General features: G+C 46.5%; 34 protein-coding genes. 7 read left to right on the top strand and 27 right to left on the bottom strand.

Annotated features, from left to right (window positions below; genetic code table 11):
* Positions 1 to 89 precede the first annotated feature (89 nt).
* Both VN447_RS06295 and VN447_RS06300 read left to right on the top strand, forming a co-directional pair.
* Positions 90 to 1,562, top strand: a complete 1,473-nt coding sequence (locus VN447_RS06295; protein WP_325523956.1) for an IS1182 family transposase — start codon at positions 90 to 92, stop codon at positions 1,560 to 1,562.
* A 284-nt stretch (positions 1,563 to 1,846) separates the two neighbouring features.
* Positions 1,847 to 2,176 (top strand): hypothetical protein, encoded by a 330-nt coding sequence (locus tag VN447_RS06300; RefSeq protein WP_325523958.1) that lies wholly within the window; start codon positions 1,847 to 1,849, stop codon positions 2,174 to 2,176.
* Between the two features lie 9 nt (positions 2,177 to 2,185).
* Here VN447_RS06300 and VN447_RS06305 read toward each other — a convergent pair whose 3' ends face one another.
* Both VN447_RS06305 and VN447_RS06310 read right to left on the bottom strand, forming a co-directional pair.
* Positions 2,186 to 2,782, bottom strand: a complete 597-nt coding sequence (locus VN447_RS06305; protein WP_325523960.1) for a glucosaminidase domain-containing protein — start codon at positions 2,780 to 2,782, stop codon at positions 2,186 to 2,188.
* Positions 2,783 to 3,022: 240 nt separating this feature from the next.
* Positions 3,023 to 4,522 carry a 4Fe-4S dicluster domain-containing protein gene (locus VN447_RS06310; RefSeq protein WP_325523962.1) on the bottom strand — a complete coding sequence of 500 codons (1,500 nt, stop codon included), beginning with the start codon at positions 4,520 to 4,522 and terminating at the stop codon, positions 3,023 to 3,025.
* A gap of 599 nt (positions 4,523 to 5,121) precedes the next feature.
* On the opposite strand from VN447_RS06310, the gene VN447_RS06320 reads away from it, so the two are divergent.
* Complete coding sequence (locus VN447_RS06320; protein WP_325523964.1) at positions 5,122 to 5,859, top strand: gamma-glutamyl-gamma-aminobutyrate hydrolase family protein; 738 nt, start codon at positions 5,122 to 5,124, stop codon at positions 5,857 to 5,859.
* A gap of 78 nt (positions 5,860 to 5,937) precedes the next feature.
* Here VN447_RS06320 and VN447_RS06325 read toward each other — a convergent pair whose 3' ends face one another.
* Together VN447_RS06325 and VN447_RS06330 are read right to left on the bottom strand one after the other, a co-directional pair.
* The gene (locus VN447_RS06325; protein ID WP_325523966.1) at positions 5,938 to 6,720 is read right to left on the bottom strand and encodes a CXXX repeat peptide modification system protein; all 783 of its coding nucleotides are present in this window, start codon (positions 6,718 to 6,720) and stop codon (positions 5,938 to 5,940) included.
* Between the two features lie 20 nt (positions 6,721 to 6,740).
* Positions 6,741 to 8,957: an ATP-binding protein gene (locus tag VN447_RS06330; RefSeq protein WP_325523968.1), complete on the bottom strand. Its 2,217-nt coding sequence runs from the start codon at positions 8,955 to 8,957 to the stop codon at positions 6,741 to 6,743.
* Between the two features lie 150 nt (positions 8,958 to 9,107).
* Here VN447_RS06330 and VN447_RS06335 point away from each other — a divergent pair, with 150 nt between their 5' ends.
* Complete coding sequence (locus VN447_RS06335) at positions 9,108 to 9,497, top strand: hypothetical protein (protein WP_325523970.1); 390 nt, start codon at positions 9,108 to 9,110, stop codon at positions 9,495 to 9,497.
* Positions 9,498 to 9,516: 19 nt separating this feature from the next.
* On the opposite strand, the gene VN447_RS06340 is transcribed toward VN447_RS06335, so the two are convergent.
* Entirely contained in the window at positions 9,517 to 10,236 is a 720-nt protein-coding gene (locus VN447_RS06340) for a polysaccharide deacetylase family protein (protein WP_325523972.1), read from the bottom strand.
* A gap of 126 nt (positions 10,237 to 10,362) precedes the next feature.
* Between VN447_RS06340 and VN447_RS06345 the strand changes: the two genes are divergently transcribed.
* Positions 10,363 to 11,520 carry a D-alanyl-D-alanine carboxypeptidase family protein gene (locus tag VN447_RS06345; protein ID WP_325523974.1) on the top strand — a complete coding sequence of 386 codons (1,158 nt, stop codon included), beginning with the start codon at positions 10,363 to 10,365 and terminating at the stop codon, positions 11,518 to 11,520.
* Positions 11,521 to 11,543: 23 nt separating this feature from the next.
* On the opposite strand, the gene VN447_RS06350 is transcribed toward VN447_RS06345, so the two are convergent.
* The 15 genes from VN447_RS06350 to VN447_RS06420 all read right to left on the bottom strand — a co-directional run bounded on the left by VN447_RS06350 (position 11,544) and on the right by VN447_RS06420 (position 32,048).
* Positions 11,544 to 12,323: a protein-glutamate O-methyltransferase CheR gene (locus VN447_RS06350; protein WP_325523976.1), complete on the bottom strand. Its 780-nt coding sequence runs from the start codon at positions 12,321 to 12,323 to the stop codon at positions 11,544 to 11,546.
* Between the two features lie 235 nt (positions 12,324 to 12,558).
* A complete protein-coding gene (gene ald, locus VN447_RS06355) occupies positions 12,559 to 13,674 on the bottom strand; it encodes an alanine dehydrogenase (RefSeq protein ID WP_325523978.1) in 1,116 nt (371 codons plus the stop codon).
* Positions 13,675 to 13,963: 289 nt separating this feature from the next.
* Positions 13,964 to 15,385 (bottom strand): amino acid permease, encoded by a 1,422-nt coding sequence (locus VN447_RS06360; RefSeq protein WP_414714886.1) that lies wholly within the window; start codon positions 15,383 to 15,385, stop codon positions 13,964 to 13,966.
* Between the two features lie 295 nt (positions 15,386 to 15,680).
* Positions 15,681 to 16,877, bottom strand: coding sequence for an ornithine--oxo-acid transaminase (locus VN447_RS06365; protein WP_325523982.1), 1,197 nt, complete (start codon positions 16,875 to 16,877; stop codon positions 15,681 to 15,683).
* A gap of 97 nt (positions 16,878 to 16,974) precedes the next feature.
* The gene (locus VN447_RS06370) at positions 16,975 to 18,330 is read right to left on the bottom strand and encodes a GlmL-related ornithine degradation protein (protein ID WP_325523984.1); all 1,356 of its coding nucleotides are present in this window, start codon (positions 18,328 to 18,330) and stop codon (positions 16,975 to 16,977) included.
* A 2-nt stretch (positions 18,331 to 18,332) separates the two neighbouring features.
* On the bottom strand, positions 18,333 to 20,528 hold the full coding sequence (gene oraE, locus VN447_RS06375; RefSeq protein WP_325523986.1) for a D-ornithine 4,5-aminomutase subunit OraE: 2,196 nt from the start codon (positions 20,526 to 20,528) through the stop codon (positions 18,333 to 18,335).
* Entirely contained in the window at positions 20,512 to 20,895 is a 384-nt protein-coding gene (locus VN447_RS06380; RefSeq protein ID WP_325523988.1) for an ornithine aminomutase subunit alpha, read from the bottom strand. The genes oraE and VN447_RS06380 overlap by 17 nt, the downstream gene beginning before the upstream one ends.
* A gap of 47 nt (positions 20,896 to 20,942) precedes the next feature.
* Complete coding sequence (ortB, locus tag VN447_RS06385; RefSeq protein ID WP_325523990.1) at positions 20,943 to 22,358, bottom strand: 2-amino-4-oxopentanoate thiolase subunit OrtB; 1,416 nt, start codon at positions 22,356 to 22,358, stop codon at positions 20,943 to 20,945.
* The gene (ortA, locus tag VN447_RS06390) at positions 22,351 to 22,662 is read right to left on the bottom strand and encodes a 2-amino-4-oxopentanoate thiolase subunit OrtA (RefSeq protein WP_325523992.1); all 312 of its coding nucleotides are present in this window, start codon (positions 22,660 to 22,662) and stop codon (positions 22,351 to 22,353) included. The genes ortB and ortA overlap by 8 nt, the downstream gene beginning before the upstream one ends.
* Before the next feature lie 29 nt (positions 22,663 to 22,691).
* The gene (locus VN447_RS06395; protein ID WP_325523994.1) at positions 22,692 to 24,131 is read right to left on the bottom strand and encodes an amino acid permease; all 1,440 of its coding nucleotides are present in this window, start codon (positions 24,129 to 24,131) and stop codon (positions 22,692 to 22,694) included.
* Between the two features lie 166 nt (positions 24,132 to 24,297).
* Entirely contained in the window at positions 24,298 to 25,341 is a 1,044-nt protein-coding gene (gene ord, locus VN447_RS06400; protein WP_325523996.1) for a 2,4-diaminopentanoate dehydrogenase, read from the bottom strand.
* 203 nt (positions 25,342 to 25,544) lie between these two features.
* Positions 25,545 to 26,636 carry an alanine/ornithine racemase family PLP-dependent enzyme gene (locus VN447_RS06405; protein WP_325523997.1) on the bottom strand — a complete coding sequence of 364 codons (1,092 nt, stop codon included), beginning with the start codon at positions 26,634 to 26,636 and terminating at the stop codon, positions 25,545 to 25,547.
* A 194-nt stretch (positions 26,637 to 26,830) separates the two neighbouring features.
* Positions 26,831 to 28,492, bottom strand: coding sequence for a M20/M25/M40 family metallo-hydrolase (locus VN447_RS06410; protein ID WP_325523998.1), 1,662 nt, complete (start codon positions 28,490 to 28,492; stop codon positions 26,831 to 26,833).
* A 75-nt stretch (positions 28,493 to 28,567) separates the two neighbouring features.
* A complete protein-coding gene (locus VN447_RS06415) occupies positions 28,568 to 29,962 on the bottom strand; it encodes an amino acid permease (RefSeq protein ID WP_414714888.1) in 1,395 nt (464 codons plus the stop codon).
* 625 nt (positions 29,963 to 30,587) lie between these two features.
* On the bottom strand, positions 30,588 to 32,048 hold the full coding sequence (locus VN447_RS06420) for a sigma-54 interaction domain-containing protein (RefSeq protein ID WP_325524000.1): 1,461 nt from the start codon (positions 32,046 to 32,048) through the stop codon (positions 30,588 to 30,590).
* A 302-nt stretch (positions 32,049 to 32,350) separates the two neighbouring features.
* Between VN447_RS06420 and ald (VN447_RS06425) the strand changes: the two genes are divergently transcribed.
* Complete coding sequence (gene ald, locus VN447_RS06425; protein WP_325524001.1) at positions 32,351 to 33,466, top strand: alanine dehydrogenase; 1,116 nt, start codon at positions 32,351 to 32,353, stop codon at positions 33,464 to 33,466.
* Positions 33,467 to 33,570: 104 nt separating this feature from the next.
* Here the strand turns inward: ald (VN447_RS06425) and alr are convergent, their stop codons facing one another.
* The 5 genes from alr to hypA form a co-directional block, all read right to left on the bottom strand.
* On the bottom strand, positions 33,571 to 34,683 hold the full coding sequence (gene alr / locus VN447_RS06430; protein ID WP_325524002.1) for an alanine racemase: 1,113 nt from the start codon (positions 34,681 to 34,683) through the stop codon (positions 33,571 to 33,573).
* Between the two features lie 97 nt (positions 34,684 to 34,780).
* Positions 34,781 to 36,145, bottom strand: coding sequence for an amino acid permease (locus VN447_RS06435; RefSeq protein WP_325524003.1), 1,365 nt, complete (start codon positions 36,143 to 36,145; stop codon positions 34,781 to 34,783).
* Positions 36,146 to 36,258: 113 nt separating this feature from the next.
* Positions 36,259 to 36,438: an aspartyl-phosphate phosphatase Spo0E family protein gene (locus VN447_RS06440; RefSeq protein WP_325524004.1), complete on the bottom strand. Its 180-nt coding sequence runs from the start codon at positions 36,436 to 36,438 to the stop codon at positions 36,259 to 36,261.
* A 2-nt stretch (positions 36,439 to 36,440) separates the two neighbouring features.
* On the bottom strand, positions 36,441 to 37,121 hold the full coding sequence (hypB, locus tag VN447_RS06445; protein WP_325524005.1) for a hydrogenase nickel incorporation protein HypB: 681 nt from the start codon (positions 37,119 to 37,121) through the stop codon (positions 36,441 to 36,443).
* Positions 37,122 to 37,123: 2 nt separating this feature from the next.
* Positions 37,124 to 37,465, bottom strand: a complete 342-nt coding sequence (gene hypA / locus VN447_RS06450) for a hydrogenase maturation nickel metallochaperone HypA (RefSeq protein ID WP_325524006.1) — start codon at positions 37,463 to 37,465, stop codon at positions 37,124 to 37,126.
* Between the two features lie 226 nt (positions 37,466 to 37,691).
* On the opposite strand from hypA, the gene VN447_RS06455 reads away from it, so the two are divergent.
* On the top strand, positions 37,692 to 37,991 hold the full coding sequence (locus VN447_RS06455; protein ID WP_325524007.1) for an alpha/beta-type small acid-soluble spore protein: 300 nt from the start codon (positions 37,692 to 37,694) through the stop codon (positions 37,989 to 37,991).
* A gap of 58 nt (positions 37,992 to 38,049) precedes the next feature.
* Here VN447_RS06455 and polX read toward each other — a convergent pair whose 3' ends face one another.
* Positions 38,050 to 39,777, bottom strand: coding sequence for a DNA polymerase/3'-5' exonuclease PolX (polX, locus tag VN447_RS06460; RefSeq protein WP_325524008.1), 1,728 nt, complete (start codon positions 39,775 to 39,777; stop codon positions 38,050 to 38,052).
* A gap of 11 nt (positions 39,778 to 39,788) precedes the next feature.
* Positions 39,789 to 41,771 (bottom strand): penicillin-binding protein, encoded by a 1,983-nt coding sequence (locus tag VN447_RS06465; RefSeq protein ID WP_325524009.1) that lies wholly within the window; start codon positions 41,769 to 41,771, stop codon positions 39,789 to 39,791.
* Positions 41,772 to 42,094: the final 323 nt, after the last annotated feature.

The raw sequence follows: 42,094 nt of genomic DNA on the forward strand, positions 1-42,094 counted from the left end.
CAGACTGTGTGAAAACGGCCCCGATATTCACATAAAATTACAGATATGATAAAATATAGATATAATTCAAGTAATTAGAAGGTGGATATATGGGCTATATAAAGGGCGAAGATCGGAATCAAACCTTCCTATTTCCAGAAAGTATTGATGATTATATTTGCGAGGATAACCCCGTTCGTATCATTGATGAATATGTCGATCAACTGGATATGAAGGAATTAAAATTTCAAAAAGCAATCTGCGCAAATATAGGACGCCCTTCATATAATCCCAAAGACCTACTTAAGCTGTATCTATATGGATACCTTAACCGAATTCGTTCATCCCGTAGGCTTGAACATGAGGCAACCCGCAATATTGAAGTCATCTGGCTTTTAAAGAAAATGAAGCCCGATTTTAAAACAATCGCTGACTTTCGCAAGGATAATAAAAAAGCACTGAAAACTGTGTTTAGACAGTTCGTCCGCTTGTGTGATGGATGGAATTTATTCGGTAAAGAACTGGTAGCTATCGATGGGACAAAGATTCGCGCCTGCAATAGCAAACGGAACAATTTCAGCTCTAAAAAGTTGGAACGCCATATTCAATATATCGACGAAAAAATTGATACATACCTCAAGGAGTTAGAAATCGGCGATCAAATGGAAGCCTCTGAGAGAAAACCAAATGCAGAAGAAATCCAACAACGAATAGAAGAACTTCGTAACCGCAAGGAAAAATATGAGGCTTACCAAGACCACCTAGAGAAAACCGATAGCAATGAACTCTCCACAACCGATCCAGATAGCCGACTTATGTGCAATAACAACAATAACGTGGATGTAAGCTATAATGTCCAAGCAACAGTAGACTCCAAACATAAATTGGTTGCTGATTTTAAAGTGACATGTAAACCAAACGATCTGGGTGAACTGGATAATATGGCGCTTCGTGCTCAAACAGTGTTTGGCGTTCAGAAACTAGAGGTTCTAGCTGATAAGGGGTATTATAAAGCGGAAGATCTGAAAAAATGTGTAGACAAACACATCACACCATATGTTCCTAAACAAACCTATTCTAACGGAACTGGAGACAAAGATTTTTATACCGATCAATTTTGCTATGACGCCGAAAAAAGACTGTACCGCTGCCCTGCTGGAAAAGAACTTTATTACACTAGGAACCGAATCACCAAAGCCAAGGGGATAATTGGGTACGATTACAGTAATTATGAGGCCTGCCAATCCTGCCAATTTAAAGAGCGCTGTACTAAAAGCAAAAAGGGTAGGAGCATTTATCGTCATGTCGACCAAGACTTTCTAGATACTATCGACCTACAGACTGAAACTAACAAGGAAAAGTATAAGCTGAGACAGATGATCATAGAACACGTCTTCGGCACAATAAAAAGAGGCTGGGGAGCATACTACTTTCTGACCAAACGCAAGCTGTCGGTCAGCGGGGAGATTTCTTTGTCCTTTTTGGCCTATAACCTTAGGCGAGCCATAACCATATTAGGAGCAAAAGAAATACTTAATAGACTGAGGGAAACGAGAGAACTAGCCTTGGCGAAAGCGGACTAGTTCTCTCGTTTTTTCGAGTTTTATTTCTTCAACACCTAGAGCTTTAATTTAATAGAAAAAATCGGCAAATAGGAAGGCATTTTTCACACGGTCTGACGGTTCTTTTGAGTCATGAGATTTCAAAGCACACATTTAGTCTGCTATTACTTAAAAGAATAAAAGCCTGAGAGAACCTCCGAACCTCTCCAGGCTTTATTACGATAGGGAGTGTATTTGCAGTTTTGGGTAATTTTAGGTATCATTCTAGATAAATGAGCCAATCATCACGTCAAGGAGTGACTCAATTGTTTAGTTTTATCCTAGAATTTAAATGGATCATTCTATTTGTTTTTGAATTTTTTGCCTGGGCTGCGACTTTTTTCATGTTCTATGCCAGGTATAAAATGCGGTCACAGGTATGGTTCCGGGTAGCGTCGATAGCCCTGATTCTTACCGGCGTTATTCCGCAAGTACTCTTAGGCGTAGTTAATTTTATTGCAACCAGAGAGGTTGATTTATTCACAATTGCTATTGTGCTTTTGATCGTGTACGGGCTTACCATCGGTAAAAAGCAGGTGGCTGCGGTAGATAATTGGGCGCAAAAAAGATTCTCTAAAACACCAGAAGACCTGTAATCGTGCTCACTAATCACCGCTCAATATCTTTTGATGGATTCGCAATATCATTTGACCGTATGTTTTCCCAGGAACAGCCCATTTGCCATTCAGGTCAGTCCAGGTGCGAGCTTGTCCAAATTTTGCCGTACGTTTAACTAGCTCATAACGTGGGTCAACTATTTCCAGCTCCGGCGGCTTAGTCGAAGTATATGCCAAGAGGTGCTGGACCTGCGCTCTAACGCCAATTTGTGCTGTCGGAAACCACGCACCTTTTACCCCGCCGCCGGTTGTCCCCAGACCACTGTAATTGTTTTGTAGCGGTATAACGTCGCCGCCGTAGCGGAAATGCCCAGTCTCATGGATTGCCTGGGCGAATGCCACGTCCGGCCTAATCCCCTCTAATTTGCTCTCTTGGTAGAAAAAACTCACAAGTTGCTCAACTGATACCGTTAATAATGGTATACGACCTCTTTTGCGTAAATATGCTACACATTGCTCTTGGGTAGCTAATGGCTCCCCCATAATCGACAAATCAATATTGGACGGCGTCTTCAACTCTATCGGCATCTCTTTCGCCCAAGCAGTATGAGGAAAAAGCAAGAGCAAAAATAAAAGGAAAATCACAACATATCACTCCAAGCTGTTTCATGTATTATTAAAAAAGACTCGTGTACTTCGGTTGCGCAGACATGTCAGCATGACCTATCTTCACCTCTTAACTTGGTCTTTATTCATTCCCCTTCACCGCGAGATTGTCCTGCTTGGAGCAGCAAAGGAATAGGCTGACGTCTGCCGCGTCAGTAACTATGAAAGGCCCAACCCCTTATTTAGAAAGGGTTTGGGCCTTTCATATGTTGTTTTTTATTAGCGGTGCCAGTGACCCGGTTGCTCGCTGTCCGATTGGGCCGGTCTATTATTTAAAGCGCTTTTGACTGTGGAATTTTTTGCAAAAGTAGCTACTAGTTTACTTGCTACCCGGGCATTGGCCAATCCGGCAGGACCGCCGATACATCCACCGGTGCAGGACATGCCTTCCAGAAAATTGACCTCCATTTTGCCGGACCGAATCAGCTTAAGAGCGTTGGCGCAATTTTCAAGACCTTCGGCACTATGGGCCTTGACGGTGGCTTCAGGGTCAAGACCGGCTACTGCCGCCTGCACTGCTTTGGCCACGCCGCCTGCACAAGCAAAGGCATTGCCGGTAGTGGAAGCAGCTGATTGAAACTCGCTTTCGGCGACAGTACTTAACTCAATGCCCTTGCCTGTCAACATAGCATCAATTTCTTCGAAGGTAAGGGCAAAATCTACCAAATCGGAGTGATTTCGAGCTTCTGATTTTTTGGCGATACATGGCCCAATAAAAACAATAACAGCCTCTGGATTACTATTTTTTATAATTTGCGCTATCGCCAACATGGGAGAAACCGTAGATGATACCATATCCTTCATGTCCGCAAAATGTTTTTCTACCAGAGCAACAAAAGCCGGACAGCAGGAAGATGTCATAAACGGACGTTGCTCCGGTACTGTTTCCAAAAATTCGTTTGCTTCCTTGATCGTTACGATGTCCGCACCATAGGCTACTTCTTTTACCTCATGAAAGCCAAGTTGCCTGATAGCATTGATCATTTGCCCTGGTTTAGTCTTAGCTCCAAAATGCCCGGCAAAAGCAGGCGCCAGAATGGCATACACCTGTTTCCCGGTTTTGATCTGTTGGATAACCTGGACTAAAAGGGAGCGGTCACCAATGGCCCCAAAGGGACAGGCTTCCCGGCAAGCGCCGCACTCGACGCATTTATCCTGATCGATCACAGCTTTGCGGTCACTACCCGCTATGATGGCCTGGACGGAGCACACCCGTTCACAGGGCCTGCTGATTTCTATAATGGCGCCGTATTGGCAGGATTTTTTACATAAGCCGCACTCTACGCAGCGGGTTTTATCAATATAGGCCCGGTTTTGCACCACCATGATGGCCTTTTTGGGGCAGCTGTTTATACAATTGTGAGCCAGACAGTTACGGCAGGCATCTGTGACCAAAAATTTATCAATGGGACACTGATCACATGCTTCCGGTAATACATGGATAAAAGGCATATCCTCTATCTCACCGGCCAAAGCACCGGCTGCCGCTTCCTCCTGAGTGAGATGCAGCGGTTGACTCAGTGTCAGATTAATACGCTGACGCAATACTGCTTTTTCTTTATGAACACAGCAACGATATCTGGGCCCGGCCTCAGATACAATGGTGTCCATCATACTCCCGATATCCCTCTCTAAGCAGTCCTCATAGGCCATTCTGGCGATTTCCGCTAACACCTTGCTGCGGATTCTAACAACTTCGGTAACTTGTGATACTGGCATAAATAAGACCCTCCTCGCGTCGTGCGCTTTCTCGTAATTGTTTTGAAAATTGCTTCAGATAAATAAAAATGTTGCTATAGCTGATAAAAGCCGACACAATGAGCACTTTATATGGCATCCCCACCATTTGTTATTTTACCAAACTTATTATTTTATAACACTTAGTATATAATTATACTCATTTACAACGATCGTGTAAAACGTTTTCCAATCTTTCTCCATCCCGGGGCCTTCCAATATCTGTACTCGTAAAAAAACTGACCTACTGTTTACCATACACAGTAGGTCAGTTTTGCAGACACGCGTCTGCCTATACCCATTTTTCCGGATTGAGTTCTGCCAGTTCAGGCAAGACAAACCTTCCGTCCTTGCGAACAAGTTTGTCATCAAACCAAATTTCACCGCCGCCATAAGCCGGAGTCTGAATCGCTATAATGCCGTTGATATCAAAACATTAATTACGCAAGTTTTATGCCAAGATTATGCAGGTTTTTTTCTTATTTAGAGAGGACTTTTCGGCTATACCCAGTATTTATACAAGAAATAGAGAATGAGGGTTTGCCGCCTACGAGAAGACACTCATTACGGGAGAGGATATATTGCGTAAACCGGTTATTGGAATTACATGCAACACAGTATTAGCCGAAGGAACTATGCTGCCCGGCATGGTTAGAGCCTTTGCCAGCACTGACTACATCCATGCCGTAGCCAAAGCCGGGGGAGTACCACTATTATTACCTCCGGTTGCCGATCCGGCAATTGCCCGCAGCCAAGTTATCGCTATCGATGGCTTAATAATGTCAGGCGGGCCAGATGTCGATCCCTTACTTTACGGAGAAGAACCGCTAGAAAAACTGGGAGTAGTAAACCTTTGCCGCGATGAATACGAATTGCTGGTAGTCAAAGCAGCCGCTGAACTCAAAAAACCAATGTTGGGCATTTGCCGGGGTATACAAATCATCAATGTAGCCTATGGGGGAACATTGTATCAAGACGTTTCTCAAATAACAGGCTGCAGCATCAAGCATTTCCAAACCACGGCTCAAAGAGAGGCTCTGTGGCACACCGTATCTATTGAACCGCAATCGGTCTTAGCCACCATTTTGGGTCAGCAAGCAATACGAGTCAACAGCTATCACCATCAGGCGATCAAAAATCTTGCGCCAGGATTTATTGTAACTGCCGGGTCAAAAGACGGAGTCATCGAAGCGATAGAGCTTCAAAATGAACATTTTGTATTGGGAGTTCAGTGGCACCCAGAAATGCTGGCGGAAAAATCACCGTCCATGCTAGCCCTGTTTGAAAAACTTGTTAAAGCAGCAGCAACCCAAATATAAAACAGATGAGCGGGCCGTATGGCTCGCTCATCCTATTTTTTTACTCCCCTTCGGGTATCCGCTTTTACTGATATAGCTTTATTCTGACTGTCTCTGTTCTTTAGCAATCCGGGACTCTTTTTTTACAAGTACGTCACCGCTGTTATAATCGATTTCAATCTCGTCACCGACAATATTTGCCCATTGATATTTATCATATTTCTCGTCCCACCATTGTTCGCACGCTGTTGAAACCTCCCCCATTTCCCGGATGAGTATATCATACAGGCAGCAGTATAATTCTTCCTTGTCCATATCCACAAGTCTTTTTAAAAGCAGCTTGATCTCAGCTTTGCGGTTTGCCAAATACTTGATTGACGCCGCTTCTTCATTTGTTACACGGCCTATCGTTACTTGTTCGCGCATCTTAACGCTAGGTTCCGGTAACATATCCGTCATCCCAATTGTTTGACTATTGGCACTTTCTTCAAGCTCTATAGTCTGTAATGCATCTCTAACCTTTTCCGGTAAAATTGTTTGTAATTCTTTCGGTTTTAACGGTTTGATAAGGTAATCATACGCACCCATTTCCAGCGCCTGTTTTATGCTGGCAGTATCAGCCACTGCCGAATAAACAATGACAGGAATATGCTTAAAGAGAACACTTGCCTTAATTTGCCCCAGCACCTCAAAGCCTGAAATTGTTCCCGGCATCACAAGGTCCAGGATCACCAAATCAACAGGGTGGTTGTTTATCATCTCCAGGGCATTAACGCCGTCAGCAGCCTCCAAAAAACTGAAATCCGGCAAACCGCTTAATGCTACTTTAACAACCTTCCGATTTAAAAGTACATCATCAACTAACAGTACCGTGTATGTCACAGTTCTTCACCACTCTTCAGTCATAATATGCTGGCGGCATTTTTAAGGGCTGAGCCCACCTGCCTGCAGTCACCCTCGATCTTGTCCAGTAGCGCTCTTGCTGCTTCAAGATCTTCCCTCTTGGCCTGCTGCTCGAGACTGTCGAACAATTCGGCAAGCTGTTTAGCACCAATAGTGGCACTCATCGACTTTAACCCGTGAGCAGCATCGCTTATCTGCCTGGCGTCATAATACTCAAAAGCCTGTTTTAACTTGGCCATAAGCACAGGTAATTCTTCTAAGTAAGCGTCAATAAATATGCTGATATCTGTCTGGCCACTATCAGCTAACTCTTTAAGTTGTCTGAGCATCGCCCTGTCAATACCATCATCTGTCTCAGGGATTAGCCAGCGTGTAATTATTTGCCTGAGTTCTTCACCCGATACGGGTTTTACCAGATAATCGTCCATACCGGCCGCCAGGCATTTTTCCTTGTCACCACTCAGGGCGTTAGCCGTCAAGGCGATGATCGGGGTATGCCTTCCAGCCGCGGTTTCCAGGTCTCTGATCGCCCGCGTGGCCGCAAATCCATCCAATCCCGGCAGGCCGCAATCCATGAATATTAGTTTGTAGCTAGTTCTAGCCGCCATTAGGACAGCTTCCTGACCATTCACTGCCAAATCACACAGTAAACCTAGGTGCCTGATCTGCAATATGAATACCTGCTGGTTGACCGGATTATCTTCCACAACCAGTACATCGCCGGTTTTATCCTGTACTTTGCCGCCTCTCTCATTCAGCCAGGCGGGCAGCACATTCATGTCATTAAGTGTGTCAAAAGGCCTCATGTCACTAGTAGCAGCATCTCCCGGCACGGCCTGTAAGGTAATTGTGAACCAGAAGGATGACCCGCTGCCTTTAGCGCTATCTACGCCCAATTCACCGCCCATCATTTTTATCAGGCTTGACGAGATAGACAAACCTAGGCCTGACCCCAAATACTTTCTTGCATTCGCACCCTCAGTCTGGGCGAATGGCTGAAACAGCTTATTTATTTCATCCTGGGTGAGCCCGATACCGGTATCAGTAACAGTTACTTTCACGTTGACTGTTTTCTCATCTCGCCCGAAACATTCAGCTTTGATGTCGACGCGCCCGGCATCAGTAAATTTAACGGCATTACCGGCAATGTTCAAAAGCACCTGCTGCAGCCTGACAGGATCGCCGCCCACGATCGGCGGAATCGCCGGATCAATGGCCGTCGTCAAGCTAATGCCTTTAGTAACGGCTGTGGCCTGGAGAATTGTATCTACACCGGCAAAGAGTGCCCGGAATTCAAAATCAACGGTTTCCACTGTCATTTTTTCAGCCTGAATCTTAGAGAAATCTAAGACATCATTAAGGACAGTCAACAGCGACCGGGCCGAATAGGCAATGGCTCTGACATAATCGCGCTGATGGCTGTCAAGCAGGGTTGCTTCTAAAAGCTCGACCAACCCTAAAATACCGGTAACCGGTGTACGGACTTCGTGGCTCATGTATGCCAAAAACTGGCTTTTAGCCTGACTCATAGCTTCAGCGGCCTCTTTAGCTTGCTTTTCTGCCAGATATATCTTTTCCGCTGCAAGTTCCGAGATACGCAAAGCGAAAAACAGTGCAAGGATTACAATAAGCACAGTTGCCGCAATGCCATAGACTACAAACTGGGATGCCACAACAGCGTCTTGCCATTTATGTGCATCAATATCCATGCCAAAAGCGGCAATCACCCGTCCGTCGGCCGGATCGCGCACCGCAGCAATTCCGGACACCCAAACGCCCCATTCGTCGGCCAACGGCCCTTCGATAAACGGCTGGCTATTCAGAAATATTTGCCTTAATTCTTCAGATGCATCGTTATACTTTGTGCCAGGCGAAGAATAATCCCTTGAGTTCTCAGGCTCAGAATCCATGATAAATACTAATTCTCCGTTGACCATTTTCAGTAGGTATACAAACCGGCAATCAGGATTTAGGGAACGGGCCGCGATAAGCTGCTGCCGCAGACACTCATAATCGGCAGTACCTATATCTGCCGAAGTTGCCGTTAATCTTTCCACCTGTTCGCGATTAACAATCGCAGCTGCCGTCACCGCTCTGAGCAACAGCTTGCTTCGCAGTTCATCTTCAGTTACTTTTGCAGCCAAGCGGGCCCCCAGCCAGCTGAATGCCAGCACTACTACGGTTATGGCAACAAGCCAGCGTCGGTAATGTCTCAAACCGCGCCCCTCCTAAACCAACAACAATGATCAACTACCAGAAATAATTCGCCATCATTCTCCTGTTTCCTGTATTAAAATTCCATTTTTTTGATGTGCATTATAACCAGGCTACTTTTCGGATACAATAGGGGCGGAGGGATGTCAAAAATGAATGAAATCGTTTGTATGAGCTGCCATAATTGCCTGCCGGCCGATTTATCCTCATGTCCTGGTTGTGGCAGTGAGATTGTCCTAGATGGCGATAGCAAAAATGTGATCGACCGACTGCAGCCTAATTGCCTTATTCACCGTTACGAGGGCTCCGACCTTTTAGAACCAGCTGTTATCCTTAAGGAAACAAAGGCCAACTGCAAAGTAGCCACAAGACTTAAAGAATATTCTAAGCCCGTAACAGTACCCAAAGTCAAAGTATATACTTTTGACCAAAAGATTCTGGGGGCTATTCAAGCACTCAGAAATGAGCGCACCGCTACCGTGTATCGATATGATCAGCTAATCCAGGCTCATTGGCAGAACCTAAAGCTATACCAAGAGTAGTGTTGCTACCTAATGCCTTTTACCGGATTACTTCATAGTACTGCAGCAATTCGCTGACTGTTACCATCTGGTAGCCCTGCTCACGCAGCTTGTCAATAATTACAGGCATTGCCTGGGGCGTAGGCAGCGGATACTGCCCGTCATGCATGAGAATAATGCTGCCAGGCTGCACATTATCAAGCACTGTTTTAACCACTTGTTCAACCGACCCCTGCCGCCAGTCGCCAGTGTCAACAGACCATAGTACAGTAGCATAACCCCGTTCCCGCGCTAACGCCACTACTCCGTCGTTATACGCCCCGTCAGGCGGCCTAAACAGGGTTGGCTTCGGGGCCACCGGCTGAAGTACCGTTTCCAGTCGCTCAAACTCAGCTATTACCTCTGTGGCAGTTAACTTATTCAGGCGTCTGTGGCTGTACGCATGGGATGCTATTTCATGCCCATCTGCTACTTCCTGGGCTACAATCTCCGGATGAGCCTCAGCATTTGCGCCTAAAACGAAAAAAGTCGCCTTTGCCTGTTTTTCTTTCAACACCGTCAATATTTCAGGTGTTGTTTTGTAATGAGGTCCATCATCAACAGTAATCGCGACTACCTTATGCGTAGTCGGTATTTTTCTGATTACCCGGCTTTTATCATCAAACACATCAACAGCTTGATGCAAGATACTGCACATTAACCCGACAGTAAGCACGGTAATACTAAAAAAGCTGCGGCGAAGCACACTATTTCTGTTCATATTAGCCCCCCTGTGTAAAGGTTCTTCTTGATACTACGCCAGCGGCCTGCAAGATATGACAGTAAGTGGGTATGACCTGCCCGGATGGGTAATATAATAATATAGCTGATGAAAAGGGGGTATTCCATGGGGCGCCTGCTATTACGTCTTACCGCCTTAACTATACTGTTTCTTTGGGTAGTTGCCAGTGTTACTTTCGCTGCACCACCGACCCTGTCCGCCCAAGGGGCAATTTTAATGGATTCCAAAACCGGCCAAGTACTCTATGACAGAAATATGAATAAAAAACTCGCGCCAGCCAGCACTACCAAAATTATGACAGCCATAATCGCAATTGAGAGCGGGCGCTTGGACGAAACAGTGCGTGTCAGCGCTAACGCGGCTTCCACCGGCGGATCTTCGCTTAACCTCTATCCCGGACAGAATATCACGCTCCGTGAGCTGGTTACCGGCCTGCTGCTCCGTTCAGGCAACGATGCCGCAGTGGCTATTGCTGAACATCTGGCAGGTTCTGTTGATGCTTTTGTTGAAATCATGAACAAAAAAGCCGCCAGCATCGGCGCAGTCCATACTCATTTCAGCAATCCGCACGGCCTTACCGCTCCCAACCATCTGTCTACTGCCTTCGATTTAGCCTGGATAACCCGGTATGCTTTGACTAATCCTACGTTCGCTGAAGTCGTAAGCACTAAGGAAACAAATATAGAATGGCTTGATCGTAAAGGCAAAAGTCAGGATCGAAATCTCCGCAATACAAACAAGCTGCTTTGGATGCTTGAAGATGCTGACGGCGTAAAAACAGGGACAACAAACCGGGCTGGCCCATGTTTGGTATCAAGCGCAACCCGCAGCAACCAGAAGCTTATTGCAGTGGTATTACATGACCATTCGCGCTGGTATGATTCGATGCAGCTCTTAAAATACGGGTTTGATTCCTATGACTTATATGAGTATGCAGAGCAAGGGGCAGTATTAGCTTCACTGCCTGTAGAAAATGGTATGACCGGTATCGTTGATGCCATCGTAGATGCCCCGGCCTCCCTGGTGGTCAGCACTGCTGACTACTCTTCAGTAACAGTAGAAGTCGATTTACCGGAAAAAATAAAGGCCCCGGTATACCAGGGCCAAAAAATCGGTGAAATCATATTTTATGTAAAAGATAAAGCCGTAAAAACAGTGGATATCATCGCCGGGAATGCCGTTGAGGAAAGCACCATGAGCAAAATCCTGCTCCGGCACTGGATGGATACTATGAGACGACTATCCGGCTGGGGGATATTATAACAGACCTTCTGATTGGCTTTAAACTAGAGTGGTTTCCGGTAGAAGAATGGCAGATAGTGCTGGAACCCAATATCACGGAAGTTCAATATAGCCTCAGTGCCGCCAACAAACAACACACCGCCTGGTTTAAGCGCGGCAAAGAAGCGGCGGTACAGCCCGTCCTTGGCTTCTTCAGTAAAATAGATTACAACATTCCGGCACAAGATAAGGTCAAAACCTGATTCAAACTTATCGACCAATAAGTTGTGCTGCTGAAAATCGATCCGCGTTTTCATATCATCACCAATGGTGGCTATGCCGTCTGCCTGCTTAAAATATTTATTTAGCCGGGCAGGCGGTATATTTTTCAGTTCGTTAGTTGTATAAGCCCCTAGCTTGGCTTTGGCCAGCATCTCGACATCCAGGTCAGTTGCCAAGATGCGGTGTCTGGTATGAGGTGTAATCTCGTTGAGCATTATCGCCAGTGAATATGGTTCAGCACCAATCGAACAGCCGGCGCTCCAGATGCTAAGCTTCGAACTCTGTTTTAAAAGGTCAGGAATAACCTTTTTCTCAAGTTCATCAAACTTTTCCGGCGTACGGAAGAACTCCGTCACATTAATTGTGAGAAAATCAATAAACTCTTTATACAGCTTGGGGTTAGCCTCCAGCTTGCTGAAAAAATCCAGATACCCGTTCGCCCCGTGGCGGCTCATCATATTGCCGATACGCCGCTGCATTTGCGCCGGTTTATAGTCGTTAAGGTTAATGCCTGATTTAATATGAAGCTTCTGCTTAAACAGCTCCCAGTCTTTGTCGCTCATGGAAACCCCCTGTTATTATTGCTAGGCATATAAGTTATTACCTGAGTAATTGTAAGCTTTCGACGTAACATCGGTGTTTTCCTACCTATCTGATTGCTTATTTAAGCCCTTGCTAAACATATTAATACATAAACTGGGTCAGGCTTGACTGTCTTCAAATTGACTTATTCACCAAGCACAATAAGTCAATTAAATCAACAAGTCTAACCTGACCCCATAAATTGCTCTTATTTATTTAAGCCAAAACTTCTTCCACCGGAGTGACTGGCAGGTTGTGCGCTTCGGCAACGCCTTTAAATATTACCTTACCATCATAGACATTAAGGCCTTTTGCTAAGCCAGGATCAGCCTTAAGTGCGCCTTTCCAGCCCTTAGTAGCGATTTGCAGGGCATAATCGATGGTAACATTGGTTAGTGCAAAGGTTGACGTACGGGCAACAGCCCCAGGCATGTTGGCAACAGAGTAATGCACAACACCATATTTCACATAGGTTGGATCGCTGTGTGTGGTAACACGGTCAATTGTTTCCACTGAACCACCTTGATCGATGGCCACATCAACGATAACCGAACCCGGTTCCATAGTCTTAACCATTTCCTCGGTAACCAGTTTAGGAGCTTTGGCACCAGGCAGCAGTACAGCACCAACAAGGAGATCAGCCTTTTTAACCCAGCTGGCAATATTGTAGCTGTTAGACATTACAGTGGTTACCCGGCCGCCAAAGATATCGTCAAGGTATACCAACCGTTCAGCCGATTTGTCAATAATGGCAACGCGGGCGCCCATGCCGACAGCCATTTTAGCTGCGTTTGTACCAACAACGCCACCGCCGATAATAACAACTTGAGCCGATTCAACGCCAGGCACGCCTCCTAATAAAATACCTTTACCACCAAAAGGTTTTTCCAGGCAATGCGCGCCAACTTGCACGGCCATCCGGCCCGCTACTTCGCTCATCGGAGTCAAGAGCGGCAGCGTATGGTGACGTTCAATGGTTTCATAGGCTATACCAATTACTTTTTTATCCAGTAACGCTTTGGTCAGTTCCGGTTCGGGGGCCAGGTGCAAGTATGTAAACAGAATTTGTCCCTCATGGAACAGCTCATATTCTGGTGCAAGTGGTTCTTTAACTTTCATAATCATTTCAGACTGGTCAAATAGTGCTTTCTTATCAGCAATAATTTGCGCCCCGGCTTTCACATAACTTTCATCAGAAAAACCGCTGCCTACACCGGCGCTTTGCTCAACAAGCACAGTATGACCGGCTTTTTTAAGCGTTTCAGTACCTGCCGGAGTCAGGGCCACCCTGTTTTCATTGTTTTTAATTTCTTTAGCTACACCAATAATCATATATTTTGGCCTCCTTCTAAAATACGCTGCAGACGGCAGCGTTATCTTTCTCGTTCATTGTTTATTGCAATTGTTATGCCAATTATTATTCTTGTGATTTTTTTGGAGAAACTCTCCCTGATGGACCGCTATAATGCCAGCAAAATCAGGCATCAATTAGCAATCAGTCATTACGAGCAAAGAGAGAGCACGTGTTACCGGAAACTAATGTTTCCACTTGCTTGGCAATAAACTGTGCCATATGGAAACATTAGTTTCCATATGGCTTTGCTTTTTGTATACATAAAAACTACTTAGCGTTATTGATGTCCTGACCACCCTCAGCGCTCGATTTATCCCAGCCAAACATATAATATGCGGCCACAAGCAGCCCCAGCCAAATAGGACCTACAATCATGGCCACAAGCGTATCAGGGTCAAAGCACATGACAACGGCGACAAAAGCCAGAAAGGCAAGACAAACCCAGTTAACGACCGGATAGCCGGGCATGGGATATTTTAATTTGGCTTGCTGTTCAGGCGTCAACTCCTGCCGGAATTTCATCTGCACCAACACAATAACAGCCCACACCCACAGCGCAGCAAAGGTGCCGACACTTGTTACATAGGTAAACACCTTGCCAGGAACCAGATAATTTAAGACAACACCAATCAGCAGAAATACAGATGATACTAAAATCCCGTTCATCGGTACTTTGCGACTGCTCAGCTTGCCGAAAAGCTCGGGTGCCCGCCCTTGCAGCGATAAATTGTACAGCATGCGGCCGGTACTGAAGATCCCGCTGTTACAGGATGACAGCGCCGCTGTCAGGACAACAAAGTTAATGATGCCTGCCGCTGCCCGGACTCCTAGTTTTTCAAAAGTTAACACAAAGGGGCTGCCGATGGTTCCCAATTGGTTCCATGGGTAGAGTGACATAATGACAAACAATGCACCTACATAGAAAATAAGTATCCGCCAGAAAACCTTGTCAATAGCTGCTGGTAGCGTTTTCTCCGGGTCTTTCGCTTCGCCAGCAGTCACACCGACCAATTCGATGCCTAAATAAGCAAACATAACCATAACCAATGCCATAATCATGCCAGGCAAGCCTTTGGGAGTAAACCCGTCATACGCCCAAAGATTAGAGATACCAATAGGTATACCATTATTGCCGATGCCGAAGATAATCATGCCTAACCCGGCAACAATCATAATAACGATTGTGACAACTTTGATAAGAGCAAACCAGAATTCAAACTCGCCATAAGCTTCCACTGCAATCAGATTGACAACCGTCATGCATATCAACGCCGCCAGCGCCGGAACCCACTGCGGCACTTCCGGAAACCAAAACTGCATATATACCCCGACAGCCGTAATCTCGGCCATACATGTGACAACCCACATAAACCAATACGTCCAGCCGGTAATATAGCCTGCCATCGGTCCTAAAAACCTATTCGCGTATGCGCTGAATGAGCCTGACACCGGATACGCTACAGCCACTTCGCCAAGTGCACGCATAATGTAGAATATGATAATACCACCAATTAAATACGAAATCATCAAAGCCGGACCGGCTGTTTTTATGGCCGTGGCCGACCCCAGGAACAGGCCGACGCCAATCGCGCCGCCGAGGGCAATCAGTTGAATGTGACGTTCCTGCAACCCGCGATGCAGGTCTTCATGCAAACCATCTTTTTTAGACACGCCTTTCTCCTCCCTCATTTTACAAGTACCCGAAAAACACGCTCTGTTTACACCTCCACAAACTAGAATACAAATGCTCAATTTGTATTTATAGCACAAACTATGCCAATATTCGAAATATTGATACATCATCGTTTTGCGGCCTTTAATTACAGTAATTGGAAACTTATATTTACATTTAATGGCAGATAAAGTTTCCAGTTGGAATTAAATGTTTACAGTACACGACCGAAACGCACTCAAAACATTAACCCACCTTAACTTGTTTATATTGGAACTCTATTTATGCATTGTCGTGACTGTCTATATGTTGTTAATTTCCCGAAAAACATTGCCGTATCCGTGCATAGGCCCAATCTATTTCTTCGTGGGTAATGGTTAGCGCCGGAGCAAATCGGATAATATTTTTATGCGTTTCTTTGCAAAGCAGCCCATTTTCCTTCAGTTTTTCACAATATGGCCGCGCCGGAACAGAAAGTTCAAGACCGATAAACAAGCCTTTGCCGCGCACCTCCTGAATAACCGGGTTAGTCAATTGACGCAGTTTATCAATAAAATACTGTCCCACTTTGAGAGAGTTTTCCACAAGGTTTTCCTCTTCCATTACTTCCAGTGCAGCTACCGCTACAGCACATGCCAACGGATTGCCGCCAAAGGTAGAGCCATGTGAGCCAGGGTTAAATAAGCCAAGAATATTTTTGTCTGCAGCGATGGCTGAAATGGGGAGAACACCACCGCCCAAAGCTTTTCCTAAGACATACATATCGGGCGTGACATTTTCCCACTCACACGCAAACAGTTTTCCTGTTCGGCCAAACCCTGTTTGAATTTCATCAGCTACAAACAGTACATTATTTTTTTTGCACAATTCATAAGCGTTGCGGAGAAACCCTTCCTGCGGAATAACGATGCCGGCCTCGCCCTGAATGGGCTCTACCAAAAAAGCGGCTGTATTACCCGTAATTGAATTTTCTAGCGCGGCCAAATCGCCATAGGGAATTAAGGTAAAACCAGGAGTAAATGGCCCAAAATCTGTTTGATACTCTGAGGCTGAAGAAAATGAAGTTATAGTCACTGTCCGTCCGTGAAAATTACCTGTACAGACTATGATTTCAGCCTGGTTTTCCGGCACGCCTTTACAGCGATAAGCCCACCGGCGCACAGCTTTTATCGCTGTTTCCACTGCTTCAGCACCTGTGTTCATTGGCAGAAACATTTCTTTCGCAGTGAGCTTTGCTAGTTTCTCGAAAAGTTGATATAACTGGTCATTATAAAAAGCCCTTGATGTTAATGTTACTTTATCGGCTTGATCTTTTAAGGCCTTAATAATTTTCGGGTGTCTGTGCCCCTGGTTTAGGGCAGAGTACGAGCTTAGCATATCCATATAGCGGTTTCCTTCAGGATCTTCCACCCACACTCCCTCGGCTTTAGTAATTACTATAGGAAGCGGAAGATAATTATGCGCCCCCATCAGTTCAGTCATTCTTATAATCTCATCAGATATAATCATAGTGCCACTCCCCCAATTCTTTGTAATTATCTATTTGAGCAACTCTTCAGATGTTTTTTCTAAAAAAAAACTTCCTTAGTAAAGGAAGTTTATCTGACTATATTCCCAGACTCTGCCTCATCAAATTCAGCGCCGCCTCGGGATACCGTTCCGCCAGTAAGCCGGCAGCCGCCATAACATAATGCCTGTCGATAAGTGCCTGGCCGTCACGGGGCAGCAAGCAGCTATTACCTTGTGAAACATTAATCTTGCTTAGAAAAGCAAGCCCTGCCGGCAGTCTGGTCAGCGCCCCGCCTGTGCCGATAATCCATTTGACACCTGTCAAATCCTTGCCCCTGGCAACTGCCATCCGGCCTGTCGGCCCATAAATGTATTCGATGGTGCCGGTATGGCGTTTTATAGCAGTATTTACCGCAATTTCAGTCAGAATTCCGGCAAACTCTTTCTCGGCCGCAGTCACGGGCAAGGGCGTCCGCAAGCTTGCTAATTGCGTAGACGTACAACCAAACCGCTCACATAACTGCTCAATATCGGCTAATTCCAATACATTGGCTGAATTGACGTAAACGCCCAAGTCACCCTCAACCGTACGTTTGGCTAATGGTTCAGGCGTAATTAACATAGCGGCAATCTCAGGATCGGCCTCAGCCACCGAATGCACATCGGTAGTCGCACCGCCAACGTCTAAGACAACAAGGTCGCCAATCTCCTCGCGCAGTAAGCGGACAGCCTGCATGACCGCCCCCGGTGTCGGAATAATGCGCCCGTTAACCAGTTTGCGGATTTTATGCATCCCTGGCGCTTCGGTAATATGTTTTTCAAAAACTTCATGGATAACTCGCCGGGTAGGTTCAATATTGAGCTGATCAATACGCGGGTAAACATTATCAACCGCTTTTATACTAAAGCCACTGCCGGCAAAAATTTCGCATACCTGCTGTTTAGCCGCAACATTGCCCGCATAGATAATAGGGGTAGACGGCGCTAAACCGGTTGCCAGCCGGCGGGCGTTGGCAATAGCGGTTAGTTTTTCACCATAATCAACGCCACCGGCAAGCAGAATTATATTAGGGTTAATCTGTCGAATACCGTCAAGATCGGATTCACTCAGCTCCCCGGCTGTTACCAGATGAATGTTGGCGCCCGCCCCCAGAGCAGCTTCCTTGGCGGCTTTGACAGTCATGTCATACACCAGACCATGTACTGTCATCCGCAAGCCGCCGGCAGCGCTGCTGGATGCCACCATTTCCTGCCACTCGGCAGGAGCGCCCAGCTTTTCTTGCAGGGAATCAATGGCATGATTTAATCCCAGCGTTACATCCCCATCAAGCACAGTAGTTGCAGCCTGCCCTTGCCCAATCAGCTCCGGCAGGCCTCTCCTTATACCGGTAAAGGCACTGACAACAGTCGTTGTACTGCCAATTTCAGCGACAAGCACATCAATAGCTGCCATAGTTATCTATGCCTCAGTTCTTTATGGCGTTTTACCAGGAAGCTGGCAACATGCACGCCCTTGGTACCCCGTCCGAAACCTGCATCCATTCCTTCCTCAACGGCAATTTCATTGCTTACCTGTGTACCGCCGCAGACAATAATAAGATTATCCCTGATGCCTTTTTCCTGGCAATATTGGTGTAAGCGCCGCATATTAATCCGGTGGATATCGGCATGTGAAATAACCGTGCTGGCCAAAATGGCATCTGCGCCAAGTTCAACAGCCGCATCAGCCAGTTTTTCCATAGGTACTGAAGTTCCTAAATGGTGGCATTCAATACCAAATTTTTCGATACCGCCATGTTTTATATCCAGTATTTCCCGCAGCCCTACTGAATGTTCATCCTCACCGACAGTGGCGGCAACTATTTTAAACTTGTGTTCGGCCACATACTGCCGAATAGTATCTTCAGTAAGCGTTTCAGCCACTGGGGGTATTACCAGCTCTGCCGGGTCAACGGCAAAGGGAACCCGTCCTCTCACTTCCACCAAGGTGCCTTCAGACGGATGCATAACCTGTTTGTGAATTACTTCAACATCCTCAAACCCCATTCGTTCACCAATGCTTTTAGCCGCAAACTCAGCAACACGTTCGGCTGCCGGCAAAAACATCGTCATACAGACAATGCCGTCACCATACCACTGCACCTCGGGACGCAGAAGACCCTGCCGACGCTCGGCGTCATATTCGGACATACGGCGGTATACATTGTCGTCCGGATCTAATTCATCAATCCAGACAATTTTGTCCGGGTTGCACAAGGTACAACCGGCAATCAGATCACACGCTTTAGCCACACCGTCCGGTAAAGCGTTATAGCCAAAGTGATCACATACCGGCGCCATATAGTCGGCATCCCGGGGTACGATCGTGCCAACTCCCACTCCGCCACTCATCTGGCGGGCAATGCCATCGCCATTACGTTCAGGATACATGCCTGAGTCGACAAAGAAGCCTTGGCTGACTGCCGTAAAATATCCACCGGCAACCAAGATTTCTTCCATAAACAAGCAGGCACGTTCTTTCAGTTCGCGAACTTTGACGCCCAACTCCCCGTCAAAGTTTAGACTAACCATGTCCTGCAAGCCGTCAAGTCCAAGCAACGCCTGCTTAGCCGTATTAACTCCGTGGATATTATTGTAATGCCAGGGAACATTCCGGCCTTCATCAGGCGTAATGGTACTCTGAATGTCAGCGCTGGTCAGCCGGGATAACAAGGTGTTCAGCACATGGGTAACTGTTACTTCCCTGGTGCACGACTCCATGTATTTGGTATTCATCTGAGCCCGGAACCTAAAACCTTCAAATAATTGACGTAACGCAACAGCATACGGCAGATCGAGACTAACGCACGGTGCTGGCGGTGCAGTGGGCGGTACTGTTGACAGACAAATTTTATCTTTCGGCATGCCCGCCATGACTGAGTACTGGCAGTTAATGGCATGCTGTACCATCAGTTCAGGCATGACTTTCCAGGCTTCACGAGCTGTAGCGTTGGCATTGTGAGCCCCGTCGATTTGCGCCATGCCATTAGCAGCCATAATTCGTTTGGCAACGGCAGCATCAACAAAAGAACGGTACATGTTGACATTTCTATACAACACATTGTATTGGGGATCCTGGTGGGCGCCGTTTACTCCTTCTTCAGCCAGCAACACCCCTACCTCAGGGCCGGCTACCCCGCTCACATACGAGTGAAAATTAATCGGCCTGCCAACCTCATCTTCAATTATATCAAGCGCTTTACGGGTAGCCCGCAGCTGTTTGCGCGTGATAGGTACACCGCCAACACCTTCGGGCGTGCCTTCAATTAACCCATCGAAATGGCTTTGTCCAGCCGTACGAATGACCATAATGTGATCCGCGCCATGCCAGGCCGCCATCCGCATCCGGCGGATATCATCTTCAAATCGTCCTGAAGCAATCTCGGTAGTTATCACACAATCGGGCTGGGGATCAATATTGTTAAAATACTTGGCAGCCGGCAACGGGCAAGACTGTTTGAGCGGTTCTGTTACCTGGCGGTACGCAAAAGGTCCTGTCTGCTCTGTTCCTGCAGGGGTCCGCCACGTCCAGCCTCTGCGCCGGGAACGGTAATGCTGTAAATCGGCCAGTATATTGCCTACATCCAGTTTTTCATCAGCTTTCACTGTCATGAGCAGTCTCCCCTTTTTGCCAAAATTCCTGCAGCCGGTCCCACCCCAGTCCTTGCGCTAAACGTAGTCCTGCTTCCCGGTAAGATATATTTTCAAGCTGGGCCACCCGCCATACGGCGTGTCCTGCGCCTTTACCCAGCAGTTCTTTTTCTACGCATTTGTCGACAATTTCTTTAGCCTCTATGCTGGAAAAACCCATGCGAAGTAGCACTGAACGCTCAACAGAAGGCGAAGTGTGAGTACGGGCCAATTCCACTAGCGGCTGAACCACTTGTTCGGTTAACTGCCAAAACCGTTCTTTCAACTGCGCGTCAGATAACGCGGCCAGTCCGGCACGGCGCCTGGAAAAATCGTCCTGTCTTTGCATATGAAATCCGGGAGTTTCCCCGGTTCACCTCCTGCACATTTTTTTCGTTATCGTCCGCTCATAATGAGATTAGTCATTTCTTCAACGTTAGCAGGCGAAAGCCTGATTTCCTGCGCCAAAAACTCGATATCCTCCACACTCAGCCGTTTGTTCTGACAGCCAGCCAAAACATTACGCATATATGAGTAACGCATTTTATCAAGATCAATATCCTTAGCGGCAATTTGTCCGGGATGCTCAGGAATGACGATTGCTTGCCCTGGTACGTTGTCAGCAGGCAGACCGCGGCGCACCGCAATGCCGTTAGCTTTGGCAAAAGTCAGCTGCGGGGATGGGTGTTTCCCCGCCCCGGTGTACTCAGTCTCCTGTACAACAATAACTTCTTCCTGATCCATTTGCTTTGCCAGGGCAATTGCTGCTGCCAGTGATGTGTTGCCTGCAGGCCCACGTTCCAGGCCTTCCAATGCGGCCAACATTTCGGTGACATAAAATACCTCGCCCTGCGTAACAGTAACATAACGATCCAGATACCGGAGCGAACGAGCGGCATTACGCGGCACATCGACACGGTCAGGATTGGTGGCAAAAGGTACTCCAAAACCGGTATGCCCGGTAGTGAACGACTTGCGGTTGAAATCGGTATCACTGGCCATGTGCAGCCCTGACAGATCGACACTGGCTGCGATCACTTTGGCTTCACCGCAACCAGCCCGTTTAAGCCCCCGGGCGGTACCTGTTACATTGCCGCCGCCGGCGTGAGTGACAACTACGGCATCAGGATAACGTCCGGTGATTTTTTTCGTTTGAGCAGCTACCTCCACTCCCAGGGTTTCTATGCCAGCAATACTAAACGGCGTATATAGCGAAGCATTAAAGAAGCCTGTTTCCTCCAATGCCAAGAGAAACATATAAAACAATTCGGGGCCGACCGACAATTGCAGTACTTCAGCGCCATACGCCTCACAGGCTCGGCCTTTTTCCATAATTTCCGGCTGACCGATACCCCTGCTGTCAAAAACCTCCTGCACAATAATGCTCCGAAGATTCCGCATCGCCGCCTGAGAGGCAATGGCAGCGCCAAAGTTGCCGCTGGTAGCGGCAATTACCCCGGGATAACCATGTTTGCAGGCATGATACACAGATACAGCTGCGCGGCGCGCTTTAAAACTACCGGAAGGATTGACCGCTTCATCTTTAAGAAAAATCCTTGCCCCTTTACCGGGAGCCGCTATCTGCCTAACCAGTGCCGTTATGTTTTTCAGTTCAATAAGCGGTGTGTCGCCTACACCGGTATCCCGCTGAATTGCGGCAATCTCCCCGACATCATAAGCCGCCTGGCGCATCATTTTTTCGTAATCAAAGGCAATACCGCCGCTTTCGAACTCACGGTAATCGATATTGGTGGCGCGCCGGATAATCTCCGGCCTGCGGGCCATGACGGCCTGATAGCTTGTGTCACGCATCTTTTTCCCCCCTCAGCATGGCCCGCACCTCTCCGGCAATCGTCATTAATTCCGGCTGCGGCAGGCCATAATCCACCCCATAGGCAGGATTTATTGCCACCAATTGGCCCTGAAGGTGTCTTCCGGCAAGAGTACAGATTGTTACTTGCTGCCCTATTACTGCCTTTTCATCTAACAAAAAACCTTTAGTTTTCATTTCTAATGGAACACACAGTGTTTCTACCGGTACTTGCGGTGCCCGCTCCCCGGCTGCCAAAACAACCCTATAGACTTGCACCCAGTCTCCATGCCGCGCATCAGACACGACGTTTCCCTCCCTTTGAATCCCCTGGATTACTCATTTATGTTCATTTCATTTCCACTCTGTTTATTCATGGCTGCTCTTTTGGGAGCCACTACAAGGTAATAATAGGCCATGACCACGATAATAAATGGCACACCGGCATAAATAGCTATCCTTTGGCTTTCATCAAACCACAGACCGATAACAATAACTAAGTTCAGGAAAAATCCCAAAGCAGGCACCAACGGGAACAGCGGCGTCCGATACTTTAAATCTGTCAGCTTGCCGCCGCTATTGATAAACTGAGTTCGGAAGCGAAACTGCGAAGCGCATATCCCCATCCAACCCAACACTCCGGCCAAGCCACAAATCGAAATAAGCCATAGATAAACACTATCAGCGGCATAAACACTACACAACAGGGATACGCCGGCAACAGCCATTGTTAAAATCAAAGCATTCATCGGCACTTGATATTTGTTTAATTTACCTAATGACGCGGGAGCCATTCCCCCCTTGGACATAGCCCACAAAATCCGGGTAGAGCTGTACGCCCAGGAATTGCCGCAGGAAAGAGCTGAAGTAATAACTACCAAGGTCATAATGGTATATGCACCAGGAATACCAGCATACTGAAAAACTTCGGCAAAGATACTTTCTTTTACCCCGGCTTCTTTCCATGGGACGATAGCGGCAACTACTATAATTGACAAAACATAAAATAATAGAGTACGAAAGGCGGTAGCGTTAACAGCCTTAGGAATGCTTTTTTCCGGGTTCTCGCTCTCACCGGCGGCAATACCGATAATCTCTGTACCGTTAAAAGCAAAAGCTACTGTCAACATAGCCAGCAAAATCGCCCCTACACCATTGGGGAAAAGACCATCTGCAAAATAATTACTAAGCCCGATCGCGCCATGTCCGCCAATCGTCCCGGTCATAGCCAACCCGCCGGTAATAATACAAGCTACTATAGCCGCTACCTTAATGCTGGCAAACCAGAATTCCGATTCGCCGAAAGCTCCCACACGCAGCGAGTTTAGACCGAACAGTACAAACCCGAAACCAAGTACCCATATCCATTCGGAGACTTGAGTCAAATTCTTCATCAGCATTCCGGCTGCTACCAAATCAATACCGATGGTCGTTGCCCCGTTTAACCAAAACAACCATCCCAAAAGATAGCCTACTGACGGTGAAATAAAAGTGCTAGCGTAGGTTTGAAACGACCCGGCAATAGGCATAGCCACGGCAAGTTCGCCAAGGCAGAGCATAACCATATACATGATAAACCCGCCAATAACATACGCGACAACGGCGCCGCCAGGGCCGGCCTGATTTATGGTCGACCCAGATGCCAGGAATAAGCCGGTACCGATAACGCCGCCTAAAGTGATCATAAATAAATGCCTGCTTTTCATACCTCTATCCAGACCGGACTGCTGGGACAAAGCACTGTTGACCTTTTCATCAAAACAACTACCCGCCATTAAAAATCCCCCTCATAAATTGATCAACCAAAACGTATCTGTGTTCATACCAAATCGAACCAGCGGTGCTTTCATTTTGCCTGTCTAAGCATTGAGATGGGCGAATATTTTCCGTGCATGTCACCAGCAGTGTCTGAACTACTTAATTATCACTTCTTTTAGTTATTTATCGTTTAATCTTGCGACGAACATCGCCCATTAAGGCAGTGATAACAGGAAGTTCAGGCATTGTACCCAGTCCGGCTTGCGCGTTAATAACCTGAGGAATCATGTTAACAGCAGTTGCCATAGTGCCAATGCCGCCGGGGATTTCTTGTTCATCTGAGAACTTAATGGTCGGCGTGCCTTCAACGACAATATAATCACCTGTTTTCACACCCTCTAATTCAGGATGAATTTGTTGCGGGTGTTCCAGAGTAATAATTTCTTCACCGTTTTTATAACCGCGGGCAATATGACGACAGCCTGCTACCATACCTGGCTGCACTTTTACATGCGGCGTTTCCCGGTATACATTGGTAACGATAGGTTCTCTGGTTTCAACAATATCATCAAGCTCCCAACCTAAGCCTTTGGCAATCAGGTACATCGATTGTTTGAAACCAATATGACCAACAATGGTGCCTGCTTTTACGCCTGCGTGGAACTCTTCGACAGTCGTCCCGACACCTTGCGTTTTCATAACGGTAGGACCAAACGGCGAGAGGTCGTTAACGCGAGCTGCCCTAATTTTGTTTACTACCTGGCAAGCTCCGGTCATTGTCAAAATGAGGGTATCAAGCACAAAACCCGGGTTGACACCTGTACCCAAAATTGTCACACTGTTTTCTTTGGCAAGTTTGTCAAGTAGAGCAGCTAAATCAGGGGTTTCCACCTGCGGTGCAGACATCTCTTCGGCAATGGTAATTACGTTTTTTCCTGATTTAACAATGAGGGAGATTTCAAAAAGCACATCTTTAGTAAACGATTGAGTTGCATGTAGTACAATATCTGCCTTTACATTTTTCAGCACTTGCTCCGGGTTATCGGAAACAGTGACGCCTAGCTTACGGCCAAGCTCCAAAACCTCCCCCAAGTCTTTGCCGATTTTCGCGGGGTTTTGCCCAATAGCCCCCACAATTTCAATACCTTGCTTGTTAAGCAATATGTCTTTTGCCATTCCGCTCCCCATAGCACCTAGACCCCATAAAACAACTTTGATATTCTCCATGACCAACCTCCTACTTGATATTTGCAATGAATAATTGCTATGGCTATTAATCGCAAGATTGATGCCAACCGATAAAGACTGATTATTGCGCATTTTTTGTTCAGTCGCCTGCAAAATCCTTTGCATTAGCGCCAAAATTTTGGCACTAATCTAATTATTCAAAGCAGCATTTACCCAACTGTCCCGAATAATTGCCACCCCCATTATCCGAAACAGCATTTCTCTGGGCGTTTATAAACCCGCGAAACATAAGGAGAAACCATGGCATGAACTAATGCGGCGTATTCCATGGAAAAACACAACTCTTGCCCAACACAAACTTCGCTGGCAGCATCAGTAACATCAAGGATTAAATGGTCACTGCTGCCGCCCAATATTTCTACTCCCTGCAGAGTTGGCTGTAGCCCTTCGAGTTCAACATCCTGCCGGCCAATAGCGGCAATTGCTCGTTTTCTTATTCCCCGGTCTTGGAACACAGGTGTATTACCAAAAGCATCCTGACTGGTTTTTCCTGCTGGTATTGACGGTTTTTCCTGAACCTCAACCACTTCAGCATGTAGAATAAAAGCATCTTGATAGGCACTGGGAACGGGGTTGCGATTTACCGTTTCCCGCCCTAACAGAATGCTTTCGCCAAGCCGCAGCTGTGTAATTCCTATCGGCATCACACCGCTTAATAATAGCTCAATATTGGCAGAGTTACCGCCCGAAATAACAGGTAAATCCAGCAAAAACTCTTCCCTTACCTTCCGTGTCAAATTAACAAGGTTATTAAGAATTTCAGGCGTTGGAATCAAGCCGGCATAACAAGCGAAATTAGCTCCAAATCCTCGAACTCTGATTCCCGGCAGGAGCATGCCTTGCTGGACTAAGGGCAAAATTTTTTGCGGCACAACACCTTCCCGCAAATCCCCCATATCAACCATCAGGATAACGTCATGAACAAGCCCCGCATTCTTAGCCGCTTGACTTAATTGGCGCATTGTTGAGAATTCTGAAACTAGGCTGCAATCAGCAATTTTTACAACTTCGCTGACTTCACTCGGCATAGGAATCCTGAGCAGCATCAGCGGAACTTTGATTCCAGCCTCGCGAAGCTTACAGAGATTCTGGATTCTCGCATCGCCTAACGCTTGCACCCCGCCCGCCAGCATAGCACCTGCGATAGCCGTGTCAGCACAACAGGCTTTAGTAACGCCAACCACCTCAATCCCCTGCTTATGGCATAAAGCAACAAGCAGCCTGGCGTTAGCTGTTATTTTTTCTAAATCAATTTCTACAAATGGATAGCCCATAGCCAAAAACCTCCACATTGATTTTGCAAATATGTAGCGTTTATTCTCTCAATACAACAAAGGACATCATCACATTACGCGAAACTATGTTGATACATACTTCACCAATTTAGATATGCAAAATCAATGCCAATTAGAGTTGGAGTAAAAACAAAAACCGCCATTCCTGGCGGTTTTAAGTAACAATTTACAATCTACTTCAATAAGTTTTGCATGGTTTTGTATAAAATTTGAGGCATTGCATCAAAAGAGTATGCCGTACATAATCGTTCCGATAATTTGTGCGCATCTTTGCCAAATGGTCCAATATTGACCACCGGCATACTAATATTTTGAATAGCCCTGACAGGCAGACTGTATTTATGTGGCCACGCAGGCATATTACTGGTGAGATTCGCAATACTTTCCTGGTTCTTAGAAATACTGCAGTAACTCAAATCAGAAATATAGGGAAAAAACTTTTTCAATACAATTTTATAATCATACTGCGCTTTGACTTCAGTTACTGCCTGCTCTACTGCAGTTAGCAGTGTTTTTTCCTTTTCATCATATCCTTGAACAAAGATGTGTGGATAATACGGTGGCGAAAAATATACAACAATTTTTGCATTTTGATCAGAGTAATTTTTGTGAACTTCCTGAACAATGGCCAACGAAAACTCCCGGTCATCCACGCCTTGTTCCTTTAATTTCACGATAAGAGCAGCAATAATTCGGTCAATCTCTTCCCCGATTTCCTTTTTTACTTGCTGGTAAAGTTCCTCATACGTTAACACGTGGGACTTCCAAGGCAGTTTTTTGTGAGGAATGTTGGCTAACTTGCAATATTTTTCGTATTCTTCATTTAATCTCTTAATAACGTTTTCAAATGACTGTTCTGCTTTCGCTTTACATTTAGCCAAAACTTCACCAGGCTGGCTAGAGTGAGTTGCGTAATTGAAGTACAGATTAACCGAGTTAGTTGTTTGCGCTGAATATTCAGTCCTAAGGTCACGCTGACCAAGGGTGATGGGCGGTAATGTGACCTCTCCGTCGGCTATATCACAAAGATCGGTGCTCAAATCCATTTGATACACCACTTCTGACGCCAGGAGGTTGGCGTCAAGGCCATTAAACGCTTCACCAACATGGGTTTCTTCGCCATAAAGATAGAAACAGGGCAGTAGCTTCCCAACTGTACCGATATATACATATTTGTTCTCATCGCCAGGATACTTGGAGGTCATATAGTCGGTATCAATAGCAGCGGCAAACTCCCAGCCACGGTCCCGGGCCAGTTGCTCCAAGTCCTCGACACAGGAAAGCATACCGCCTGAATTGCCCTCTTCGTCCGGAACACCAACAAAAACGATATTGCCATCTAACTCATTAACTTGCTGTGAAAACTCTTCCAGCATAACCATTAATGCCGCTACACCTGTTTTCATGTCAAATATACCTCGTCCGAAAATCCAATCAGGAGAATGAATCTCTGCTAAGATCTCTTCACAGAATTTAATCGCTTTTAACTTTTCTTTAAGCACGTCCGGCTGATCGGCATATTCCTTCAACTCGCCAAAATCCTCAATGCCGGCCGTATCAATATGTCCTAATGACAGTATCGTCCGGTTGGAGGATTTATTGCTGCCTTCAACAAATGCTAGAACGATTTTCCGTCCCAGTTCATCATTCTTTACTGGCAATAGACGCAAGTGATCAGGATGATTCCGAAAGTATTCTACATTCTTTAAATAGTTGTAGATTTTTTCAGCAATTTCAATTTCACCTTTAGTACCCACTACACTGCGGGTACGGGTAAGATTTACAGCAATTTCCTTAATTCTTTCCCCCAAATTGCAAGCAATGACCTTACTCAAAAAAATCGCCCCTTTATCAATATTGTTTGTACTGTAGACCCCTGTGAGTTTTTAATCAACACTGGTGCCATTTCTTCATTTTGCATTATTTATGGTGGCAGCACTGGAATTCTTAGCAACGAACATATTATACGTAAGGTATAGTAATCCAAACCACAAGGGGGCAAGATACAGGGCAATACGAGTATCCTCATTGAAGAACATAATAACGGTAATGAGCAACAAGTAAGCTATGCCCAGCCAATTTGTATAAGGCGATCCCGGCATGCGATATTTTAAATTTCCGACTTCTTCCGGCGTCAAGCCTTGTCTAAATTTCAACTGAGTAAGAAGGATCATCAGCCATGTCCACAAAGCACCCGTAACATTAAGGCTTGTTACATAAACAAATACTTGGGCCGGAGCCACGTAATTCAAAATTACTCCTATCAATATCACTAACACAGTACCAAAGATTCCCCGCGCTGGTACACAGGAGCTGTTAAGTTTGCTAAAGCAAGCAGGAGCTTCCCCTCTCAGCGCCATACTGTATAAAAAACGGCCTGAAGAGTAAATACCCGCATTACAGGAAGACAGCGCAGCTGTAACGACTATGAAATTGATAATGGCCGCCGCGCCGGAAATACCAAGTTTTTTGAACGTGGCAACAAACGGACTGCCGATAGTTCCTATTTCATTCCAGGGATAGATGGATAATATCACAAATAAAGCACCTACATAAAAGATCAGCACCCGCCAAAACATCTTATCAATGGCCGAAGGTAATGTTTTGGTGGGATCTTTCGCCTCGCCAGCAGTCAAACCGATACCTTCACTACCGGTATATGCAAAAGTAACCATGACCAGCGACATTAATACTCCTTGTATACCGAATGGTAAAAACCCACCGTTTGTCCATAAGTTTGATATTCCTACTACCACGCCGCCATTGCCTATTCCAAACAAAATCATGAGAGAGCCTATCAGAATCATACCCACAATGGCTACAACCTTGATCAACGCAAACCAAAACTCAAATTCTCCATAGAACTTGACGGCAACAAGATTAACAACAGTCATACAAATCAGCGCCGCAAGTGCAGGTATCCATTGCTCAATATCCGGATACCAGAATTTCATGTACAAACCAACGGCCGTGATTTCACACATACAACCAACCACCCATTGGTACCAATAATTCCATCCGGTAATATAGCCATACTTTGAGCCGAGAAAGGTACTCGCATATTGCGAAAAGGAACCGGAAACGGGATAGATAACAGCGATTTCACCCAGCGCCCTCATGATAAAGAACACGACAATGCCGACTAATAGATAGGCTAACAAAATTCCTGGGCCTGCGGTTTTGATAGCTGATGCTGAGCCTAAGAATAGTCCGACCCCAATGACACCACCTATGGCAATAAGTTGAATATGCCGTTCTTTTAAGCCGCGATGCAAATCTTCCTGAGCCACCTTGCATTTATCCATTGTTTTACACTCTTCCATTTTTGCGCAATCTCCTCTCTTTAACCCGCTGAGCGTTTTCTAACCGATTGTGTTCGCACAATGTGAGCTATATAATATCCCCCCCGTTTTATCATTCTCCAGCCAAGACCAGTTGACGCATTACAGCTGTAAACAGTTCTCGCTCTATATGCCGCCCATTTCCATTAATAGCAAGATTGATGCCAAGCAGCAAAAGACTGACTATTCCGCTTTTTTTTGCACTTTTACCTGCAAAAAAAATGGCACTAACGCCATTTTTTTTGCACTAATCAAAACGATTCAAAACAGCGCTTGCCGACTTGCCGGTTAAAATCGATAACTGGCTTTTTTTCCTTTTCCGGAGCTTTTGAACACAGGTATATTACCAAAAGCAGTTGACTGGTTCTTCCAGGCGGCACAAACGATTTTGCCTGGACTTCAAGCAATAACCGGGAGCAAATTCTTTTGCGGTACAACTCCTTCCCGCCCCTATCAAACATGAGAGCACTATCGTAACTATTTCTACAAAAGGATAACCCATGGTAAAACCTCCGCCTTGACGTGCATCTTGTTTGCAAAGAAACTTATTATACACAGTCAATGTCAGTTGGTAACCATGGGCGCAAAACTACTTCAGTTTATATTTCTTTATCTTGTACTGCAGCACTTGCCGGGCCAATCCCAGCCGTGCGGCAGCCTGCGTGATGTTGCCTCCTGTTGCGGCCAGCGCTGCGGCAATGCTGTTTTTTTCCATTGATTCCGTTTGATTGACCAGCGTCTGGCTGCTTGCTAAAGAAATAGTGCTCATACTATGCTCGTGCGGCCATTCTGCTGTTACAGCTGCATTGGCACAAAACAGCATGGGCAAATGCGCCGCACCAATGTATTCCTCAGTCGTGATAAGATTCATAGCCCCTTCAATTACATGCTGCAGTTCACGGACATTGCCAGGCCAGTTGTACCGCCGAAAAATGTCTTCTACCTCCGGGGAAATTCCCTTAACCTTTACGTTCAAGGCACTATTATATTTTTTAATAAAAGCGGCTGTATAAATAGCAATATCGCTTTTACGCTCCCGCAAAGCGGGTATTCTGATAGTCACTACCCCCAGCCGGTAATACAGGTCTTCCCGCAGCCGTTTCTGTTCGATGGCGGCCGCTGGCTCCATGTTCATGGTGGCAATGACCCGCACGTTGACAGGCACTTCATTAACTGCGCCCACCCGCCGGACGATATTTTCCTGAAGAACCCGGAGCAGCTTGGCCTGCAGTTCCATATTCATAGAGTTGAGTTCGTCCAGCAGCAGAGTACCGCCGTTAGCCTGTTCAAACAGCCCGGCCCGGTCAATAGCGCCGGTAAAACCCCCCTTAGTTGTGCCAAACAGCAGTCCTTCCAGCAGTTGCTCAGGCAAGGCAGCACAATTAATAGCAACAAACGGATGGTGTTTACGTGGGCTTAGGTTATGGATGCTTTGGGCAAACAACTCTTTCCCCGTACCTGTCTCGCCAAATATAAGCACATTGGAGGGTGTGCGGGCAGCCCGCTCGGCGTAATGGATTGCCACCTTCAATAATGGTGCTTCTCCTAAGATATTCTCGATAGTATAACGGGTATTAGGGTGGTGCGGAACCTGCCCGCCTTTTTTTTGCTTAATCAGGTTTTCCTGCAGATTAACAATCTTATCAGCCAACGCCTGAATAAAGGTTATATCTTTGGCAATTTCCAACGCCCCCATAACCTTGTCTGCAGTGATCAGCGGCGTGGTACTATTTACTGTAACAATCTGTTTACCCCGGGCATTAATATAATTTTGCTGGCGGTCGGGTAGCGCTTTTCCCGTCCCGAGAACGGTAAGCAAGGTGCTAATCTCGGTAGTTAAATGCGGCATAGCACTCAAAAGATCTTTGCCCAGTACCTCAGCAGCATCACAGCATTCAAGCTTAGACATAGTATCGTTATAAACAATGGTTTTACCCTTATTGTCAATAACATGGATACCCACATCCAGCCTTTCGAGAATTGTCTCATAAACCTGAATCTTATGCCTAAGTTCTGCCAATAGGGTTCTCGTCTCAGCTGCGTTTTCCAAATTTCCACCCGCTCCCCATTTGCGTTGCAAAAAACGCTGCCGAAAACTGCAGCATTTTTCGCCGTTATCTCAATATAAGGTTTTATATCCTTTTTTTACTAACCTATTCTGACAAGCAATATTCTATATCCATTATGTTGCTTAATCAAGTGACTGCACTATCATTATTTCACGTTATTTTTTTAACATTGTACATTTTGTCATATTTAATATTCTTTGGCACAGTAATTGCAACTGTACAGTTAATGAATAAGGCGGCGCTAATTCGCGCCTCAGCTTAATAATGATAAGGAGGCAAAAACATGATTATTGGTGTACCAAAAGAAATCAAAAACAACGAAAACAGGGTGGCTCTTACTCTGGCAGGGACTGAAGCGTTGAAAAAAGCTGGACATTCTGTGCTTGTTGAGCAAAGTGCCGGTGTAGGCAGCGGCTTCTCCGACGAAAGCTATATAAAAGCCGGAGCGCAGATTATTGCTGACAAAAAAAATCTGTTTGATAAAGCAAACATGATTATAAAAGTCAAAGAACCGCTAGCACCTGAATATAATTTGTTCCATGAAGGACAAATTCTTTTCACCTATCTGCATCTAGCCCCTGAACCTGAATTGACAAAGGCGCTGCTTGATAAAAAAGTTGTTGGTATTGCATATGAAACCATTGAACGCAACCATACACTGCCGCTTCTTACTCCGATGAGCGAAGTAGCCGGCCGCATGGCCGTGCAGGTAGGCGCTCACTGCCTGGAAAAACCATTTGGCGGTAAAGGTATCTTATTAGGCGGTGTACCTGGCGTTGAATCAGCTCAAGTCGTTATTATCGGCGGCGGCGTTGTTGGCACTAACGCAGCCAAAATGGCTGTCGGCATGGGGGCCCGTGTTGCCATTATTGATAAATCGGCTGAACGGCTGGTTTACCTTGATGACATCTTTGGCGGCCGGGTAACTACCGTAATGTCCAACAGTTACAATATTGCCAGCTGGGTTAAAAAGGCTGACCTCCTTGTCGGCGCAGTATTGCTGCCTGGTGCTAAGGCTCCCAAGCTGGTAACCGAGGATATGGTTAAAACTATGGAACCGGGTTCGGTTATTGTTGACGTGGCCATCGACCAGGGCGGCTCAGTAGAAACCATTGACCGTGTTACCACACACAGCGATCCGACCTATGTAAAATATGGTGTTGTTCATTACTCAGTCGCCAACATGCCTGGGGCTGTAGCCCGTACCTCAACCTTTGCCTTAACCAATGTTACGCTCGAATATGCCCTCCAGATTGCCAATAAAGGCTGGAAAGACTCACTCAAAGCCGATCCTGGTCTTGCTAAAGGCCTTAACGTCTATGACGGTAAAGTTACCTTTAAAGGTGTTTCCGAGGCACATAACCTACCATTTACTCCCCTAGAGCAAGTTCTAGCTTAATTTATTTCCTCTTCCCTATTCGTTTACTGGGCAGAGCCGTCAGCTCTGCCCAACACTTTTTATGTAATAAAAAAGGCTTCCTCACTAGAAGCCTTAACCATCGCTTAGGTATTTTTATATACTCGGGGCACCCGTTTGCCCACCATACACACCATTTCGTAATTTATCGTCCCCACAATATCGGCGACCTCATCTGTTGACAATTCCGGCGCTCCAAACAAAGTAGCCGTATCACCTGCCTGAACATCAGGTATACCGCTAACATCAACCATGCATTGATCCATACAAATTCTCCCTACTAAAGGCGCACGGCGACCATGAATAAGAACGTCAGTCTTACCTGACAACAACCTCGTCCAGCCGTCAGCATAACCGATAGGCAGTGTGGCGATTCTGCGCTCAGCCAAAGCGGTATATGTTCTGCCATAGCTAATACTTGTTCCATTTTCCACAGTTTTAATATGAGCAACCTGCGCTTTAAGGCGCATAGCGGGAGTCAATTCGATGCTTCGTTTAACTTCAGCAGATGGCCATAGTCCATATAAGATAATGCCTGGTCGCACCATGTCCAGGTGAGTTTCCGGCATTTCCAGGGTTGCAGCGCTATTGGCTATATGCCTTATTGGAACTGTAATGCCCTTGGCACTTATACGATTTAGCGCTTCCTCAAATTTAGAATATTGTTCTTTAGCATAGGTTTTGTCAGCGTCATCGGCTGTGGCAAAATGCGAAAACACTCCTTCAATTTCCACGCCCGGCAGGGCAGACACCGCACTGGCAAAGTCCCCTGCTTCTTCGGGTAAAACGCCAATTCTCCCCATGCCTGTATCAATTTTTATATGTACTTTTACTTTTTTTCCTGTCTCAAGCCCGGCGGCCGATAAGGCACGGACATTATCAAGCGAATACACGGTTTGCGCAATATTATAAGCGGCGATCGTGCAGGCCTGGTGCGGCGGAGTATACCCAAGCACCTGGATAGAAGCTAAAAAGCCTGCTTGCCGAAGTTCAATAGCCTCGCTTAGGATAGCTACCGCCAACCGGTCAGCGCCGGCAGACAATACTGCCCGAGCCACTGCCACCGCGCCATGTCCATAGGCGTCAGCCTTAACTACAGCACAAAACTTGACATTAGGATTAAGGTGGTTTTTTATCTTTTCGACATTCTTTTTGATGGCAGCCAAATCAACCTCTGCCCAAACTGGACGTTCAAACATAAATTAATCCCCCTTACAAGTCGCATCATATCTCCTAAAATATTTATGCAAAAATCGTGCCACTTCTAAATATTAGTATGAGAGCATTACAACAAGGCTATAATCTTCGCCAGAAAAAATACGACAATGTCAGCCCCAGCAGCCACAACGGACCGATGATAAGAGCCAGAAGAGTATCGGGATCCTGGCTCATCACGACAGCTACCAATCCAAGCATCATCAAGCAAAAAATACCTGATACCGGGTACCAGGGCATAGGATAAGCCAGCTTTGCCGCCTCGGCCGGCGGCAGACTGCGCCGGAATTTTGTCTGTACAATAACAATAGTGGCCCAAACCCAAAGACAAGAGAATGTGCCGATACTTGTGACATAGGTAAATACTTTTGCCGGAATAAAATAGTTGAGGGCAACCCCTGCCGTTAAACAAGCAGCTGAAACAAGCACACCATTAACAGGAACCTGACTGTCGTTTAGCTTCCTCAAAAAAGCAGGAGCCTCTCCTTGAGCAGCTAGAGTATACAACATGCGGCCTGTACTGAAAACTCCGCTATTGCAGGACGACAGCGCCGCTGATAACACGACAAAGTTCATTATGCCGGCGGCATTGTCTACCCCCAGCTTTTCAAAGACTGATACAAACGGACTTCCTACACTGCCAATCTCAGTCCAAGGATATATAGACATAATTACATACAATGATCCGATATAAAACAATATAATTCGCCAAAACACCTTATCAATAGCGGCAGGCAGTGTTTTCCCGGGATCCTTAGCCTCACCGGCCGTAATACCGATCACTTCAATGCCTACATAGGAAAACAACACCATGGCGAGTGCCATAACTACGCCACTTATTCCATGCGGAAAAAAGCCGCCATGTTGCCAAAGGTGAGCTATACCCAAAGGAACTCCATTATTGCCGACACCAAATATAATCATCCCCAAACCACCCAGAATTAAAAGGACTATGGCAATAATTTTAATTAAAGCAAACCAAAATTCGAATTCCCCGTAGGCTTCTACTTCAACAAGATTGACACAAGTCATAATAGCTACCGCTGCTAGGGCAGGAATCCATTGCGGCAATTCAGGAAACCAATAATTTACATAGACTCCAACCGCGGTAATCTCGGCCATGCCTGTCACAACCCACATGAACCAATATGTCCACCCTGTTAGAAACCCCGGCAACGGCCCCAGAAAGGTATGTGCGTACGTGCTGAATGAACCGGCTACCGGATACGCAACAGCCACCTCTCCTAACGCCCTTAACAAGCAAAAAACAACGATACCGCCGATAAGATACGCAAGCAGGAGTGCGGGACCAGCCGCCTGAATAGCCGATGACGATCCCAAAAACAGCCCTACTCCGATAGAGCCGCCAAGCGCAATTAACTGAATATGCCGCTCTTTAAGTCCTCTTTTGAGTTCCTGCCGGTTTCCCGTTTTACTCAATTCCATTCCCTCCGCCACCATAAATAGTACCATTGGGTTGTGGGTAATACCCCCACTAGTACAATTTATAATTGCGGCAGCTGGATTAGACCTCAGTTTTTCGTCCTATCCTGACGGGATTAACTTCGCTTAAACCGCCGGGCGCTGGCCAGCTCATACTCGACAATAAGTTTATCAAGATAAATGCTCATTTTAGCTACATCTTCATCTGAGAAATTACCATGTTTTTGCTCAACTAACAGGTGTAGTTGGTCGCGCACAATCTCAATTTCCCGCTCTTTTTCCGCCAGACTTGTCACGCTTAACCCCCTAAATCGTATTTTGCCTGCTTGCGCGTCTGGGACGCCTTGGCTTTAAGCCATTCAGTCCAAGCAGTTAATCCCTCCCCTGTTCTGCAGGAGGTTTGCAGTAAGCTCGCTTGAGGATTTAATCCCCTTATATCACTAATAGCCGCATCCATGGCAAAGCTTGTATAAGGCAGCAAATCAATTTTATTTAAAATGACGGCCTCAGACTGCCGGAAAATAAGCGGATATTTAAGCGGCTTATCCTCGCCTTCAGTAACGCTAAGTACAACGACTTTCGCATGCTCTCCCACATTAAACTCAGCAGGGCATACTAGATTCCCAACATTTTCAATAACGAGAATATCAATTGCTGCTAAATCAAGTTTAGTTAACGCCGCTTTAACCATAGCCGCATCAAGATGGCAACCGCCCCGGGTATTAATTTGAACTACGGGTGCTCCATACCCGGCAAGCCTATCAGCATCTTTAGAGGTATATAAATCACCTTCAACAATAGCGAGATTACATTGATTTTTTAACAATCTTACCGTTTGTTCCAGCAGCGAAGTCTTGCCACACCCTGGCGAGCCCAGAAGATTAACCGTAAAAATCCCCCGGCTTGTCAACATGGAATTTAGTTCTGCGGCATTTTCGTCGTTTTTATTAAGAATATTGCTCATAACAGGGATCTCCAACGCTACTCTACCTCCACACTTTCAACTTTAAGTTCCCGACCTGACAGAATCTCAATAGCATACGAGCCACATGCTGAACAAATAAAGCGGTATTTATCAACACGGTGCTCATCACCACAGTCTCGGCATCGGCCGGTTAGTGGAATAATACTGATCGATAAGCAAGCCCCAGCGGCCATCGTACCTTCGGCCAGAGCCGCAAAACCAAATTCAAGCGCTTCAGGCACAACACCGGTCAATTCACCTGTCAGCACCTTAATACCGGTTACTTTACCAGCGCCATGACTGGCAGCTGTACTCAGAGCAATCTCCAGGACCCCTTGCGCAATTGCCAATTCATGCATCGCGATTCCCCTCCATGGGTAGCTGTTCTATTACAACTGTCTAGTGCATATAGTTATTCTCCGCTATCCTGTAAATTCCTTCCAAAAAAATTCTCTATTTTTCTACAGCAAAGCCCCCTACTTTCGACTGGAAACATCTTACTTAATTAACATAATATTTATTGGATAACGTTCAGTTTAGTCGCAGATACTAGGTTTAGAAAAATTTCAGGAGGTGCTTTATTACATGGCTAGAAGCAGAAAACCAGTTAATCCTGGCGCTGAAAACGCCCTTGATCGCATGAAGTTGGAAGTTGCTAACGAATTAGGTATCAGTGAACGCGTAAGCAGCCAAGGTTGGAGTACTATGACCTCGGCTGACTGCGGCCGGGTTGGTGGCCATATGGTTCGCCGCATGATCCAGCAATATGAATCGGCAATGGGCGGACAAACCGCAACTGCCACTACGACCAACACTGCTACCACCGGCATGACTGGTGCGACTGGCACTATGACCTCCCAATTCGATATCAACAGCAGCAACTAAGTAAGTTAACATAAGAGGCGGCTTAAAGCCGCCTCTTATAATTTTTTAAGCCTTACAATTAGGGCTTTTGCCGCTTGCGCTGCAACAGCCCTACTACTTCCGGATAAGCGCAGGTATTGACAATATCGCCGGCAGTCAGACCGGCTTTGCGGGCTACCGCCAAGCCATAACGCATATGCTCGAATTCACTTACAGCATGCGCGTCCGGATTAATAGCAAATACGATCCCCTGTTCTTTAGCTGTACGGCACCATCGCCAGTCCAGATCAAGCCGGTAAGGACTGGCATTAATCTCAATCATTGTGCCGCTTTGGACAGCCGCCTGTATAACCTCCGGCAAATTTACCGCATAACCTTTTCGCCCCAGTAGAATCCGTCCGGTTGGATGTCCCAGCATGGTTACATAACGGTTACGTACAGCCCGCACAATACGGCGAGTCATGTCAGCTTCACTCTGACGGAAAGCAGAATGAACTGATGCTACTACAAAATCAAAGCTTGCCAAAACTTCATCAGGATAATCAAGTGATCCATCAGGTAATATGTCGCTTTCAATCCCCGTCAAAATAGTAAAATCGGGGTGCGCTGCATTCAGTTTATCAATCTCCCGCCGCTGCGCCATAACAGTTTCCGTTCTGAGTCCTCTTGCATAAACAGCCGTCTGGCTATGGTCAGCGATACCCAAATACTGCCAACCCCGCTGCCTGGCAGCAGCGGCCATATCGGCAAGGCTGCCCGCCCCGTCGGAATAATTGGTATGAACATGGAAAACGCCACGAATATCTGCCAAAGCCACCAAAGACTCAGTATCTGCCCCTATTGGCTTAAGTTCAGTCTCATCTTCTCTACTCTCAGGCTCAGCGTAACTTAGTTTGAACAGCGAGTAAAGACTGTGTTCATCTTTCACTGCAACCTGTTCACCTGCCTGAGTTTTGACACCTGCAGAGTTAAACGTCAATCCCTGCCTCGCGGCCTGCTCCGTCATTTTAGCTATATAGCCGTCGCTGCCTGTATAATAAGCTAACGCCGTCCAGTATTCATCCGGGCCCACAATATAAACAGTACAAATAAGACCATTTAACAGGCTAACTGTAAGCTTATTCGCCTCACGACTAACGACATGATCAACGCCCTGCATGTCTGTTAGCCCAGCCGCCAGGCTGTCTGGCGACGAACTGGCGGCTACAATTTCGATATCCCGGACGACCTCAAGACCCCTCCGGATGCTGCCGACAGCGGCAGCTTGCTCTACCCCCGGCTGTAGTTTAATATATTCGACGATAAGATCGGCTACCAGCCATGCATCGCCAAGAATGAATTGTCCCTGAAATTTTTTCATATATTCAATACCCTGTAAAATCCTTTCCTGGGTTTTGGTACCGAAACCGGTCAGAGATACCAAACGATTTTCCCGGCAGGCATATTCAAGCTCGCCCAGGGAATGTACCCCAAGCTGTTTATGTAGGGCCAATGCCTTCTTCGGGCCCAGTCCGGGAAGCTTCAGCAGTTCAAAGAGTACAGGTGATAAACTACTCTTAAGTTCTTCATAATAGGTTATCCGGCCTGTGGCAATGTATTCGCGGATTTTGTCCCCGAGTGCCGGACCAATTCCTTTGATGCCCGCTAATTTGGCTTCAGCATCCGGATCAGTCAGGCTACTGTCAAGCTGCTCAACGGTACGCGCAGCATTCTGATAAGCGCGCACTTTAAACGTATTCTCACCGCTTAACTCCAGCATTTGGGCTATTTCAGCAAGCAACTGGGCCAATTCGTATCTGTCTATCATATGCAGCCACCTTATCTTGGTTCAAAGTAGACAATGATTTCCGCCCCCGGCTTGACAGCTGTATGGGGAGCCACATTTTGCTTTACAGCTGTTCCTGTACCCACAGGCACAAAAGTCAGCCCCAAATTATGGAGAGCTTCTCCGGCTTCCCTAATGGTTTTACCGCTTAGCACCGGCACCAGTACATGTCCGGGCGGTGGTGCTGCGGGCGGTCCCTCCGCAATCGGAACAGCGTATGGCAGCTCAGCGTTTGTTACCGCCGGTTTAACAGGCGGCAGCAGCGGATTGTCGTCATGAGGCCTAACACTCAGGTACCGCATAACCTGAGACATAATATCGTTAAATACCGGCGCGGCAATCTCGCCGCCATAATAGACACCTGAAGGATCGTCCAGCACAACAAGAGCAGCCACCTGCGGGTCTTCCACAGGGCCAAAGCCGCCAAAAGAAGCAATATACCGTCCGGCCAGATAGCCGTTGCCTCCTGGTTTTAGTTTTTCGGCAGTACCTGTTTTACCGGCAAAGCGGTAGCCCTTAACAGCTGCTTTTTTGCCGCCCCCTTCACTGACAACCTTCTCCAGCATGCTGGTCAGCGTGCGCGCGGTTTCTGGGCTAATGGCCTGCCGGATAGCTACCGGTTCAAACACCTCTGCCAGTGTGCCGTCAGCGTTATGGTACTCTCTGATAATCCTGGGCTTCAACAATACCCCATCGTTGGCAATGGCCGCGATTGCAGCAGTCAGTTGGATCGGAGTAACTGCAATACTCTGACCGATAGACATGGTGGCGGTGTCACTGTCGCGCATTTCTTTAGGATCAAACATCAGGCCTTCTTCCTCACCCGGCAATTCTATACCTGTTGTTTTACCAAAGCCAAAACTCCGCACATAGCTTGTTAGTTTGGCAGCGCCAACCCGCATACCAATCTCAACAAACCCGGTATTAATCGAGTTCTTGATGATATCGGTAAATGATACCTCACCGTAACTTTCATCACTCCAGTTTTTTATCCGCCGTCCCGAGATTTCCACAAAGCCTTTATCAACAAAACGTTCATCAGGCCGCACTTTACCATCCTCAAGCGCGGCTGCCGCAATAACAGACTTAAAGGTTGAACCAGGCTCATAGACAATAGAGACTGCCCGGTTTTTCCACTGTTCTGAGCCGTAACGTTCAAACTGGTTGGGGTTATAGGTCGGCCTGCTGGCCATAGCCAGAATTTCTCCTGTCTTAGGCTGCATAATGATTACAGTAGCCGCCTTAGCGCCGGTCTTGGCCATAGCATTATCAAGCGCCCGCTCCACAATATATTGAATGTTGCTGTCGATCGTCAAATATACCGATTTACCTTGTTTTTCGGGGATAAATGAAAATATTGACTTAAATATCGGTGTACCATGACTGTCAGTATCTATGACCTGTTTAAGTTCCCGCCCCTTGATGGTCTTATCAAGCGCCATCTCAATCCCTTCGAGGCCAACATCATCAGTACCGACAAACCCTAGTACCTGTGCAGCTAAACTGTCATTAGGATAATAGCGCTTACTTTCCTCAACAAAACCAAGGCCTGTAAGGCCATGCTCCTTGATCAGTGCGGCCACAGCTTTAGCCTGTTCCGGTTCAAGTGTTCGCTTTATCCAAATAAAACTTGAGCCTGTCATCAGTCGCTCTTTAAGTCCTTCCGGGCTTATACCAAGAGCAGGGGCTAAAAGATCGGCTAGCGCATTGGCATCCTTTATCTCACGTGGATTGGCATACAGCGATTTAGTCATACTGCTAACAGCCAGCTCCCGCCCGTTGCGATCATAAATAGTCCCACGAGGGGACTGCATCACCCGGCTTTCTCTAAGTTGATCCCGCACCTTAGCGCTTAGCCGCTGACCTTCGCCGAACTGGATCCAGGCAATTCTACCAGCTAAACCAACCAGCGCAAATATGGTTAAAAGCAGAAACAAGGCCAGGCGTTTTTGAATATGTGTAGGCATTGCCGCCATGATAGTCAACCCTTCCTTAGATTACAAAATTCACCTATAGATTATTCGCTGTATTGCAGCGATTACCCTGCATAAAGAAAACACGGTTTGCGCCGAGCCTTTGGCGAAAGCGGAAGCCGATGTTGCCCTTATCCAGCAGAAAGTTATACTTTCTGTCAGGACAAAAAAAGACATCACTCTAAAAGGAGGCCACTGAAGAACTTGTGGTTTTGACGGAGCAAAGCTTAAAAAGTACGAAACAGAAGACGACCCTTGTTCCCAATTTTGGGGTGAGGGTCGTCTTTTACCATTTAGGAAACCTTTATAACTTGTCTTCTACCTTA

This window comes from Sporomusa sp. (assembly GCF_035561155.1).
Lineage (GTDB): Bacteria > Bacillota > Negativicutes > Sporomusales > Sporomusaceae > Sporomusa.

Coding starts and splice junctions, on each gene's coding strand:
- ald (WP_325523978.1), bottom strand. CDS start 13,674: ATGATTATTGGTGTAGCTAAAGAAATTAAAAACAATGAAAACAGGGTG.
- VN447_RS06350 (WP_325523976.1), bottom strand. CDS start 12,323: ATGAGCGACAAAGACTGGGAGCTGTTTAAGCAGAAGCTTCATATTAAA.
- VN447_RS06380 (WP_325523988.1), bottom strand. CDS start 20,895: ATGCAAAGACAGGACGATTTTTCCAGGCGCCGTGCCGGACTGGCCGCG.
- VN447_RS06465 (WP_325524009.1), bottom strand. CDS start 41,771: ATGGCGGCAATGCCTACACATATTCAAAAACGCCTGGCCTTGTTTCTG.
- VN447_RS06415 (WP_414714888.1), bottom strand. CDS start 29,962: ATGGATAAATGCAAGGTGGCTCAGGAAGATTTGCATCGCGGCTTAAAA.
- VN447_RS06455 (WP_325524007.1), top strand. CDS start 37,692: ATGGCTAGAAGCAGAAAACCAGTTAATCCTGGCGCTGAAAACGCCCTT.
- ord (WP_325523996.1), bottom strand. CDS start 25,341: ATGGAGAATATCAAAGTTGTTTTATGGGGTCTAGGTGCTATGGGGAGC.
- VN447_RS06435 (WP_325524003.1), bottom strand. CDS start 36,145: ATGGAATTGAGTAAAACGGGAAACCGGCAGGAACTCAAAAGAGGACTT.
- VN447_RS06360 (WP_414714886.1), bottom strand. CDS start 15,385: ATGAGGGAGGAGAAAGGCGTGTCTAAAAAAGATGGTTTGCATGAAGAC.
- VN447_RS06405 (WP_325523997.1), bottom strand. CDS start 26,636: ATGGGCTATCCATTTGTAGAAATTGATTTAGAAAAAATAACAGCTAAC.
- VN447_RS06370 (WP_325523984.1), bottom strand. CDS start 18,330: ATGGCAGCTATTGATGTGCTTGTCGCTGAAATTGGCAGTACAACGACT.
- VN447_RS06345 (WP_325523974.1), top strand. CDS start 10,363: ATGGGGCGCCTGCTATTACGTCTTACCGCCTTAACTATACTGTTTCTT.
- polX (WP_325524008.1), bottom strand. CDS start 39,777: ATGATAGACAGATACGAATTGGCCCAGTTGCTTGCTGAAATAGCCCAA.
- VN447_RS06310 (WP_325523962.1), bottom strand. CDS start 4,522: ATGCCAGTATCACAAGTTACCGAAGTTGTTAGAATCCGCAGCAAGGTG.
- VN447_RS06295 (WP_325523956.1), top strand. CDS start 90: ATGGGCTATATAAAGGGCGAAGATCGGAATCAAACCTTCCTATTTCCA.
- ortB (WP_325523990.1), bottom strand. CDS start 22,358: ATGCGTGACACAAGCTATCAGGCCGTCATGGCCCGCAGGCCGGAGATT.
- hypA (WP_325524006.1), bottom strand. CDS start 37,465: ATGCATGAATTGGCAATTGCGCAAGGGGTCCTGGAGATTGCTCTGAGT.
- VN447_RS06335 (WP_325523970.1), top strand. CDS start 9,108: ATGAATGAAATCGTTTGTATGAGCTGCCATAATTGCCTGCCGGCCGAT.
- ald (WP_325524001.1), top strand. CDS start 32,351: ATGATTATTGGTGTACCAAAAGAAATCAAAAACAACGAAAACAGGGTG.
- alr (WP_325524002.1), bottom strand. CDS start 34,683: ATGTTTGAACGTCCAGTTTGGGCAGAGGTTGATTTGGCTGCCATCAAA.
- VN447_RS06340 (WP_325523972.1), bottom strand. CDS start 10,236: ATGAACAGAAATAGTGTGCTTCGCCGCAGCTTTTTTAGTATTACCGTG.
- oraE (WP_325523986.1), bottom strand. CDS start 20,528: ATGACAGTGAAAGCTGATGAAAAACTGGATGTAGGCAATATACTGGCC.
- VN447_RS06365 (WP_325523982.1), bottom strand. CDS start 16,877: ATGATTATATCTGATGAGATTATAAGAATGACTGAACTGATGGGGGCG.
- VN447_RS06395 (WP_325523994.1), bottom strand. CDS start 24,131: ATGGCGGGTAGTTGTTTTGATGAAAAGGTCAACAGTGCTTTGTCCCAG.